Genomic DNA, 57,671 nt, shown 5'->3' with positions numbered 1-57,671 from the left:
AATGGAAAACGGTAAAGCACTACGTCAACCTGGTATGACGGTACAGTTAGACTTTAAATTGGATGGGAACTAAACAATGGTAAAAGCAAGAAGTATCGCTGCGGCCTTACTGCTTGGCTTAGTTGCAGGAGCGGCATCTACGCCAGCTCTAGCCGCCAAGAAAGGTGAATGTCCGATTGATAAGCGTAAATCAAAAGCTGTTGGTGAGCGCGCCGGTAAGAAAGTTCAAAAAGCTTTCGAACTATACGGTGAAGAAAAGACTGACGAAGCTTTACAAGTTTTATTAGATGCCGATCCATCTAATGACTTTGATAAAGCTTACGTGAATCGTTTCATTGCTAACCTTTACGCTGAAAAAGGTAATAACGATGCCGCTGTTAAACATGTTGGCATGGCGGTAAAGGCTGACATACTTGGCGGTTCAGACCATGCTGGCGCTGTGCGTTTGTATGCTGACTTGCTAATGCAAGGCAAAAAATACGCACAAGCAGTGCCACAATACCAAGAGTGGATGCGTTTTACCTGTAAAGAAGATGCTGATGTGTACTTCCGTATTGCGGTAGCGCATGTTGAGCTAAAGCAATACCGTGAAGCAATTAAAGCGACAAATAACTCAATTAAAACGGCTGAAGAAGTTAAGAAAGGCCCTTACCAGCTAAAACTAACTTCTTACTATAACCTTAAAGAGTACCGTAACTCGATTAAGGTGCTAGAAGAAATGGTAGTACTGTTTCCTGAGGAAGCCAACTTTTGGATTCAGCTTGCACAGTTCTACCTATTGGTTGAAGACTCTAAAAAGTCTCTAGCAACTTATGAGTTAGCGTATTCTAAAGGCTTTTTAGAAAGCGAAGGTCACCTGCGTCGTTTATCTCAATTACTTTCTCAGTTCGGTAATCATTACCGTGCGGGTAAGCTTTGGGAAAAACATATGCAACAAGGTAAAATTGAGAAAACCGAGCGTCACTATAAAGAGCTTGCTCAATTCTTCCAACGTTCTAAAGACGTCGCGACAGCAGCTAAGTACTTTGGTAAAGCAGCAGACTTCGAAAAAGATGCTGAGCTATACATGAAGCAAGGTAACATGCTGATGTTGGCTCAAAAGGAAAAAGCAGCAATCTCAGTATTTAAAAATGCCCTTAATGCGGGCATGGATAATCCTGGTGAAGCTCACTTCCAGCTAGCTTTGGCAAATCTTGCTTTAGGTAATTTGAAAACAGCTAATGCTGAAATTCAAAAAGCTAAAAAAGACAAGAAAACCAAGAAGTATGCAACTAGCTACGAGAACTACATCAAAGAAAAAGCACGTTTACGCAACATAAACCTAGAGCTTTAATCTTTGATTTTTAAAAAGCCTCGCATTTGCGGGGCTTTTTTATGTGTTTTTATAACTGTTTAGTGGTGCCTAGACCCACATAAAATAGGTAAAATGAAATGATAAAACGTACCCTAACCATTGTGTTGGTAATTCAGGCACTTCTGGGCTGCAGTGATGATGCGAACACAGCGCTAAAAACGACCTCAAATTATCAGCAATTAGCCGATCACTATTTTAATCAATCGTTAGCTCTAGATCCGATCAGTGCGACTTATGTTGGTCGATCAGAATTTAATGGTAAATTTGGCCAGCCGTTAAGTGAAGCGTTTTTAAAACAACGACATCTTCTTAATAGTAATTTGCTCAAAGACCTCAAAGCAATCGATACCACAACACTAGACCAGCAGCAGCAAATTGGTCATGCGATGTTAAGTTATTCAGCTGATCAGGCTTTAGTTGCGGAAATGTTCCCTAGTTACATGATGCCGTTAAATCAGTTTTATAACTCAATTTTTACCATGGTGCAGCTTGCTCAGAATGGCAGTGCTCAGCCTTTTAATAGTGAACAAGACTATGTGAATTGGTTCAGTAGGGTAGAAGGTTTTATCCGCTGGTTAGCTGATGCTGAAGTAAGGATGCAACAAGGGATAGCAAATAAAGTTGTCCTGCCTAGGGTATTGGTTGAGCGAATGATCCCACAGCTAGAGGTACATCTAGTTGAAGATATTAATGACAGCTTATTTTATGCGCCATTAAATGTATTACCCAAAACATTGTCAGATAACCAAAAGCAGCAGTTAACCAAAGAATACCAACAGTTGTTAACTGATAAGTTAATCCCAGCATTGAGCAAATTTCACCACTTCATTGCTGGAGACTATTTAGCGGCAAGTCGCAATTCTGACGGTTATTGGGATTTACCAAATGGCCGTCAATGGTACCAGTACCTAGCTAATATGCACACCACCACAACGATGAGTGTTGAAGAAATTCACCTGCTAGGCTTGCAAGAAGTGGCGCGTATTCTTAAAGAAATGGACCAAGTGCGAGTGCAAGTTGGATTTAATGGCGATTTAAAAGCCTTTTTAGCACACTTGTCTTCTGATGAGCAGTTTTTCTTTGGATCTGAACAAGAATTAATTCAAGCCTATTTGGACAAAAAGAAAGATATTGATGCTGTCGTCGGTGACTATTTCTCGGTGATGCCGAAAGCTGAGTATGTAATAAAACCAGTGGAAGCCTACCGTCAAAAATCTGCTGCAGGCGCTTCATATATGTCTCCTGCGGTGGACGGTTCACGTCCAGGGGTGTTTTATATTAATACCTATAATCTCCAAGCCCAACCTAAATGGGGGGTAACGACCCTTTCTATTCATGAAGCAGCTCCGGGACACCACTTCCAAATCGCCATTAAACAAGAGCTTGAAAATGTGGCAGAATTTCAAAAGTTCTCTAGCTACACCGCGTTTAGTGAAGGCTGGGCCTTATATACTGAGCACTTGGGTATTGAAATGGGCTTGTTTAACGACCCGTATCAATATTTTGGTAAGCTATCTGATGAAATGCTGCGAGCGATGCGTCTTGTGGTCGACACCGGCCTTCATGCTAAAGGTTGGTCGAGGGAGCAAGCGATTGCTTATATGCTAGACAACTCGGCTATGGCTGAAACAGATGTAACCGCTGAAGTTGAGCGATATATGGCGATTCCAGGCCAAGCGTTAAGCTACAAAGTAGGGCAACTCAAAATCATCGAGCTTCGTCACCGTGCAGAAACAGCACTAGCAGAAAAATTTGATATTAAAGAGTTTCATGCACAGGTTCTGCTATCAGGGGCATTACCTATGCAAGTACTTGAAAGCAAGATTGATAATTGGATTGAACTGAAAAAATAACAACAGTAATCAATTCAAAATGCCACTCCATTGACAGAACATTGATCATTTAATAATTATGCAGTTCAGTTGATCGATGTGGTAGATGGTTACAATGCCCTTAAGCTTTTTGTTTAAGGGTATTTTTTTATGTTATTGCAGAAGTTAATTAACATTGATGATTTTGCTAATCCTGAGTCCCACTCTTTATTTCAAAAGGACCTCCGCTAGATTGGGTAACTATGCTTGGTCTAAAAACAACAAAGCCAGTGTGGCTGAGGAAAACGCCCTGCAGAGCAACTAGCATGCTTGATAGTTCGATTACTGATGCCTTAGATACACTTGATCTTAAGTTATCGGATCACTCGCTGAGACTATTGTCCCAAGGGTTATTGCTTAAAACAGCCTATTAGCAAGCAATTGATGGCAAACAGTTTATAACCCAAAAGATAGGGATAGGGAGCATCCCATGAGGGAGCGGGTGAAGCGCTATATAGGGTCATAAAACAAAAACGGCCCTAATCAAGGACCGTTGGTATTAGCAAATCTCGCTCTAAACCCCTGAAGTGATGGGTGTTAGCTCAGCGACATTTTTTAAACTTATTAGCTTATGCAGACTTTAGTTTAGGCTCTTCAGTGGCTTTTTTTTTGTCATCAGACTTTTTTAGGGTGTGCTCAAGAAGGGCTTGTGGCTCTTTAACACGACGACCAATAAATTGACCACCGTCGTAGATTTCCATATGTTCACAACATACTTCGCCTTCTACCGTTCCATGATTTAGGATCACTAAACGAGAGCAAGACAGGCTACCTTTAAAGTGACCAGATACCTTTACATCTTGACACTGCAGCTTGCCATCAAATAGACCTTGTTGGTCGATTTCAATATTAGCACTAGAGTTAAGTTCACCTTCTACGTGACCGCCAATTAAGGCTTCACCATGAAGGTCCATTTTACCGTTGATGTGGCAGCCAGGGGCAATAAATGTCAGTTGAGTAGATTTCTTCTTGGAAAACATGATTCCTTTCCTAATTCTTAAAGGGTTTTATTATTATAGACGACAGGGTTTAATAAAGATTAAGCTACCATGGCCTTGCTTAACAAGAGTTTACTCGGTTTGTCCATCCTTGGACAAGCCTAAAACAAAATTAAATTACAAAGTAATTAATGATTTGTTTTTCTTGATAAAGCTAGGTCCAATTCCTTTGACTTTAAGTAGTTGGTCAATGTTTTTAAATGGGCCATTTGCCTGTCGATACTCAATAATCCGCTTGGCTTTGTTTTGTCCAAGCCCTTTTAATTCCATAAGCTCGTTCACATCGGCCTTATTGATGTTGACCATTTTACTGACTTGATAAACGGCATCGGCAGAGGGTTCGGCTATGGCATTAGAGGGGGTGACAAATAAGCTTGCACTAATTAGAGGTAGAGCAAGAGTTAAGGTGTGTACTAGTTTTTTCATAATGCTATCCTTCTATGGACAATGAATGGAACTCAATTCCGAAATTTAGCCTAGTAGTAAAAATTAAACCTTGCAAGTTTTTAAATGTGATCAGTTTTTCACCGTACAGTGATCTTCAACCCAATTGGGTATTGCTTAACGACGGTAGTTTTAGGATAATGGTCAGGTTGCTTAGGTTCCCTAAGCAGTTCACTATGGTGGCCCTTTGGTCCCCTCGCAATAATAGTTCGTGAACCTGGTCAGGCCCGGAAGGGAGCAGCCACAGCGGGTGACTTATGTGCCGGGGTGCGGCTGAAGGGTTGCCACCAAATCCCTTAAAAATCTCCTTTATACGAAGTCCAATACGATACTTTTCCGATTTTTTTCAAGGATACTGGACAGACTTACGACTTTTTATAATCTCTGCAACAGCCCATTGATGTCACTCACAATCGATTTGGTTGTTGGCTCCCCCCCCCCTGAGTGCTTCGCTTTTAGGATGTCAGTTAATGACCTCACGATCTAGATTAATGGAATGATAATAATAACGGCCCCATAATTGCTGCTTAGCCCGTAATATGTTTAACTTTTGACCATTCACTGCTAGTCTTTAATTAGGTACTTTTTAAGAGGTGTCTATGAAGTTTGCATGGTTTTTCCCTTTAGTGCTATTTGCTATGAGCGGCTGCAGTTCTAAGGTGCAATTTGCGCCAACAGCTGTGCTACCTATGGCTGATAACTTATTTATCTCGCCTGTGGATATAACCGATCCTAAAGAGTTATTTGAACTTAGTAGTGAACAACAGGTTCAGCTTAATCAAACCCTTTCTAATAAACCTAAATTTATGAGTGTCCAACGTTGGTTGGCAAAGCAGTTATCCGTGGCCGAAGGTGGCTTCACTTATAAAGACCGTTACACCCAATTGCCCCACGATAGTTTTGATGAGCGCCTGGGTAATTGTATGTCCTTGACACTTGTTGCGGCGGCAATGGCAGAGAAAATGGGATTGGCTGTGACTTTTCAAAAGGTAGAAGTGCCACCCGTTTGGGATCTAGACTCGAATTATTTAATCATTAATGATCATATCAACCTTAAGGTGCATAAGAAGCATCAAAGTAACGTAATTGAGACTTCTAAAAAACAAGTCACTATCGACTTTATGCCAGAGAGGACTTTGACAGCGTTAAAGGTGCAGTCAATATCAAAAGACTATGTCATCGCCATGTATTACAACAATATGGCGGTAGAGAGCCTAATTGATGGCAATATTGATCAGAGCTATTGGCTGGTTAAAAAGGCATTAGAGCATAAGCATGATTATGAGGTGGCGATCAATACACTGGCTTTAGTATACCGTCGGGCCCAAAGGGATGACCTAGCCGAGCAAACTTATCTTTATGGCTTAGGATTAAATGCCGAGACTCAGACTTTAGTTAATAACTACGCAATTTTATTGGGCTCACAGGATAGGCTTGAGGAATGGGCTTATTTCCATAAGCAGCTGCATAAGTTCAATATGAATAATCCTTATTATTTTTATGCGCAAGCAGAGCGAGCTTATAGCCAAGGGAATTTTGATCTAGCCATCTATCAATATAATCAGGCGTTAACTAAAGCAAAATACCGCTATGAGTTTCATTTAGGGTTAGCCAAAAGTTATCGTCAACTCAAGCAAATGACCAAAGCACAACTCCACTATCAAAAAGCTGAGCAGTTATTGCCTGATGGGGTGGATATCTCGGCTAAGCGGTCATGGATAATGGCGAGTCGCTAATTAAAATAGCAACTACAAAAAAGGCCTGCATTTGCAGGCCCTAGTTAAAGCAATGATTAAGCTTCAAATACTTTTTGTAAGTTTGGTACGACTTGCTTCTTACGGCTTAGCACACCATCTAACCATACACGACCTTCTACAGAGGCTTTGCCGTAGGCTTGTTCTGTTAAGCTGTGGTTGTCAGAGATCACCAGTACTTCTGAACCTTCTTTCATGATATCAGTAAGTAATAGCATCATGGTGTGACGCTCACCTTCTGCTTTCATTGCCGCAATGTCGGCTTCTAGATCGGCTTTAATGTCGTCAAATACTGCCAGGTCAATCACTTCAAGTTGGCCAATACCCACTTTGCTGCCATTCATGTTGAAGTCTTTAAAGTCACGCATTACTAGGTCGCGCACTGGAGTACCTTCAACAGCAGATTTAACCTTGAACATTTCCATGCCTAGGGCTTTAAAGTCTTCAACGCCAGCAATTTCAGCCAAGGCTTCAACACACTTGATATCCGCAGTGGTACAAGTTGGTGACTTGAAGATAACCGTATCACTGAGAATTGCGCACATCATGATACCGGCAATGTTTTTTGGAATTTCAACATTGTGGAAGTCATACATCATCTTGATGATGGTGTTTGAACAGCCCACTGGGCGGATCCAACATTCCAGTGGCGTCGCGGTAGTTAGATCACCAAGTTTATGGTGATCCACAATACCTACAATAGTCGCTTCGCTGATATCGTCAGGGGCTTGAGTTAGCTCTGAGTGGTCAACAATGTAAACATCTTCGCCAGCGTAAGATTCTTTAAACTCTGGTGCTTCAAAGCCAAACTTTTCTAGGATAAATGCCGTCTCAGGAGAAACGTCACCTAGACGAGCAGGAGTAGCAGGCTCACCAATTTGGTTTTTTAGGTAAGAAAGAGCAATGGCACCACAAATAGAATCTGAATCAGGGATCTTATGTCCAACAACGTACATTGACATTGATTTTTATCTCCAAAAAATAATTGTCGCTATTGTAGCAAAGGAAATGACTGTTTTAAACTTGAGCGCTCACGAAAAAGGCTAATGAAAATAGCATTAGCCTTTAAGGATGCACTTAATTTGACGTTAATTATGATACTTTAAACAAGTCTGAACTTCGTTTTTAGAACCTAGAATCACCGCTACACGCTGGTGAATATCATTCGGTTGAATGTCTAAAATATTCTCATAACCGGTAGAAGCGATGCCACCGGCTTGCTCAACTAACCAGGCCATTGGATTGGCTTCATACATTAAGCGTAATTTATAAGGCTTGGCTGGGTTCTTGGTATCGGTCGGGTACATGAAAATTCCCCCACGGCTAAGCACTCGGTGAACATCACCCACCATGGCCGCAATCCAACGCATATTAAAGTTTCTATCACGCTTACCTGTGGTGCCCGCCACTAGGTCGGCGATATAGGCCTGCATGGCAGGCTGCCAAAAGCGTTGATTAGACATGTTAATGGCAAACTCACTGGTGTCAGCAGGAATACTCATGGCTTCATTGATAAGTACATAGTCATTAATGCTCGGATCTAGCAGTAACAACTGCACCCCTTCACCTGTGGTTAGCGCCATCAATGTGGATGGGCCATACAGCATATAGCCCGCGGCCACCTGATTACGGCCAGATTGTAAAAAGCTCTCTTTAGTCAGCTCTCCATCGCTTGCCGGTAGTACAGAAAAAATGGTGCCAACTAATGAGTTAATGTCGATATTAGAAGAGCCATCTAGGGGGTCAAAACTTACTAGGTACTGGCCGTTGCTGTTGCTGGCCACCACATCGTCTTCTTCTTCTGAAGCGATGCCTTTTACATATTGGCAGTTGGCTAATGCAGCTTTGATTTGCTCATTAGAAACAATATCTAATTGTTTCTGAGTTTCACCTTGTACATTTTCACTGCTAGCATTACCCATAATACCGATAAGAGGGCCGTGTTGTAAGGATTGGCTAATGGTCTTAGAAACCTCTGCCAATGATTGAATGACAGCAGCAAGCTCTTGGTTGGCTTGTTTTTTTAATATATCGCTGAGTAAAGTCATGTTCATTCCTCGAAAAACCTATGGCTTATAATACCTAAAAATGCCTGAAATTACTTAAAACCTTGGTATTAACTTTCTTCATAGTGCAAAATAGTTACATAATTATAATGATAAGGTTACATCATGAATCGACTCTCTTTTGTCACCACTGCGATGGCTGTTACGCTCGCACTTGCAGGCTGCACGGAACAACAATCTGAAAAAAATGATCCAGCAACAACCACTGCAACCATAGCCCAAGAATTAACTGTTGAGCGTTTATATGACTCGCCATCGTTTTCAGGTAAAGCCCCTGTTGGAGTAAAGCTATCTCCTGATGGCAACATTTTAACTTTGCGTAAAGGCCGAGATGACGACCAATTTCGTTACGACCTTTGGCAGCTTGATATGCAAAGTGGTGAGCAATCTCTACTGTTAAGTGCAGATCAATTAGTTGAAAAAGAACTATCAGACGAAGAAAAAGCCCGCCGTGAACGCATGCGTGTCTATGGTTCAGGCATTATGAGCTATGCCTGGGGCACAGACTCTAAGGCGTTGCTTATCCCATCAGCAGGTAGCCTGTATTATTACACCCTTGGCAGTGAACAGGCGCGTCAGCTTAATACTGGCGATGGCTTTGTGACGGATCCTAAGTTATCTCCTAAAGGTAATTATGTCTCCTATGTAAAGGCGCAGAACCTTTATGTTTATGATCTAAAGGCAGATAAAGAAATTCAACTGACCTTTGACGGTCAAGGTCCAATTAAAAATGCCATGAGTGAATTTGTTGCTCAGGAAGAAATGGATCGCATGACAGGCTACTGGTGGTCGCCAACCGAAGAGCACATTGCTTTTTTACAGGTCGATGAAACTCCGGTAGAGCTGGTAACCCGCAACGAAATTTATGCCGATGGCATTAAGTTAGTGGATCAACGCTACCCTTATGCAGGCACAGCTAACGTCGATATTAAGTTAGCCATTACCGATCTAAAGGGCAAGCGTACTTGGATAGACCTAGGGGACGAGCGTGATATTTATATTCCTAGAGTTGATTGGCAGGCGAAGGGTGAAGACCTGACTTACCAATGGCAGGACCGACCGCAACATACCATTGAGCTGCGTAATTACAATTTAGCTTCAAAACAGCAGCAGGTGCTATTAACCGAAAGCGATGATGTGTGGTTAAACCTGCACCATAACCTAAAGTTTTTAAAGCAATCCGCCCAATTTATTTGGACCTCAGAGCGCTCTGGTTTCAGTCACTTATACCTATACAACAACGATGGTTCTTTAGCTAAGCAACTGACTAAGGGCGATTGGCAGGTTGATAAACTGGTAAGCATCAACGAAACAGCCGGTAAAGTTTACTTCAGCGGTCGTAAAACCGATGTGTTAGAAGTGCATTTGTATGAGCTGGATTTAGCCACAGATCAAATCAAACAAATTTCTAAACGTGCGGGCACTCACTCGGTGAGTTTTGCTAATGCGGGCAATGTCTATATTGATCGCTTCTCAAGTGATATGCAGCCACCCCAGGTGAGTGTGCATGATGCTGCCACTGGCGATAACCTGCAGTGGATTGAGCAAAACCAAATTGATGAAAACCACCCATTGTCGCCTTACTTTGGTTACTTCCAACGTGCCCAATATGGCGAGCTCACAGCAGAGGATGGCAAAGCCCTTAAGTACCGTTTATTTAAACCGCACAACTTTGATGAAAGCAAACAGTACCCGGTGATTGTGCGGGTTTATGGTGGCCCACACGCGCAGCTAGTGGCGAATCGCTGGTCAAGCCATGACTACTTTACCCAGTACTTATTACAACAGGGATACCTGGTATTCCAGCTAGATAACCGTGGCAGTGCCAATCGTGGTACCGCATTTGAACAAGTGATCTATAAGCACTTAGGTGAAATTGAGCTGCAGGATCAAATTGTCGGGGCTAAGTACCTTCAAAGTTTACCTTATGTTGATGGCGACAATATTGGCATTTATGGTCACAGTTATGGTGGTTATATGTCGATTATGGCGTCCTTTAAGGCAGGAGACACCTTTAAGGCTGCTGTCGCTGGGGCGCCGGTAACCGATTGGGCACTGTATGATACCCATTACACAGAGCGCTATTTAGGCCATCCGCTGACGAATGCTAAGGGCTACGAGTTAAGCTCAGTCTTCCCATACGCGAAAGACTACCAAGGCGGCTTATTTATTTACCATGGCATGGCCGATGACAACGTGCTGTTTACCAACGCTACTAAGTTATATAAGACGCTGCAAGACCAAGGGAGTTTATTTACCGCTATGGATTACCCAGGCTCGAAACATTCGATGCGGGGTAATAAAGTTCGCACCCATATGTATCGCACGATTACTGCGTTCTTCGATGAAAAATTAAAATAATTAACAATAAGTGTTATTGCCCCTTTAGCCTGATGGTTAAAGGGGCTTTTTTATGCATGGGTCAAAATTTGTTTCATAAATGATACGGGATAAATAAACAATAGCTGTTTGTTTGATATTTGAAACAAAAGTCTTTGTTCGAACAAAAAATATTGAGTATGTGCTTTAAATAGGATTGTCCAAATGGGATAGATAGATCAATAAAGGCTGTTAGTCGTTGTCGTTTTTAAATGGCTTTTTTTGAAAAAAATACACTCAAAGGGAATAGTGATGAAATCAAATAAATTTAAAACGAGCTTATTAACGGCTTCAATTTTGCTTGCAATTAATGTTAATGCTCAAGAACAAGAACAAGAACAAGAACAACAAATTGAAGTTATAGAAGTAAGTGGATACAAGGGAAGTATCATCAAGTCGTTAAATAATAAGAGATTTTCCGACAGTGTGGTTGATGGTATTTCTGCAGAAGATTTAGGTAAGTTTCCAGATCAAAACGTAGCAGAGTCTTTACAACGTATTACTGGTGTAACTATTGACCGTGGTGAATCTGGTGAAGGGCAACAAATTTCGGTACGTGGTTTTGGTCCAGATTTTACGAATGTATTGTTCAATGGTAGAACCATGCCAACGGATAATAGTAGCCGTGGTTTCTCATTTGATTTGGTTGCTTCAGAGCTCATTAGTGGGGCCAACGTTTACAAGACGGCGAAGGCAGAAGATATAGAAGGTGGTTTAGGTGGCAGTGTTGATGTTACCACATTCAAACCTTTCGACATCGAAGGCTTTAAAGCCGCCGCTTCGGCAAAGGCGGTTTATGATGATTTAGCAAAAAGTACTAATCCTTTTGTATCTGCCATTGTTTCAAATAATTGGGATAATGAATTTGGTCTGTTAGCTTCATTTGCATTCCAGCAAAGAGACAGCAGAATGGATCAGGCTTGGGTGTCTGGTTATGCTGATAATGTTCAGATCATTGAAGAGAATGATGCAACCAGTTCGAATACTATTCAAGGTCCAGGCGTTGCTCGTTCATATGGTCAGCGTTATGAAGAAGCCGACCGTCAGAGAATGGGGGCGACGATTTCCGCTCAATGGGCGCCAACTGATGAACTGACTTTAACTGCAGATGTATTGTACTCTAAGTTAACCGCAGATAAGCGAAACACTAACCTTAACCGTTGGACTTCGAACCCAGCTCACAATGCAACAATCGATCCCGATATGGGGCCAGCGGGTACCGTGACTAAATTTAGTCGTTCGACGAAGCCATGGAATCCTGACACAGGAATGTTTGATCTCTATGATGGTTCTGGCCAATTACTTCCTGTGGGGCAATGGAACTCAACATCAATGGATCACGTAAACCGTGATTCAGATACTTTGATGATTGGCTTTAATGCTGATTGGTCAATTACTGATGATTTGCAAATGAACTTTGATATTCAGAAGTCGAGCTCTAAAAGCGATTCTAAAAACAACCCAATCCTACAGGTCGCTTACCCAATTCAAGAAGAAGGCTCATTCGAGCTTAAAGATGGCTCCTTTATCATGGAAACAGCGCCAGGTTCATTTAAAGGTAATAAAGATTACTACCACATGAACACTATCATGTTGCGTGATACCATGACCGAAGATGACATTACTGAAGGGCGTTTAGACTTTACTTATACGCTAGAGCTTGGTCCACTGCAGAGCGTTGATTTTGGTCTTTACTATCAAGACAGAAAGAAAGATTCTAAGCGCTGGGAAACACCAAGTGCAGTGAATAATGCGTATCGATTCTTCCGCTTTAATGTTCCAGGTGAACTATTGACGGAATTCGCTCCTGAAGGTGGTTTTTTATCAGAACATGAAGTGGATAATGGCTTTGCCGATTCATGGTATGTTTATGATCCGGTCGATATCTTTAATCATTTCAGTAGTGTTGATGCAACAGCATTAGCACAGCAGATGTATGATCAGGCGATGCATAACTGGGATCAGGGTGGCTTTAGAGGCGATTATGCAGATACCGAAAGAGATCTGTATGCTGCAGAAGTTGCTCAAGGTGAATATGACTCTGTGTTATCTAGAGTCGAAGCCGCTCGAGCCTTGGATAATGGTGGTGAATTTAATGAGTTTACCCCAGTATATAATGCAGGTGCTGCTTGGAGTGTTAATGAAGAAACGATAGCTGCATACTTGCAAGCTAACTTTCAGTGGGAACGCGTCAGTGCTAACTTAGGTTTAAGGTATGTACAAACCGATAACACTATTGTCAATGCTGGTCGTCAGTTCTATTCATTAACTCCACAGGCAACAACCGGTGGCTACACTGATAATTATACTGAATCAGATACTTTAAAAACTGAATCCAGTTATTCAAAGGTTTTACCAAGCCTCAATGTAAAGTTTGATGCTGCAGAAGATGTTATTGTGCGATTTGCATATTCACAAACTTTGACTCGTCCAATGATTGGTAGCTTGGGCTCCGGTTTCAGCGATAGTGCGACAGCGAGTACAAATAATAATGGCTCAATTAACTTTTATGGCTCTCGAAGCGGTGGTAACCCTAACTTAGAACCATACACAGCTACCAATATCGAATTAGGTGTTGAATGGTACTATGGTGAAGATGATGCGATTAATATCACCAACTTCCGTAAAGATTTACAAGATTGGATTGCAGCCGATGTAGGCTCGATTGAACTTTATGATCATAATTATGAAGTAAACCGCACCTTTGAAGTTTTTGGCGACCAGAACGTAGGTGAAGCTAAAGTTAATGGTTATGAATTTGCTGTTTTGCATAACTTTGATTACGGTTTTGGTGTTCAAGCAAACTTAACATTACTCGATACAACAGCAGCAAAAGATGATACTGACGTTTCTAAAGTTAACATGTATGGTCTATCAGATAAGTCTTACAACTTAATTGGTTATTATGAAAATGAAAGCTTTGGAGCGCGTTTAGCCTACAACTGGCGTGATTCTTATACGTTATGTGCTAGCTGTAAACGAGGTTATGGTGAATCGGTTGATGCATATGGCCAAATTGATGCTTCATTTAGTTACGACTTTAATGAGAATATCGGTTTAATTGCTCAAGTAATTAACCTGCAAGGTAATGATCCTTATCATTACTCGGTAGATAAAGCGCGTATGGTAAGTTTATTTGATACTGGTCGTCGCTTTACCTTCGGTGTAAGAGGTAGCTTCTAATCTTTCGTTGCTAAAATTAAGCCCCCTCTTTTTGGGGGCTTATTATTTATTAGCGTTTATTAATTTGCTAAGTTAGTAAACGCTAGTGAATAATAAAAATTAAAAAACAAGGATGTATCATGTCTTCAATTCAAATCATCTCTTTAGAAAAGCATGCTAATACCCGCATTGTTAATGGAATTAATATTAAACTTGTTAAGACTCAAATGGTGATTCCTGCGGTTGTTAGTGAGTTGCACAAAGTTGCATTAGATTGCCCAGTGGCTTTTGTTAAAAGTACGCAAACAGGTCAATTTGAACCTGTGGGTCTCTATGGCGTTAAGCAAAATGAGAACGTGTTTATTGTGGATCAAAGTTGGAGTGGTAATCATCTTCCGCATGCATTGGCCTGCTACCCATTTCTGTTTACGCCAAATGACAATGGTGAGCCTGTGCTGGGACTCGACGAGTCGAGTGAGTTGCTAGGCAGTAAAGGCAACCCACTGTTTGTTGATGGTAAAGCTACCAGCTATTTAATTAACCGTGAACAATGGTTAATCGATTACGCCCACGATGCTCAAAAAACGGTCGAGTTCTGTCAGCAACTAGCCCAGCATGACTTACTGTGTAAACGTGACATCACAGTGACCATCAATGGTGAACAACAATCTTTAAATGGAATATACATTATTGATGAAGAAAAGCTGAAAAAGCTAAGCCCAAGCGCACTTGCAGAGTTTAATGAGAAGGGTTACTTAAGGGCTGTTTATGCTGCAGTTATTTCCTTAAACCAGTTAGCGAATGTGATTAAAAAAGCCAATGAACTAGCAACTGCAGTTGTTTAGTATGAGCCCAATTAAGCAAATTGCCATAGTTGGGGGCGGCACTGCTGGTTGGTTAACTGCAGCCAGATTGGCCGCCCATCATAAAACTAAAGCTGGTGGCGTAGCGGTTACGTTAATCGAATCTTCTGCTGTCCCCATTGCTGGCGTTGGTGAAGGTACGTGGCCAACCTTACGTTCTACATTATCCAAAATTGGTGTCAGTGAGACTGAATTTATTATTAAATGCGATGCTACCTTTAAACAAGGGGCACGTTTTGATGGTTGGCAAACTGGGAGTGATAGCTATTTCCACGCTTTTGCAGATGCCGGTAATCGAACCAACCTTCCTTTAGAGCGAATTTGGCAAAGTGTTAAAGTCCACAGCAGCGATGCTGTTTATGCCAATGAGATCTGTTTTCAAGCTGCGATAGCCCAGCAAGGTAAGGCCCCTAAAGATATCACTCATCCAGAATACGACAGTGTAGCCAATTACGCTTACCATTTAGATGCTGGAAAATTTGCCACATTTATGCGAGAGCACTGTATTAATAATTTAGGGGTGAAGCATGTAATAGGTCATGTTGAATGCGTAAATTCAGCTACTAATGGTGATATCGCTTCTCTCACGCTGCAAAATGGTCAGATTATTGAGGCGGACTTGTTTGTAGACTGCTCGGGGTTTCATGCGCTATTAATTGGTAAACATTATGATGTTCCCTTTATTAGTCAATCCCAATATCTATTTGCGGATACTGCTTTGGCGGTTCAAGTTCCCTATGAACATGAGAGTACTCCAATAGCGAGTCAAACCATAGCTACGGCACAAGAGGCTGGCTGGATATGGGATATTGGTCTGCATGAAAGACGAGGCGTTGGTCATGTTTACAGTAGTAGCCATATGGATGAAAAAACCGCGCTAGATAAGCTCGATGTATATTTGGATGGTAAGTTAGTTGATTATAACTATCGAAAAATACCCATCCGTAGTGGTCATAGAGAAGTACTTTGGAAAAATAATTGCGTTGCTATTGGGCTTTCAGCGGGTTTTTTCGAACCGTTAGAAGCTTCAGCCATTGCACTTATTGAGTTAAGCGCTGATATGCTGACCGAGCAGTTGCCAACTTCAAGGTATGGCATGGACTTTATTGCCAAACGTTACAATAAGATCATGAATTATCATTGGCAATCCATTATCGACTTTATCAAACTACATTACTGTATTAGTAAGCGAACGGATTCTCAGTTTTGGATAGATAATCAGCATCAGAACTCTATCCCTGAATCATTACAAGCGCTTTTGCAGCACTGGAGGCATCAACCGCCAATGCACCACGACTTTGCCCTTCGGGATGAATTATTCCCCACAATTAGTTGGCAATATGTACTTTACGGTATGGGATTTGAAACGGATTTTTCGGGTGCCCCACATCTGACAATAGCGGATGAGGTATTGAATGAGTATCAAGCGCATAATAAAAAGCTAATTCAGCACCTTAGTGATGTTTTGCCAGCTCATAGAGAGCTGATTAATAAAATAAAAAAATACGGAATGTCAAAAATTTAGGGCAAGCAGTATGAGTAAGAGCGTCAAAAATATCATCATCGTCGGGGGTGGCACTGCAGGGTGGCTAACCGCTTGTCATTTAGCTAAATATTGGCAATGTCACTTGCCAGACTCGATCAATGTAACCTTAATTGAATCGCCAAATATACCAACGATTGGCGTAGGCGAAGGGACGGTTCCTGCGGTAAAAGAGAGTCTAGAGTATTTCGGTATTAGTGAGACAGAGCTGTTCAAACAGTGTGATGCCACATTTAAACAGAGCATTAAATTTGTTGATTGGATGAAATCGAAGCCAGGGCAGCCTAATTATTATCACCATGTATTTGATTACCGAACCCACAAGGATATTGACCTAACGCCATACTGGCTAATGGGAGCCAATGATGACAAGTCATTTGTCGACTCTACGGGCTTTCAAGGTAAGGTGTGTGATGCCCATTTAGCCCCTAAAAATATCACCAATAAAGAGTATGAAGGTGTTTGTGGTTACTCCTACCACTTTGATGCGGCTAAATTTGCTTTGTTATTGACCAATCACGGGGTAAATAACTTAGGGGTCACCCATATTAAAGATGACATCACTGATGTGCGTTTGGATGAAGAGGGTAATATAAAAACACTGTTTGCGACCTCAGGAAAGTCCTATACCGCTGATTTATTTGTGGATTGTAGCGGTTTTCAATCATTGCTACTTGGGCAGGCAATGAATGTGAGTTTTATTCCCAAAAACGATATATTACTTTGCGATAAAGCCTTAGCGATGCAGATACCCTACGAGGACGACCAGTGTGAAATTCCACCTTATACCATAGCTACTGCAAAAGAAGCGGGTTGGATTTGGGATATAGGTCTTTCAAGTCGTCGTGGTATTGGTTATGTATTCTCTAGTCAGCATCAAAGTATCGAAGCCGCTAGCAATCGTTTAAAAGAGTACGCATTATCAGTGGCAGGGGAGAGTGCTAAAGCTATCGAGCCACGGCTTATCGACATGAATATTGGTTACCATGAAAAGTTTTGGGTAAAAAACTGTGTGGCAATTGGTTTGTCTCAAGGCTTTGTTGAACCCTTAGAGGCTACTGGGTTAATGGTGTTTGATGGTGCGGCAAAAATGTTAGCTGAGTTGCTTCCTGTAAATACTGAACAGTTCGACGAGGTAGCAGCGCAGTTTAATCGAGATATGCAAACCCAGTGGGATAATGTGATAGATTTTGTAAAGCTACACTATGCTATTTCAGATCGTGATGACAGCCAGTTTTGGCAGGATAATAGAAAAAATCAGACCATGACCAAGAGTTTAGCCAATCGACTCTCTCGATGGTCGAAGCGATTACCAAGTGAATTTGATTTTGCATCTCGCCATGAAGTTTTTTATACCGTCAGTTATCAGTATATCCTCCATGGAATGGAGTACCCTATTGAACTCTGTGCACAAGAGTATCGGTTTACAGAAATCGAGACCGCTCAACATGAATTCCACGCAGTGGCTTTGATGGCACAAAAAGCATTAACGGTATTACCCAGTCATAGAGCCTTACTCAATAAAATTAATCAGTACGGTTTGCCAATTTGCTAAATCATAACGCCCTTTCAGTTTCTGAAAGGGCGTTTGGGTTATTCTATTTCAGCGGCAACCACTGAAATTTCAACCAATAGGGCTTCACGAGCCATATTGGCAGTAACACAGGCGCGAGCTGGGGCATGCCCCTCTGGTACCCAAGCATCCCACACGGCATTCATGTCGGCAAAATCATCCATGGTTTTAAGGTAAATGGTCGCACTAAGTATATGTTCTTTTGCTGAACCCGCTTCTAGCAATAGCGCTTCCACCTTATCTAACATGGTTTGGGTTTGTTCTTTAATGCCTTGCTCGGCATCAGCACATACTTGGCCGCAAAGGTAAATGGTGCCCTTGTGCTTAACAATACGGCTCATGCGAGCCTTAGTGTGCATACGTTCGATCATCTGAAAATCTCTATCTATTAGTTTGTTTAGAATTAATTATACCAGCCTTAGCTAGCTGCGAAGCCGCTATCAAAGACCTTAGGTTATGCTAGAGTACTATAACCCTTCCTAAACAAAAAAGGGCTGCCTAACAGCAACCCTTTCGAACTAATGCTAAGTTAAGGCCGTTTAGCCATCACCAAGAATAAGCAGACTAGCGTTACCGCCGATGGCTGTAATGTTGTTTGAGAAGGTTTTCTCAGTCACAAAACGGCTTAGGTAATGAGGACCACCGGCTTTAGGACCTGTACCCGATAGGCCTTGACCACCGAACGGTTGTACACCAACAACGGCACCAATTTGGTTACGGTTAATGTAAATGTTACCCGCATCAACTTTGTCAGCCACTTTTAGGGCATGACCTTCATTACGAGAGTGAATACCTAAGGTGAGGCCGTAACCGGTCGAGTTAATGTCGCTGATCACCTGATCAAGCTCACCCGCTTGGTAACGAATAATATGCAGAATTGGGCCGAAGTGTTCTTTGCTAAGCTCAGAAATACTATTAATTTGTGCAGCCATTGGCACTACAAAGCTACCGTGCTGGCAGTGCTCTGGTAACTCCATCTTGTGCAGAACTTTAGCGCTACTAGCTAGGAATTGCTGGTGCAATTCTAGGTTTTGTTTAGCATTTTGGTCAATTACTGGGCCAACATCGGTTTTGTATGAGGCAGGGTCGCCAATAGTAAGCTCCTGCATCGCGCCTTTTAATAGCTCAATCACACGGTCTGCGATGTCATCTTGCAGGTATAACACACGTAGTGCTGAACAACGTTGGCCAGCTGAGGTGAAGCTTGATTTAACTACGTCGTTAACCACTTGCTCTGGTAGTGAGGTTGAATCAACCACCATGGCGTTTTGGCCACCGGTTTCAGCAATTAATGGGATAATCGCACCTTCACGTTGGGCAATGGTTAGGTTGATAGCTTTGGCGGTTGCAGTAGAACCGGTGAAACAGATACCGGCAATACGCTCATCGGCGGTTAGGGTGTGGCCAATTTCTTTACCTGTACCGAGTACCAGTTGTAGCACATTGGCAGGGATACCTGCTTCAAATGCCAACTCTATCGTGCGAACCGCGACAAGTGAGGTTTGCTCGGCAGGTTTAGCGACAACGGTATTGCCTGCAACAAGCGCCGCCGAAATTTGACCTAGGAAAATCGCTAATGGGAAGTTCCATGGGCTAATACAAACAAAGACACCACGACCTTGCAGGTGTAGCTCGTTGAGCTCGCCTGTTGGTCCAGTCAGCAGCTCAGGTTTGGCCATCATTTTCTTAGCTTGTACGGCGTAGTAACGACAGAAATCTACCGCTTCACGGATTTCATCGATGCCGTCTTGCAGTGATTTACCCGCTTCTTGGGTTAATAGGCTGATAAGCTCCGCACGGTTTTCTTCAAGCAGATCCGCCAGCTTTTGCAGCATTTGGGCACGGTCGTTGACATCGCTACGGCACCATGCTGAAAAGGCATCATGGGCGGTAGTAATGGCATTGGTTACCTGCGCTTTATCGGCAAAAGAAACCTTACCCACCACTTTGCGACAATCAAATGGGCTCGTCACTTCAATCTCTTGTGAACCTGCAACAGATTGACCGTTAATGATAGAGTGGCCTTGCCACTGCTTGTCAGTAAATGCGTCTACAGAGTCAAAAAATGGTTGGGCTTGAGATTGAATATTCATATTAATACCTGCTGAATTAATTCTTTGCTCGCCGAAAATGTCCTTGGCTAATGGAATCTTATTGTTATGTAATGTTGGTGCGGTCGCTAACTGATCTAATGGGTGCGCCGTTAATGATTCAATTGGCGTATTAGCATCAACCAGTTTGTAAACAAATGACGTGTTAGCACCGTTTTCTAATAAACGACGAACCAAGTAAGGCAGCAGCTCCTTGTGTGCTCCTACTGGTGCGTAAATACGGACACGCTGACGAGGATCTTGGTTTAATAGGGTATCGTACAGCTCTTGACCCATGCCATGTAGGCGTTGGAATTCAAATAAACGACCAGCCGCCAATGAACGGACTGCTGCCACGGTATGGGCGTTATGGGTCGCAAATTGCGGGTAAATGTTACCCTTAGTGGCGTCGGATAATAGGAACTTAGCACAAGCAAGGTAAGACACGTCAGTTGAAGCCTTACGGGTAAATACCGGATAGCTTGCTAGGCCTTGTTCTTGGCTCCACTTAATTTCACTATCCCAATATGCGCCTTTTACTAGACGTAATGGAATTTCATCGCCCACTTCTGCCGCTAGGGTGTTTACCCAAGCCAGCACAGGTAGACAGCGCTTAGAGTATGCTTGGACGACTAGACCGAGTAAATTCCAGCCTTTGGTTTCTTCGCTGCGGTATAACTTTTCAAATAACTCTAGAGAAAGCTCTAAACGGTCGGCTTCTTCGGCATCAATTTGAATGCCAATATCGTTACGGCGGGCAGCATTAATTAGGCTGATCACGCTTTGATAGAGTTCGTTAAGAACACGGTCTTTATTGGCCACTTCATAACGTGGGTGCAGTGCTGAAAGCTTAATCGAAATCGTTGGACGCGGCGCTTCGTTTAGGTCGTAGTTACCTTGACCTAGGGTTTCAATAGCACGCAGATAGTCATTGAAGTACTTAGTGGCGTCATCGGCAGAAAGCGCCGCTTCACCTAGCATGTCGTAAGAATGGGTGTAACCCGTTTTACGATTGTCCTGGGAGTTTTTCATCGCTTCTTTGATAGTGCGACCGAGAACAAACTGCTTACCCATAATTTTCATGGCGGCGTACATCGCGTTACGGATCACCGGCTCACCTGCACGGTTAACCAGTTTTGCTAGCAGCGAACTTGGCTTGTCTTCGGTACCATTATCAAGGTTAATAATTTTACCCGTTAGCATTAGGCCCCAAGTCGAAGCGTTTACCAGTAGAGAATCACTGCTTTTTAAGTGCTTATCCCAATTGGCGCCTGATAGCTTATCTTGGATAAGCGCATCAGCTGTAGCAGCATCAGGAATACGCAGTAAAGCTTCCGCAAGACACATCAGGATGATGCCTTCTTGGGTATCTAATGAGTACTCTTGTAAGAACGCATCAACACCAACCATGATGCCTTTTTTTTCATAGCCGCGTACTTTAGCAATAAGAAGATGAGCCTCTTCAGTAACTTGATCGATAGCAGATTGGTCAGCGTCTAATTGATGCTGTAATTGCTCAATGCAGTTGCTTTCATCAATATCATAGTAATCACTAATGGTGCTCATTAGTGTCGCTAAGGTTATTTCTCCTGGTTTTTGATTCACCAGTTGGTTGACTGTAAACATTGAGGCGCTCCTCTAGGTGAGTGCTGATGCACTTCTTAAAATTGTATACAATATTCAATGGCGGGATTATAACCACACAAGTGTGATCTTGAACAGGTTTTTATTTGCTTACCGGAGTGAATGTTAATAGATGGTAGTGTTGAGGTAAGGTAACTGCACCAACAAAGGAAAAAGATGCAAAAAAAAAGCGTACCTAGGTACGCTTTTTTTACAACAAAAATGTGTTACATGATAGGGTTGCCGTGACGGCTTTTTCTTGGTCGAGGTAAATAAACTAAAATAATACCAACTAAAATACCTACACCGGCAATCATTGCACCCTCTAAAGTCAGTCTAAACTTATGTTCAGCTTGATATTGTTGTAGATTTTCAACTGCACTGTCTCGTTGGGTCGTTAAGGTCTCAACTTCTTTTGATTGACTGTTAAAAGAAGCCCTTAGTTCTGCCAGTTGCGAAGACAGATTATCAATTTCTTCATTTAATTTACTAGTAGAAGTCGACGCAGTTTGTTGTTGGCGCTGCAGTTTCTCAGTGAGTAGCTTATTTTCTTTAGCGAATGAGGCAACTTGCTGGCGGAAGCTTTTGTTTTTACTATACCATTGGCTTTCAATCCAACCTTTGCGACCTTTGGAATCGGTAACTTCCATAAAGTTATTACCTTGATTTCCGGTTACAGAAACCTGCATACCAGCTTCAATGCTGCCAACAATGCGATAATTTTTTCCTGGGCCAGCATGCATAAAGATATAAATATCATCACTGATATAACCATTAGCATTGGCTGAAGCAGGGGTAAGGATTAGGCTTGATAAAGTAAAAAGGGCGACAAATAGAAAACGTTTCACAATCTTAACTCGATAACATTTGATAACTTAATGCTATTTAATAAGCGGCACAAAAGCAAGAGGCTAAACCTTTTGGTTTAGCCTCTTAGGGTTATATTTTAATGCGGGTCAGCTAGGATTAAGCATTAAATATAGCGCGCATAATATAGAAGAATACGATGGACAGTGCCGCACCTGCAGGTAGAGTAACTACCCAAGAAACCACAATATTACGAACTACACCAAGGTTAAGCGCTGCAATACCGCGAGCTAGACCCACACCTAGTACCGCACCCACTAGGGTTTGCGTAGTCGAGATAGGCAGACCAGTACCAGAAGCAATCACTACCGTTGACGCAGCAGCTAATTCAGCGGCAAAACCACGGCTTGGGGTTAGGTGAGTAATGTTCTTACCAATAGTTTGGATAACGCGAGAGCCAAAGATAGCTAGACCCATTACGATACCAATACCACCTAGAGGAAGAATCCACCATGCTAGGGCGGCTTTCGAAGCAATTTCACCATCGTTTTCAACAATAGAGACTACCGCAGCTAGAGGGCCAATCGCGTTTGCAACGTCATTTGAACCATGGGCAAATGCCATACAACATGCGGTAATAACCATGAGTACCGCAAAGATTTTCTCGACGTTTACAAAGTGATCGTCTTTAGTTGCTTGCTCATCGATTTTAACTTTGGAAATGAAGTACATACCTACAAGAGCTACGATAACCGCCACGGCAATAGACAGTAAATAAGCTTCAGTACTTGAGAAGTCTAGACCTAAGTGCTTAAGACCTTTCTTAATGGTCACTAGTGACATAATAAAGCCGGCTAGGGCCATGTAAGCAGGAACGTAACGCTTAGCGGCTTGGAAAGGGTTGGCGGTATCAAAAATAAGCTTCTGTGCACTTTGGAAAATCAAGAATGCGATAAAGCCAGAGATGGCAGGGGTGATAATCCAAGAGCCAACAATGCCGCCGACTTTGCCCCAAGCAACCGTTTCCATACCCACACCAACTGCCGCAAAACCAACAATTGCACCAATAATGGAGTGTGTAGTCGATACTGGCCATCCTAGGGCTGAGGCAACAACCAGCCAAATACCAGCAGCAAGTAGCGCTGAAATCATACCGAACACCAGTAATTCAGGTATATCGGTAAAAGCACCAGAATCAATGATACCTTTACGAATGGTTGAGGTTACCTCACCACCGGCTAGGTATGCACCAGCAAATTCAAATACCATAGCAATTAGAATTGCTTGTTTAATAGTTAACGCACCAGAGCCGACTGATGTACCCATAGCATTGGCAACATCGTTAGCGCCAATACCCCAAGCCATTAAGAAACCGACGATTGCAGCAAGGCCAACTAACCAAGGACCGTAAGTAATAATAGTCTCAAACATGATAAAACCTAATCAGCAATTAAGAACGAGCTAACATTAGCTCAAGACGAGCACCAACGCGCTCTGCAAGATCAGCTAATTCGCCAATCCACTCGATTATTTTGTAGAAGAACATTACATCTACAGGGTTCAGATCTTTTTCCATCTCGAATAAAGTTCGACGCAGCTCAATTTGCATGCTATCGGTGTCATCTTCAATCTTATCTAAGTTTTCGATCATCTTTACAACAAGCTTTACTTCGCGTCCTTGGAAGCCTGTTTCTAGGAGTTCATCGAGTTCATTAATCGCTTCGTTTGCTTGAGCAACAGCATCAATACAGCGGCTTAGATATGTAATTAGAGCATCATGCATAGACTCTGGAAATTGCATTTTACGGCCAATAACTCGACCCGCGATATCCTTAGCGCGATTTGCAATCTTGTCTTGTTGAGAAAGTAGCTCTAACATGTCCGTACGCTCTACTGGCATAAACAAGCCACCAGGAAGAGACATGCGGATTTCGTGTTTAAGTTGGTCAGCTTCTTTTTCAAGTAGGCTAACTTGCTTTTGTAATTCAGTAGCTTTGGTCCAATCTTGAGCGAATACTGCTTTGAAGAATGGCTGCAATAAGTTGCTGCACTCATGAACTTTATCGATATGTAGCTCAAGAGGCTTGATTGGCGATTTTGCAAATACGCCGAAAATAGAGTTTACTGGCATAGCCTGTACCTAACTTTGTTGTTATCACATAGGTGTGAATTTGCGCGCATCTTACCCTAAGATGCAGCAATATAAAAACTTAATTATGGTCAAAACATATTCATTTTAGACGTTTTGAGTAAAATTAGTCCTTTAAAAGTGACGCTAAGTTTATGACGCTAATATTACAGTTAGATTACAGTGTGAAACTTAGATGACAATTTCAATAAAATTTAACCACAAGCTGATAAAGAATTTTTTATGAGTCAACCAGAGATAGAGCTTAAGCTTCTGATTTTTAATAAGAACGTTGAAGAGGCGATAAGGTTTTTAAATAACCATAATAAGCTGAAGTGTGCCCCTAAAATTTATCTAAGTAATGCTTATTACGATACCCCTGAGCAAGTTTTGACCAAAAATAAGATGGGATTTAGGGTTCGCCAGCAGCAAAAAAAAATTGAACAAACCATAAAAACTGCGGGCAAAGTCACAGCAGGAATTCATTCTCGACCAGAATTTAACATTCCCCTTAAGAGTGCCACACCCGACTTGCGTCTTTTTCCAAAGGAAATTTGGCCACAGAACTGGGATATTGACTCAATAAATCAGCGCTTAGTCAGTGTATTTGATACTGACTTTGAGCGTCTACGTTGGTACTTAGATGATAACCAAATAGAAATTGCACTAGATAGTGGTTTGATAAAAGCCGCTGGCCTAGAAGAAGCCATTTGTGAAATTGAGCTTGAATTAATCGAGGGAGATCTGCAGCAAATGTTAGCTTTGGCGAATGAATTGGCTGCAGTGATACCTGTTCGGCTAGGTCAAGACTCAAAAGCTAAGCGTGGCTATATGCTTGGTGCCACCAAAAAACTGCAAACCTTTGAGCTCAAATTCTGCAACCTAGTGACCAATAGCGACGAACATCATGGGTTAGCGTCATTACTCATTAATGTATTAGATAATTGGCAAAAACTGGAGACTTTGTTGCTAAAGCAGCCAACCTTGGAGCTGTGGCAAAGTTTTAAAGATAACTTACTTGCGATTGTGTGTTTGGCTGATTTCTGTCACATGGATGATGCTATGCAGCACACCATCCAAGGTTTGTATAAAAAGCTTGATTGGATTGATAACTATCGAATTTGTCAGTGGCTAGAGCAGAATATAGAACTTAGTGATGGGCTCTTAGGGCGAATAAATAATATTAAGGCAGAGATGTTCAATATTGAAGACCTGATTGAAGATGTGTCTTATGGTCGAATCCAATTGGCTATATTAGCGCATTCTCAATTACTTTTGCAGCGTCCAAGTGCTAATTCTATTAGAGAGTTATCTGATACCCTCCAAAAGCAGTCTTGGCTCAAGTTTGTTGAGTCACTTGCACACAGTTCGCATTATACTCCAAAGCAATACCTAGCCGCTAAACCACAATTAAATTTAGGGTTAGTAACTGGAGCACTGTTTGCTGATCTTTATCATCCAGAAAGGGCCCACCAATTTAGAATCCCATGGCTAGATTTAGCTTTAGGTTTAATAGAGCTTGAGGCTATCGAGTTACTTAAACAACTTTGCTCTGAATTAGGAGAAACCCCTCCAGAACAGGCGCTAAAGTCCCAAGAGTCGCTGTTATTTGCTTTGGATTTAAGTCGGCAAGCAGCCTTAACCGTACAGCCTTATTGGCAATAATTAATATATAGGGTCAAGTATGTCATATGATTTGCTGCTTGAGGATGGGCTAAAAGCAATTAATAAACTGTCATTATCCCCATTCGATTTGACAGCGACACAGGTTGAACAGTTACAACGCTTTATGGGATTTAGTCCTTTTGCCGCCAAATTCATTCAATCGAATGTCGATTTTGTTAATGAGTTGCTTTGCTTAAATGATGATTTTAGTGCCAATTATGAGAGTTACGTTAATGAGTTGAATCGTCAATTAAGTGGCAGTAGTAGCGAAGCTGAAACAATGAAGTTGCTGAGAGTTTTTAGACATCGGCAGCTTATAACAATTATTTGGTTGGATTTTTTTAAGCTCCAGACACAATCACAAATTCTGTTGCTTATTAATCGTTTGGCTGAAGCCATTATTATTGCTGCTAGGGACTGGTTAACGGACTTTATGTTGCCTGCTAATGGCAGAGCGTATGATGCCAGCGGTCAACCAATGCCACTAATCATCTTAGGTATGGGGAAACTTGGCGGTGGTGAACTCAACCTATCTTCTGATATTGATCTGATTTTTACCTTCGCAGAGCACGGCAATACCAAAAATGGTCGTCGCTCGCTAGAGCATCAGCAATATTTTATAAGGTTAGGACAGAAGCTGATTAATCTATTGCATCAAGTTACGGTGGATGGCTTTTGCTACCGAGTGGATATGCGGCTGAGGCCTTTTGGGGATTCAGGGCCATTGGTGATCAGTTTTACCGCTTTAGAGGACTATTACCAAAATCATGGTCGCGATTGGGAACGTTATGCCATGGTTAAAGCAAGGGCACTTGGTGCCATTTGTGAAGGTGGCAAGCAAGTTGAACAATTGCTTCGTCCCTTTGTGTATAGACGGTACATTGATTTTTCAGCAATTGAGTCGCTGCGTAAAATGAAAGCGTCGATTGCCCAAGAATTGAGAAGGCGCAACCTCAAGCATAATATTAAGTTGGGTTCTGGCGGTATTCGAGAAGTCGAATTTATTGTACAGTCATTGCAATTAATTCGCGGTGGTCGCGAGCCTAAACTTAGGAGACAGTCATTATTTGCTGCTATGAAGCAGTTAATAAGTCATGGCATGTATCCTGAAACAGACATGGCGCAGCTATTGGATAGCTATTTGTTGTTGCGCCGTCTAGAAAACTTGCTCCAAGGGATCGATGACAAACAAACCCAGACGCTGCCTAATCTGGAGGATGAGTTAAACTGGCAAAGACTCAATTGTGCTTTTGGTTGTCGAACCTCAGAGCAATTGTTAGCCATAGTCACTCAGGCGATGACCATAGTGCATCAGCAATTTGTTTTTGCCATTGGTGACAGTGATAGTGAAGATGAACAATTAGAATGGAGTCAGGAGCTGTGGCAATCTCATTCTGATGAAGCGGCGTTGCAGATACTTCAAGAGCATGATCTTGTCGGGCAAGAGTTTTGGCAAAAACTGAAGCAATGGCGAGTGCAGCTAAGTAAGCGCTCGATGGGAAGTCGTGGCAGGGAAACCTTAGATAAACTGATGCCTGCCTTGCTGGTGGATTTTAGCACCCAGCCCGATCCTACCGCAGTGTTTGATAGTATAACCCATGTACTTGACCGAATTCTTACTCGGACTGCTTATTTAGAGTTATTATTGGAAAACGCTGGGGCCAGACAGCAATTGTTAAAATTATGCCAAGCAAGCCCTTATATTGCTGAGCTAATCGCTAAATTCCCATTGCTGCTGGATGATCTGATTGATCCTTCCTTACTCTACCAAACGACAGCATTAGAGGATTACCAGCTGGAATTACAGCAATATCTATTGCGGATCCCAGAGGAAGATTTGGAACAGCAAATGGAAGCCTTACGCCAGTTTAAGCTTTCTCAGCAACTCAAGATTGCCGCCGCGGATATCACCGGAGTGTTACCGTTAATGCAGGTCAGTGATCATTTGACTTATTTAGCTGAAGCGATAGTTAGTCAGGTGGTAGAATTGGCTTGGAAGCAAATAACCGAACGCTTTGGAATACCGGCTGGACTGGCACCAGAAGACAAAGGTTTTGCCGTGATTGGTTACGGTAAACTGGGGGGTATTGAGCTAGGTTATGGCTCAGATCTGGATCTGGTTTTTTTACATTTTGACGGCAAAGGTGATACCCAAGGAGGACGCAAGCCGATCTCCGTTCATGAATTTTATCTGAAACTGGCACAAAGGATCTTGCACCTATTTTCGACTCGAACGCCGTCTGGCATTTTGTATGAAGTCGATATGCGACTTAGGCCTTCTGGTTCTGGGGGCTTGCTGGTATCTAATATTAATCGATTTGCCGAGTATCAACTTAACGAGGCTTGGACGTGGGAACATCAAGCACTGGTGCGAACTCGTTTAATAGGAACTAATAATTCCCTGCAACAAGATTTTGATAAAATTAAGCAACAAATACTATCCATACCAAGAGAGCCTCAGCAACTGCTTACTGAAGTGGTTGCGATGAGATCCAAAATGCGTGAGCATTTAATTGACGCCAAAGCGGGCGAGTTCGACCTTAAACAAAGCCCAGGCGGCATCACTGATATCGAATTTATGGTGCAGTATTTGGTTTTAAAACACGCTAATCAGTATCCTCAATTATGTCGTTGGTCTGATAATATTCGCCTGCTCGATGAGTTAGCACAACAAGGTATACTTGAACGTAATACAGCGATTGATCTTATCGATAGCTACTGTAAATTGCGTGATGAAAGTCATCGGCGATCACTGCAACCAAATCAATCTAAGGCGTTACCGGCAAGCTTGATAACGAATATTGAATTAGTAGCCCAAACTTGGCAGGACTTAATGCACGATCATTAATCAGTGTGGAGCTAAAGCTCCACACTCAAGCTGCTCCCTTATTTGTTATCAGGGTTGGAATCTAGAGTATAGCGCACAACATTATTGGTTGGCCGGCCTCGTGCTTGTTTGACCACATCAGCAATACTTGCCCGTAGCTGTTCTAGTTTTACATGGTGCTGATGTTTTTGTGCCAAATTCATCAGCTCATCAGGATCGCTTTTTAAATGATAAAGCTCTTCATAAACCGGTTGTTCGCCCTTGATTGATGCTTCTACATAGTGCATGTATTGGGCGACATCATTATCGTGGGTGCCGTACAGTAGTTTATTGACAGGCATGTTTAACTTTTTAGCCAATTTTACGGTATCAACTGCAGATAAGTTATGGTTGGCAAAATAACGTATGTACTTCCACTCACTATCTTGAATGGCTTCACAGCGAGGGTTACCGAAGTGAGTCGACCAAAGGTTTTCTGCAAAAGCGTATTGACGCTTTAGTGGTTTATCTTCATAGATGCTTGGGCTGAAGTTTTCTCCTTGCATGCTGCTTGGGGCCTCTAACCCCGCTAGGGCAAGCATAGTCGGCGCTAAATCTATGTTTTGTACCAGAGCATTACGTTTGCCTGTTGGCTTTGCCCTTGGATCAAACACAATGAGTGGGACGTGGTTAGTCTTTTCGTAACACAGTGATTTCCCTCCTAAGCCGTGCTCACCCATAAACAGACCATGATCCGAGGTAAAGATAATAATGGTGTTATCCGCAAGCCCTTGTTGCTCTAGACTATGGCGTAAATGCCCCACTAAATTGTCTATCCCTGTCATGGCTTGGTATTGACGAATCTGACGCTCTTTTAAGGTTTCAGGAGTATCAACATAGTCGTAAATAAATTGTCTATCGCGGCTGCGCAGTAGGCTTGCTGGCAGCTTAGGTTGTTTGATGTCTTTTTTAGCGACGTAGTGTTCTGGCAGAGGGATCTCTTGGTTACGATACTTTGTGGTATATAACTCACCGTCGCTGTCTTTTTGCTTCATATTACTGGTGCCAGCATTGTGGGGTAAATTGAAGTTAATCGACAGCATAAAAGGTTTATCAGTGGGGCGCCTGTCAAAGAAGGTGAGCGCCTTTTTAAAACGATATTCATTGCTATCTAGAAAATCGGTTACCCCTTCTTGAATAATTTCAGCTTGGGTATCTGCGTGAGCTTCAGAGAAAATCGAATGTCTAAATTTTGGATAAAAGAACATATGCCCATGACCGGCGTACCAATAGTCAAAGCTCTTTTCCATTAAGCCGGTTTGATAGCCATGTTTCCCAACTGGGACATGGTTTTTACCAATCCAGCCAGTGTAATAGCCCGCCTGTTTGAATTGGTGTGGGTAAGACTGTTCCCAGGCAAATTTAGATACTGCGGTGCCAGAGTTAAAGTTCACATTGTGCATGCGCTCGTATTGCCCTAAAAGGGTGGAGACACGGCTTGGGGTACAAATTGAGCTGGTGACATGGGCGTTAGAGAAGAACACGCCTTCGTTAGCAAGGGCATCAATATTGGGTGTTTCCACGACTGGATTACCCGTCACCCCCATCATGCCGTAGGATTGGTCGTCTGTGAGTATTAATACGATGTTAGGTTGGGCGCTGTGGCTAAAGGCGTTAGCCATAAAAAGGCTGCTGACAAGGGTAAATCCCCTAACAAAATCATTCCATTTCATATTCTTTCCAAATTCAACTCAGTCAATTAGTTGCGGTGTCTGGTTATTTTTATATACAGGTTTCGTGGTGTTTACAGCTGGAAGTTTCGCTCAAAAATATCGATGTGTTCATCTTCTAGGTGGCTGACATACAGTATGGTTGCCAGCTTTTCGTTAGCGATTTTAGTGATTAAGTTCAACACCATTTGTCTGTGCTGTTCATCAAGACCTTGAGTGGGTTCATCTAGTATCAGTAGCAAAGGGGATTTAACCAGTGCCCGTGCAATCAGTGCTAAACGCTGCTGCCCAAAGCTTAAGTTTTGAAAACGAGTTTGCTGGTGGTCCCTTAAGCCAACAAAATCAAGCCACTGTTTGGCTAGGCTGATTTGCTTGCTGTTTACCTGCTTATACACACCAATGCTGTCATGAAAGCCTGAGGCTACCACGGTTAAGGTATCGCAGGCGATGCGGTAATAGCGATGTAATTCACTGTTGACTAAACCATAATGTTTTTTGATGTCCCATATACTTTCCCCTGTGCCGCGTCTATAGCCAAATACTGTGACATCGTTGCTGTAGCACTGGGGGCAATCCCCCGTAATAAGCTGTAATAGTGTGGACTTGCCCGCGCCATTTTTTCCGGTGATTAAGGTGTGTTGCAAGGGCTTAAGGCGAAAGTTGATATTTTCGAACACCACTTTACCATCAAAGCTGACGCGGCAATCTTTAAGCTCACAAAGGTAGCGGTGCCAATACTGCCTCGCTTGGTATTGTGGGCTCTGGGAAACATTAATTGGGCTGACATCAAAAAAACGCTTGGCAACCTCAATGGCAGAATCATCCGTTGTGGTTAATGAACCCGCTTCGATCATAGCGACATGGCTAAAGCTTTGCACTATGTCGTGGTAATTATTCATTACCATAATTAAAGTAGTGCCTTGCTGGTGTAAATAGTTCAAGGTTTGGCTAAGTGCCTGGTTGCTGCTGCTGTCTAGTCCATCAAAAGGATGGCAAAGCACTAGGGTATTACAGCCTGAAAAGATGGCATTGGCGATCAGCAGCTTTTTGGCTTGTCCGGTGCTTAATTGCCTAAAACCTTTATGAAGATGTGGGCGAAGTGAAAGCCTATCGATAAGATCTGAATCAAGATTAGTTTCACCAATAAAATCGATGGCAAGGGTGCCGGGATCAAACTCGTTGGTAATATCGGTTTCATCAATTTTAAGCTCGTGCTCAAATACCTGTTGAATCGATTCAAAAGAAATAACCTGTGCTTTGCAGTTATCAGACCATAAGATTTCGGGGTGTTGATCATACTGGCCCGATAACGCATCTAGTAGGTACTTTTCACTGATGTCATTGCGACTGAGTATGCCGCAAAACTGTCCTCGACTGATCGATAGCTCTTCAACTTTAAGGTGCGGAAGATTAAGGTTCGTCATCGTCAGCATAAAATAATTCTCCGACAAAAAAGCCTTTTCTAGTTTGCACTAAAAAAGGCTTTGCTAAGTTTAGGTGTATTTAGTGCTCAATCACAGTTTGTTGTTGGCTGCCAAGGCCTTCAATGCCAAGCTTGATAACATCACCTGCGTTTAGGTATACCGGTGGAGTTTGACCAAGGCCAACACCAGGAGGGGTACCTGTAGAGATAACATCACCAGGTTTTAAGGTGGTGAACTGGCTCAGGTAGCTAACAATGAAAGCCGGCTTGAAGATCATAGTGTTAGTATTACCGTTTTGGTAACGCTTGCCGTTTACTTCTAACCACATGCCTAAGTTGTGTGGATCTGGGATCTCATCACGGGTTACAAGGTATGGGCCAATTGGACCAAAGGTGTCACAGCCTTTGCCTTTATCCCACTGGTTGCCCATCTCAAGTTGGAATGCACGTTCAGATACATCGTTACACACTGTGTAGCCGGCAATGTGTGCTTGCGCTTCTTCTTCGCTGATGTAAGACGCTTCTTTACCGATAACAATGGCCAGTTCTACTTCCCAGTCAAGCTTAGTACTGCCTTTAGGCTTAACGATATCATCATTGGCACCACAAATCGCAGTGGTAAACTTAGAGAATACTTCTGGTTCAGTTGGAATCGGCATATTTGATTCAGCCGCATGATCCGCGTAGTTAAGGCCAATACAAATGAACTTACCAACGTTGGTCACACATGAGCCGTAACGCACATCACCTTCGACGACTGGTAGAGTTGTTAAATCTAAAGCCTTTAGCTTAGCTAACATGGCATCAGATAGGGCTGCGCCATTGATGTCACTGACAATGCCTGATAGGTCACGAATTTGACCTTGAGCGTCTAAGATACCTGGTTTTTCTTGTCCCTGTGGACCAAAGCGTAATAGTTTCATTATTGTTCCTAATTGTTAATTGTGACAAAGCCGCCGTCGATAGGGAAATTGCTGCCAGTAATAAATGTGGCATCGCTTGAGCATAGGTATTTCACCATGGCTGCGATTTCTTGTGGCATGCCCATACGGCCAATTGGCTGGGTTTTGGAAAGGGTTTCGAACATTTGCTGTTTGTTATCTGGATAGTTTTTCTCAAGATAAGCGTCTACAAATGGGGTGTGCACACGGCCCGGTGCAATCGAATTACAACGAATGCCATCTTGTACATAGTCTTTCGCGATTGAGTAAGTCATGGTAAGTACCGCGCCTTTACTCATTGAGTAAGCAAAGCGATCTGCAATACCTACGCTGGAGGCAATTGAAGCCATATTGATAATTAGGCCTGATTGCTGTTTACGCATCTGTGATATGACCGCGTGGCTACAGTTATAAACACCTTTTACATTAACGTTATAGACTTTATCAAACTCAGCTTCTGGGGTTTCTTCTAGTGTGCCCACTGAGCCAATTCCTGCATTATTAATCAGAATATCAATGCGTCCATGGCGCTCGATGACTTGATTAAAAGCAACGTTAACTGCATCATGGTTAGACACATCTACGGCTAAAGCATGGGCTTTACCCCCTTCACTGGTGATTTCCGCAGCGGTTTTTTGTGCCGTTTCTAAGTGTAAATCTGCAACAATTACAGTATGGTTTTGCTCGGCAAGGGCCTTACAGATGGCGTAGCCAATGCCACTGCCACCTCCGGTTACGATTGCAATGCTTGTTGAAGTCATTTACTTATCCTTGGAAAATAGATTGTCTAATTTATAAAATTTGGCTGCGCTGTAGTGAAACAGATTGTTAAAATCCTGTGCAGACCAGTCAACTGTGATGTTTTCGCAAATTTCAAGCCACTTGTGGTAGCTGCTATTGAGATTTACCACAGGCCAATCGCTGCCCCACATTAATCTTTGTGAGCCAAAGTTTTGCAACATATATAACAGGTAATCTTGATAATCTTGCGGTGACCGCTGTTGTGAGCTTGCTTCGGTTGTTAAACCTGAGACTTTAACGCTGACATTCGCAAGTTTGATAAATTTAGCAATGCCTTGCTGCCAGTAATCGAATTGTCTATCTGCAATGTTCGGTTTGGCACAGTGATCAATGACAATATTGAGATTAGGATAGCGTTTGGCAATGGTCTCTAGAGCTGGAATATGTTGGCTATTTATTAGGGCATCAAAACTTAAATTTAGGCTGATAAGCTGCTTAAAGATCGCATCAAATCTGGGGGTTAAAATCCAATTAGGATCATCAATGTCTTGCAACATTGGCCTAACTCCTTTGAATTTTGGGTTGGCAGCTAGTGTTTGCAAGCGCTGACAAACCGTTTCGATTTCGCCCTCAAAATCGATCCAACCGACGACGCCACCAATAAAGTCATTGTCAGCGGCGAGCTGCAACATGAAGTCGGTTTCAGCGTCGGTGTTGCTGGCTTGCACCAGAATAGTTTGCGAAACATTGATATCCTTGACCTCTTGCAAAAAATCAGAGGGTAAGAAATCACGATAAAGCTTGCTTAACTCTGGGGTGAGCCAAGCGTAATCGCCACGACTTAATTGCCAGAAATGCTGGTGGCTATCAATAACGTTAAGGGAATTAACGTGCATCTGCTTCGACCTCTCCTGGAACTGGCGCATTGGCTTGAATTAAGCCCTCAGCTTTAAGTTCCTGCCAAAAATCATCGCTGATGACTTGGTTAAACAGCTGGACGGTTTTTTCAACCCTTGCCCCTGTGCCCATGCCTGGGATCACGGTGGCAACTGCGGGGTGCGCAATCGGGAATTGCAGCGCTGCGGCGGCTAAGCTCACCTTGTGATCTTGACAAATATTTTCAATTTTGGCGACACGTTCGATGATGTGCTTAGGGGCAGGTTCGTAGTCGTAGGTAGCATTAGGGTTGTTGCTAACCCCAGTTGCCAAAATACCTGAATTATACGGCCCGCCTAAAATGACCGAGGCGCCGTGCTCCATACATTTGGGCAAGAAGCTATCGATGGCTCCTTGCTCCAATAGTGAGTAACGTCCTGCCAGTAAAAAGCAATCAAACTGACCTATGTGCATGGCGCGTTCACAAACCTGCGTTTCGTTAACCCCAAGGCCAACGGCTCTAATTTGCTTGGAACTGCGAAGTTCTTCTAGGGCTTTATAACCGCTGGTTTCTAGCTGCTTAAAGTAATGGCTGTCTTGCTCGCCATGGGTTAGCTTGCCGATATCATGCACCAAAAGTACATCGATACTGGCTAAACCTAGACGCTGTAAGCTGTCCTCATAGGAGCGCATAATGCCATCATATGAATAATCATAATGGGCATCAAATGGCATAGGAGTATCAAAACCATAGCGAAGTTCACTGGTGTTAGCGTGTCTATCAGGAGTAAGGATACGGCCGACTTTAGTCGAGACCACATAGCTATCTCTGGCTAATTCGCGAAGGGCATTACCGACGCGACGCTCGCTCAAACCCAGACCATAACGAGGCGCGGTATCATAGAGGTTAAGCCCAGCACTAATCGCAGCCGTAAGGGTTGCTGATGAGTCTAGCTCTGAAACTTTATGGTATAGGTTACCCAATGATGCGGCGCCAAACCCCAGTTGACTGACTTTGATATCAGTATTACCTAATGTTTGTCGTTGGATGTGTTTATCCATTTACCCCATTCTCCCTAACAAGGTACTCTTTTAAACTGGCCACATTGGGGCAGCCTAATTGAGTCATAATTTGCGTTAGCTGTAGAGAAAGAGCATTGATTGTATGATACCCACCTTTGTTACCTAATGCGCCAACACCATAAACAAAAGGTCTTCCAAGGAAGGTGAAATCAGCACCAGAAGCCAGCGCTCCGGCAATATTGGTGCCACTGCGTAGGCCACTGTCCATCATAATTTTGATTTGGTCGCCGTACTTCTGAGATACTTGTTGAAGCGGTTTCACTGGTGCTTCACCTGCATCGAGTTGTCGGCCACCATGGTTCGACATCACTACCGCATCGGCACCTAATTCTATCGCAGCTTTAACATCAAGCTCGTTAATGAGCCCCTTAACAATTAAAGGACCATCCCAAGTATCCCTTAATGGTTTCAAACCTTCAATGTCGACTCGTCCCATTACAGTTTTATTCATAAAAGCAGCCAGTTCATCGGTCGGCATGTTTTTAGGCATATAAGGCTTTAGGGTTTGCATTTCAGGCTTGCCTGCTAGAGCGGTTTCGTATAACCAAGTTGGGTTGGCTAGCATTTGTGCAATATTGGTGAGGTTCATTTTGGGTGGCATCGCCAAGCCATTTTTTATATCACGAGGACGATAGCCAAAGGTTGGTACATCGACAGTGACGACCAATACCTTATAACCAGCCGCCTTAATGCGATTAAGTAAGTCTTTACGAATACTGGCATCGGTTGGGTTGTACAATTGAAACCAAGCATGGCCTTCTGAAATTTCGGCAATCGTTTCTAAGCTCGCGGAAGACACGGTACTGAGCACATAAGGGATGTTCATCTCTTTTGCTGTTTTGGCCAATATTTCGGGTGCCTTAGGCCACATCAATCCTTGTAAGCCAACAGGAGCGATGCCAAATGGTGCCGCGTATTTGTGACCAAATAGCTCAACGCTCAAATCCGTACCGTCAAAAGGTTTCAGCAATTGGCTGCGTAGTTGCACCGATTCAATCGCCTGACGATTACGTTTTAGACTGATGTCTTCCATACAGCCGCCAATTAAATAGTCGTAAGCAAATTTCGGCATACGTTTTTTAGCTGCGACTTTTAAATCAGAGATTTCTGGGTATTTATTGTTGAAGTAATCTTTCATTGTCAAGTTTACCTACGAACCATACATGACGGACCAAGTTGTCCATTGCGACTAATCACAATTGAGTCATCAAATTGTTTATAGGTCAGGATGAATTCTTTATGACCTAAAGCCTCGGACTTAGACTCAACACCATTAGCAACGTCAAGTACTCGATTGAAAATTTCTTGGCCGACGCAATCAACAGTGGCCTTGCCTTCAATAATTTTGCCGGCATTAATGTCCATATCATCACTTAATTTATTGTAAGTATCAGGATTGGCACAAATTTTAATGACTGGCGATATGGCTGAGCCTACAACTGAGCCACGACCTGTGGTAAATAGCGTCATGTGCGCGCCTGACGCTATCATTTCGACTATTTCGGCATTATCAGAAATATTTGGGAAGCCAAACATAGGTTCACCATCTGGCACTACATCCATTAGGTACAAGCCTTTGGTTTGTGGAATGTCACCTGGTTTAATAATGCCATCAATCAGAGATGCGCCTGATTTGGCATACGCTCCCATAGATTTTTCTTCTTGGGTCGTCAGGCCACCTTCCGCGTTACCTGGAGCGAAGCTGCCGTAGCCCATCTTGGTGTAGTATTTTTCGGCTTTCTCTACACATTCAACCAAAGCTTTACCAATTTCTGGGGTGGCGGCTCTGTCTGCCATGATGTATTCACACCCAATCAGTTCACCAGTTTCTTCAAAGATACAAGTTGCGTCTTGCTCAATAAGCTTGTCGAAACACACGCCAACCGCTGGGTTGGCACTAATCCCACTGGTGCCGTCAGAACCACCACAAATGGTACCAATAACGAGCTCTGAAATTTCCATTTCAACTTTAGGTGTCATTTCAATTTGAGCAAGAATTGATTTAGCGTGTTGTGTTCCCTGTTCAATGGTCGTTGCAGTACCGCCACAGTTTTGGATAACCAAGGTTGCGAGTGGGCGACCGCTGGCGGTGATCGTTTGTTGTAATGCTTCTCGGTTAAATCCTTCACAGCCCAGAGAGACAAGTACAACGCCACCTACATTCGGATGAGTACACAGCTGCTTCATCATTTTTAATGAATAGTCATTAGGGTAGCAACCAGGAAAGCCTATTAACTGAACATCTTTGTGATTGACGTTAGTGACAATGGTTTTAGCAACATGCTGAGCGCACTCTACTAAATAGGCCACAACCACAGTGTTTCTAATGCCTTTGCGGCCATCGCTTCTTAAGTAACCTATCATTTTACTGCTCTACCTTTGACTCTCTTGTGTGGCTAGGAATGTAATCGCTCTTCATATTATGAATATGCACATGCTCCCCCATTGCGATATCAGCGGTTGCTGAACCAATTGGCACGCCATAACGGATAATTTTTTCACCTTTGCTGATGGCTTTTTTAGCGATCTTGTGGCCGATATCAATTGATGTTGAGAATGTATAGGTAGCGTCGCCTAGACCAACGGTTTCTTTCTCATCAATGCTCTGGCAGCAAATTAACACGTTATCGCTGCTATTAATTAGAACTAACTTATTACTCATTTTACTGCCGTATCAAATATGAAATTCTATTTTGAAATATAAAAATAATTTTTAAAGGGTTGGATGTCAACAAAAAAGCAACAAATGTGGAAGAGTTTGACTGATTTTTTATCAAGTAAATGATTAAGATGGTTTATTTGAGACTTTGTTTTTTCTTTAATCACTAAAACTATCCCAGTATTAAGTGTTTATTGATGAAGTTTACAAAATAAGTCATCAACCATAGAGGTATGTCGTTTAGGCTTATTTGCCATGTATGAGCAGTGGTGGAAGCAGTGATTGGGTAATTAAGTTCCTTTTGGCCGACTTTTTACTTGATGAAGATAGAATTCACAGTTAATTTACATATAAAATGTGTATTAATAATTATTACTTTATAGGACGAATCATCATGGCAGCCAAAGAGCCTAAAAAATACTCTGCGCCGGCACTAGAGAAAGGGCTGGATATTATAGAGTTGCTTTCTGCTCATTCATCAACTCTCAGTATTTCAGACATTGCAGAACATTTAGGCAGAACCAACGCTGAAATTTATCGGATGATCTTGGTGTTGGAACAGCGTGGCTATTTAGTTAAAAGTAAACATGCCGATGGTTATCAAATTACTCGTAAATTGCTTCAGCTTGGTACTGAACAAGAGCCTGTAAAAGATGTGCTTGAACATGCTAGGGTAGTGATGCCTAGGTTGGCAAATATAACCAGCATGGCCTGTCATATCGCAGTAGAGTCTCAGGAACAAATTGTGGTCATTTCAAGTGTTGAGACCCCGGCCAGTTTATCTTACTCTGTGAGGGTGGGGTACCGTCGTCCCATAATACAATCTGCCTCAGGTAAAGTTATTTTCGGCTTCCAGAATGCAGAAAAAAAAGAAGCCATGATGTCGATCTTAGAGAGGCACCACAGTAAAGCGGAACTGACGGCTTTTTTAACTGAGTGTAAGAAAGTAGTGAAGCAAGGCTATTTCATAGGTGAAAGTGGTTTTGTGAAAGCGGTAACCGATATTTCTGTGCCCATTTTTGATGGTGACCAAGTTGTGGCCGCACTAACGATTCCTTTCATCGAGCGCACTCCTGAGAAAATGCCAATAAAACAGGTGGTAGAAGAGCTCAAGAAAGCTGGTGAGTTTATATCTAAATCATTGACTTATGGTTTGTTGAAGTAATATTGATTTAAAGAGTTCCTATATTTGCAAGGGCGCATGAATATTCGTGTGCCCTTTTTTTTAATCTTATTTAGCACCAGCGCTTCTGTTTGCTTGATTTTTGGGCAGCTCGGGCAGTGCCGTTGTAGTAATGTTGTGTCGTGGTTGTGTAAAAGTGCTTATTTTGTAAATTGCTTCTTTACAAGATGCTGAGTCGAAAATAGAATCGGTATATGTGAAATTAAGTTTTTATATATGATTTTAATTTTCGATAGTGGTAACCTTTGCTTAACTTAAAATAAAAATAACAAGTAAGCGTTACCTGCAAAGCAAGGAAGAGCGAGATGTCAGTAAGATTTAAACTCAAGCCAGTAGCCAAAGCCATTTTGCTACTGATGTGTACCAGCAAGGCTTCACTGTCTATGGCTCAAGATAATCCACAAGACAATATCGATGCTGAACAAACCGAACAACAAGAAAAGAAAGCTCAAGATCCAGCCTTAGAAGTTATTGAAGTTAAAGGCTATCGGGGTAGTTTACAAAAATCGATAAATGAGAAGCGCTTAAACGATTCTGTTTCAGATTCAATTTTTGCTGAAGATATTGGTAAATCTACCGATCAGAATATTGCTGATGCCCTATCTAGAGTGACAGGGGTTACAGTACAGCAATCTGATGGTGAGGGTTCAAGGATATCGGTGCGAGGGGCCGCTTCAAGCCTCAACCAAGTTTCTTTAAATGGTGTAGCATTAACTTCATCTTTAAGCGGTAGCGGTAATGAGAATTCAGAATCAGATCAAAGTGTTGATTTAAGTACATTCTCTTCAGATATTCTATCTTCAATTAATGTCATTAAAACGGCTGCTGCTGATCATGATGAAGGTTCGCTTGGTGCCAACGTAATATTAAAAACCGTTAAACCTCTTAATGTGCAGCAAAATAAGCGCATAGTTGAAGTACAAGGGCGCTTAAATGAGTTTTCTGATGATGGTGACCACAAGCTGTCAGGCACCTTTTCTGAAAAGTTTTTTGACGAGAGTTTTGGCTTTATTGCCACTGTTTCAAATGAAACCCAAGGTTCAAGAACTGACGCATTAGGAGGTCATTGGAATACGCCTTATATTGTTGCAGATGTTCGTGCTGGAGGGGCCAAATCTCAACAAACTGGTGAGGTCATTACCGAAGCACAAAAAGCCATTATCGCCAAGGAACGTAATTATTCTACCTCAATTAACCGTCGTGAAAGAACCACCGCCACCATGGGCTTTCAATTACTGCCAGGAGAAGATACCGATCTGCAGTTTGATATAAGTTACTCGAAACAGACCGTTGCTCAGGACAGTCATACCGTTGGTGTCAATATGCCAGACTTGGATAACGATGGTAATTATGTTGTGGGAGATATCGATCATCTCGGTAATAAGGTGGACTTTAATGATCCCCAACATCAATGGTGGACTGTGGATGAACAAAATCACACCGTAGTGAAAGCCTTAAACAGAAACGGTACTGGTCGTTTAGCTCGGAGTGTTGGTGGTAATGAGACTGAAAATAAGGTAGCTACTTTTACAGCTGAGCACTTTATCACTGAAAATTTAGTGATGAATTTAAAGGCAGGTTACTCAAGTACCACTTATGCATCATTACCTAATGCGACATTAAGTACTGGCCATTGGAATACCGTGCCTCGCCAAGTTACCAAAGCCACCTCGCTTGAACAGTTAGAGCCTATAGGTTATGACTGTAGTGCGGGCCCTTGCCAGCTAGTTGTGGGTACCGAACCTTTTATTTTTGTTCCCGGTGGAAGTTCTAATGGTGCTCAAAATAGCGCCACAGCGGGTTTTAACCCACTTGATCCTCACGCTCAACACCTGAGTTATGTTGCCCAATACGATGAAAGCACTTCTGATGTTAACAAGTCTGTATTTGTCGACTTTGATTACACATTAGATAATTTGTATATCCCTAGAATTGAGTTTGGTGTGAAGTATTCTAATCGTATTAAAGATGTATACACCAACTATCAAACCCTTGAAGGGCCGGGTGTTACGGTTTTTGATCCTGAAACAGGAGAACCAATTAAGGGCGCTGCGGTTTCAGATATTAAAATGGTGGATGTGATCACTGGTGCCGGCTTACCCGTTGACAACTTTATGGATGGGATTGCTGGAGATTACGGTTACAACAATGACTTCCTTAATGGCTGGGGAGTACTCGATCCGAATAAAGCGTTTGCTGAAATATTCCAAATTGATAACGTAAAAATTCAACCTGATGATACAGGCTCTAGAAAAATTGATATGGATACCGCGGCAGCTTATGGCAAGCTTAATTTTGAATTAGTCGATGGCCACTTAACTGGAAATATAGGTATTCGCTATATTTATGATAAACATATGGCATCGAGTACCACAGGAGTTAAGTTTTATAATCGCGATAATATTTTTGATGCCAATCAAATGATTTACGGTAACCAGCTTGCGAATAGTTCTTTAGCGGCATGTTCCCAAGTGACTCAAGCTAATCAGACTATCCCAGTGGAGGAGCCTTGTTATGAGCCTTTATTAGCTCCTAATGGTGAGTTATTAGTGAGTTATGATGAGTTTGGCAATGTCGTTTCTATTGACCAAAATGATCCATCTACCAGAAGTTGGTGGCAACTGTTTAGGCATAACGACCCAACGACTCAAAAACAATTTGGTAGCCTCTACTATCCTGATGATCCCGATCAAATCTGGAAGCGCACCTTTGCAGAAACTGCCACATCCAGCTCTAGCGTTTGGTTGCCTAGCCTAAACTTAAATTATCAAATTAATGATGAGATGATCGGGCGCTTTGCAGCCTCTAAAACAATGGCTCGACCTAAGTTTGATTCTCTGCGTCCTGGCTTTAAATACACAGAGACGGTATGGGGCGATGGTGTTAGTCGCGCGACGGTTTTTAACCCCTATTTAAAGCCTCTGGAGTCAACCAATTTAGATTTATCTTTTGAATGGTATTTTGGCAAAACTAATATGGTGTCATTGGCATTATTCAGAAAAGACATGGTTAATCTAGAAGAGCAGGTCAATGATAAAGTCCATTATTTAGACATTCGCAGTGATTACTCCCGTGATGCTTTAACATGGGATGAATTTGCCATGCCAATTGAAGATGATCACAGTCCAATGGTCGCCAATTGTATGCCTTCACGTATGGTGCAAGACAAGATCCGCAACCCATTAGATTTTAGTTGTGACAAGCTTAATGCGAGCGTTATTCGTAATGGTAAAGGGGCATTAACACAAGGTTTAGAGTTTACATATTCTCAAGATTTATCGTTTTTGCCTGGAATGTTGGCTCACTTAGGCACATCCTTTAACTACACTTTCCAAGACTCTAAGCAAGACCCTGATGTACTTGAATTAACGGGTAATAAGCTTAAGGCGTTGCCCCAAGCCTATACGCCAAAGCATAGTGCTAATACCACCTTATATTGGGAAAAAAGTGGTCATCAAATCAGACTATCACATCGATTTAGTGACATTCAGCTGATTAACCGCAGCATGAATCAAGGGGCGGAATGGAAAGATGCTACCCATTTCTTAGATTTGAGTGCGAGCTATAAATTTAGTCAAAGTATTACTTTCTCTTTGCATGCTCTTAATTTGACTGATGAAGTCTCAAGAACCTTCTTTACTTCGACAGAAATGGACTTAGGTTTGGTTGATGGTCAGGGCAATTCCATCGTTTTTGATGAGGGTAATGCAATGAATGGCGAAACCGATACTTCGCGTACATTACGACAGTGGAAGACAGGTCGTCAGTTCCGTTTAACCGCACGAATTAACTTCTAGAGAAGAATAATTATAACTGCTGAGTTAATCAGCAGTAGGAGTTTTAATATGAAACTAAAGCCATTAATTAATTTAACCTCAATGGTCATGCTGTCATCACTATTGAGTGGCTGTGGTGACGGGCCAAATTACCAAGATGCAGATGCTTATGCCCATGCCCAACCGGTAATTGTTGAGGGTGATTTGCTAATTACTTTGCATGAAGGTCAGGGAGAGGTCGCTCTCAGTTTGGTGAAGGGGGTAACCAATCCTTCGGCAACTCAGTTATACACCCGAGAGTTTGATTACCTTGAATTTAAGCAAGATGAGCTGGGTAATGAGATCACTTTGACTCAGGGACCTGAATTACAGTTTGCTGCAATTCGCCAAAGCGGTGATACCTTACTGATTAATACAGATGTGTGGAACAATTTATTAGTGCATCCAGCCACCAAGGCTAAGCGCGACGGGTTAGCCATTAATAATGATTTGGATCCGACCAACGATACCCCTGAACTTTATACTTCTGGTGTCTATCACTTTACTTATAAACTGGATAATGGTGCGCCACAAATTGTTGAGCGTAATTTGGTTATTACTATCTTAGGTAAAGAAGACAAAGTGACTGATGTTGAGATTAACCACAGTGACGGATTTAGTGTACCTAAGGGCTTTAACATGCAATTTAGTACCACAATCGTTCCTGAAAATGCCACTTTCTCGCAACTGGTTTATAAAACTTCAGATAGCACTATTGCCAGCATTAATACCAAAGGAGTGATCAATGGCCTCAAGGAAGGGGAGGTAAACTTCACCGTTGCAACCCTTGATGGCAACATCGTTAAAACGGTTAGCGCTGTAGTCGAACCTCTGACTGCTCCAGTAGGTGTAGATATTCGCCTGCAGGGGGAATCTGTGACAAAGCTGAGTCTAGCTGTTGAAGATTCCGTGCAGTTAAGCTCTGTTTTATTACCTGAGGGATTTGGTTTTGGCCACGAAGTGCTATGGGCGGTATCACCGCTGGGCATCGTTGAACTAGATGAACAAACTGGCAAAGTGACGGCCTTAGCTTATGACAGTTCTGATCCACAAAATAATGTGGCCAATATTTATGCTTATTTAGCTAATGATCCCAGTGTCAAAGGGGTGATGACCATTACAACCGAAGCCAGTCCAAATTTATTGTTTGAACACAATGGCAACTTTGAAACGGGTGACGTATACCCATGGACCTTATATTCAGAGACTCCAGAAGGGGCATTTCCACTGACGGTTGCTGTCGAGCATGAATTGACCGGTGAGGCGAATCATGTCCTTCATTTTGGTGCTATAGGAACCGAACATGCAGGGATCAGATTAAATGCAGAGGTCGCCCCTCAGGCATTAGGTCAGGGCCAGGCGCGCCAGTTTGAGTTTAGTTATGATATTAAGATGAATAACTATGATGGTAATGAACATCCACTGCGTTTTTACTTTGTTGCCGATGGGGCATTCGAAAAGCGGATTGAACAATACCATACGCCAATTAAAAGCGGCGATTGGACTTCGGTCAGCTTGACCTTAAACGAGAAGGATTATCGCGCGCTTGCAAATAATGGCAGGATCGATTTGTTTTTTGTAAAAGACCACGGCCCTGTGGATGCTTATATTGATAATCTTCGCTTAGAAGTGATTGAGTAATATTTATAAGAAAGCCTGCCAATTGTAGGCTTTTTTGTTTGTGGTCTTAGCTTAGCAACAGTGTTGCCCACTGATAATGGGGAATATGAATACTTGTGTGACTTTGCTGGTGATCATGTTTAAAGATTGATTTTTATAATAATAACTAATGGAGAGTAGTTGGCATGAGCATTAATCAAGCGACTGCGGATGGTTTGGCGAGTGAACCAAAGGCGAAAGTAAAAATTTTAGAGACTAAATACCTTTTCCCTTTTGTTTTGGTCGCATCTTTGTTTCCACTGTGGGGGTTTGCGAATGATATAACCAATCCCCTTGTTAAAGCATTTAAGGATATTTTCTTAATTTCTAACGCCCAAAGCTCGATGGTGCAGTTTGCGTTTTATTTAGGCTACGGCATCATGGCTATCCCTGCGGCGATATTTATCCGTAAATACTCCTATAAAGCAGGGATTTTATTAGGTCTAGGACTGTATGCGGTGGGGGCGTTAATGTTCTTGCCAGCATCAACCTATGGTGCTTTTAATTTCTTCTTAGCAGCGCTGTGTATTTTGACCTGTGGCCTAGCCTTGCTCGAAACTACCGCCAATCCTTACGTTTTGTCGATGGGACACCCAGATACGGCGACTCAACGTTTAAATCTGGCCCAAGCATTTAACCCGATTGGCTCATTAACTGGGATGTTAGTTGCCAGTAACTATATTTTAAGTGAGCTTCGTGTTGAAGCTTTTCGTGCTGAAGAAAAAGCGCTGCATCCAGAGTATGCCAGTATGTTGCCCTCTGTTGTAGACGCTAAATTGACTCAGGCATTACAAGACTTCTCCGTCAATAATCCTGTCGCTCACCAAGCAATGCAGCAAGCGGACTTGGTGACTGTGCGTGGGCCGTATATCGCGATTGCGGTGGTGGTGGCAATACTGTTTTGTGTGTTCTTATTTGCCAAGCTTCCCAAAAGTAACTCTAACGAGCAGCCATTAACTGGCGCTGAGTTAAAAGCGACCTTTGGCCGTTTATTGGCGAATAAATGCTATCTAGAAGGCGTTGTCGCCCAGGCGTTTTATGTAGGCGCACAAATTATGTGTTGGACTTTCATTATCCATTACGGCATGACTTCTGTTGGGCTTAGCGCAGCACAGGCACAGCAGTTCAATATGGTGGCAATGGCTATTTTCTTATGTAGTCGCTTTATTTGTACTTTACTCCTTGGCTATATTCGTCCTGGTGAATTGCTTATGAGCCTAGCCGCGGCAGGGATGGCCTTAACTGTTGGTGTTATCTTTATTGGAGGGGAAATTGGACTGTACTGCTTGGTGGCGGTGTCAGCCTGTATGTCACTGATGTTTCCTACTATTTATGGTATTGCTCTGAAAGGCATGAAAGCCGATGCTACCCTTGCTTCGGCAGGTTTAGTGATGGCGATTGTTGGCGGAGCATTGATGCCACCTATGCAGGGGGCATTAATTGATGGCGGTGAGCTTATTTCAGGTATTCCTGCGGTGCAGACATCATTTGTATTACCCCTGATTTGCTTTGTGGTGATTTGTCTTTTTGGTTACCGTGCTAAGACCAAATATAAAGTGTAATCATCAAGGGTTTACTGCTACAAAAGCGCCTTAGGGCGCTTTTTTTGTATCTGCAATAATACCAAGAAGGTTGGCGCTGCGGTACCCGTGGAACTTTACTTGTATGGGTAGGCAGCAAGGGAGATCTGCTGTGTATGTTATTTTGATCGTCATTAGTATCAATAGCACCATCGGCCATCCAAGTGGGGTGGACGATAAGCCGATTACGCGGGTTTGAAGTGGCAGCTACAGATAAAAGACATGAATTGTTCCTTGTAACCTCACCCCTCAGTTAAAAAAAAGGCTGCCGAAAAGTGGCAGCCTGTGGTTTGGATTAGGAGGGGGAACTACAGTTTAAGCGGAATATAGACCGAGTAACTATCACCTGTGGTGTAGCTTTCTTTTGCAGCGACCGCCATCACCTTTGGTACACCATCTTCAACGTAAACGAATGGACGCTCTAAGCGTTGTACTTTAGCTTGACCATGTTCGGCGTGAGTGTAAGAAAGCTCAGATACCTTGTAATGTTTCGCATTTTGCCACTCAAGGCCATCCACAGAGGTAATCAGCCCCATGTAACCAAAGGCGTGGTAAATGCCGTAGAAACGATTACGGGTTTCATCATACCAAAGGGCTGGGTCTTCTGAATTTAAGTTACCCACCGCCGCTTTAGGTTGAATTTGCCATGGACCCATTGGCGAGTCAGCGAGTGCAACCGCTTGGCTTCGAACCAGTTTTTCTTGGTTTGGCTTATCACCTCGTACTAGCATTACATATTTACCATCAGGACGCTTAGCGACAGCTGGATTACAGGTAATTTGCTCAATTGGGCCGCTTGGCTCAATGATTGGCTTATCAAAGCGCTTCCAAGGGCCATTAATGCTGTCTGCTACAGCTACGCCCACACGTTGATTTTCACGAACGAGATCGCGGTATTTGTCGCCTAGCTTGCCTTTGCGTGCCAGCTCGAACTCTTCTGGGCTCAGCTCTGTATCACCTGTATTGGTTGACATGTAATATAAGTAGTACTTGCCATCAAAGAACTTAATGCGTGGGTTATGGGCGGTGTATGCATCCCAATGGCCATGACCACGACCTTCTAGAACCACTTCAACGTGAGTCCAAGGGCCTTCTGGAGAATCAGCAACTGCATGAGAAATAACACCATCGGTTAACCAAGTGGAAAAGCCTAGCTCTTTGCTCATTTGTGAGTAGAAGCTGTGGTATTTACCGTCTTCACCTTTAATGATTGAGGCGCCCCAGTTGTGCCACTCATCGTTAGTGAAGATGTTTTTATCGGTTACTGGCTGAATAAGCTCTGCTAGATTTAAATCGTCCACCCCTGGCTTTATGTCCGCCATATTTACGACAGGCTTAGTTTCAGAGCAGCCCATCATTGCCATTGCAACTAGGCTTAAACAAAGAGTTTTTTTCATGATAAATCCTTTTTGTTGTTAGTTGAGCAAAGCTGCTAGCTTTGCTCAGTTTTTTTAAGAATAAATTAGTTAATGCGGCTCTTTTGAGCCACTAGGGAGTCAATTTTTGCTTGGAACTTGGCAACCAGTTCAGGGTGCTTATCGGCAAGATTAGTCAATTCGCTTGGATCTGAACTTAGGTCATAAAGCTGAGGCTGTTCACTTAAGCCAACCTCGATGTTCTTCATGTTTTTGACCCATTTATGCTTCTTCTTAGAAGGTTGAATATACTTCCAATCACCTGCGCGTAATGACAGGGTGTAAGACTCTTCAATTAATTCTGCACGGCCTTCGCCTTTGGCATCAAATAGAGCATGGCTGTAATCATAACTGTCAATGGCTTCGTCGTTAGCGAGAGGGATATCAAGCAGCTTCGCAATTGACGCGTACACATCAATTTGCGAGGTCAGTGCATCGCTTACACCTGGTTTGACTTTAGCTGGGTAATGCACAATAAATGGCACGCGGGTGCCGGCTTCAAAAGCGCTGTATTTACCGCCACGGTATGGGCCTCCAGCTTGGTGTGCGCCTAAAGTTTCAATGGCTAAATCATCGTAACCGTCGGTCAGTACTGGGCCATTGTCGCTGGTGAAAATCACTATGGTATTGTCTAATACACCGGACTTTTTAAGTTGATCAATCACTTGGCCTGTAATCCAATCCATTTGTACAATGGCATCTCCCCTTAAGCCCATCTCACTTTTACCGGCAAACCTTTCGTTAGGCAGGCGTGGAACATGGATGTCATGGAATGAGAAGAATAAGAAAAACGGCTGATGGCTGTTGTTCTTAATAAACTGATTGGCCTTGTCGGTAAATACAGTGTAGAAATCTTCATCTTTCCATTCGGCAGACTTACCACCGGCCATATAACCAATACGGCTAATACCATTGATGATAGATCCTGAGTGCTGTGGGTCAGCGCCTTGGCGTAATAGCTCTGGGTGTTCATGGCCCGTTGCACGGTCACCTATCTTACCTTTATAGCTCACGCTAAGTGGGTCGTTAATATCGAGGTTTTGTACGCGGTAGTTTTCTAGGTATACGGTTGGGACACGGTCACCTGTTGCAGGAAGTAAGTAACTGTAATCAAAGCCAACTTCGAGCGGACCTGGTTTAACGTCAGCATTCCAGTCAATTGGGTTTTGACCATCACCTAAACCTAAGTGCCATTTACCGACAACGGCGGTTTCATAGCCTGCTTTTTTAAGCATTGCAGGTAGGGTAGGACTGCCAGGTTCGATGATTAATTTGGCATCGCCTTTAAGCACTGCAGCATTATTACGAAATGCGTATTCGCCAGCAAGTAATGAGTAACGAGAAGGGGTACAAGTTGCGGCAGAGCTATGGGCATCGGTAAAGCGAATGCCATTGTTCGCCAGTTCATCAACATTTGGGGTTTCAACGCCAACGGCGCCGTAACTGCTAAGATCGCCCCAGCCTAAGTCATCAACGTAGAAGATAACCACATTGGGTTTATCGTTAACCACTGGCTTTGGGTCAGGTGCGCCGCAGCCCGAAACGACTTGCGCGGCCACCAAAGTTGCGAGAATCTTTTTAAACATATCTATTCCTTGTTAAGCCCAAGCCTGCAGACTTGGGCATTCCATAAACTACTTAGCACTGGCGCTTAGGGTAAATTGGTATTGATACTGTCCTGCAGGCACTTGGTATTTCTTAATTGGCGCGGCATTTGGGCTCCAAGTATCGATACCGCCAATACCCGCTTGAATTAAGTCAATATTCACCGTATTAAAGTCGTTCTTTTGCAGCTGGTATGGATGTGTTGCTTGGTTGATTTGTTTGGCTGTGTAAGGCCATACCGACATGCTTAGTGGTACTGCACCATCGATTTTGAGCTCTATTTGGTCGTTGCCAAGGGTTAGCCAGTCAATGTCGGTGCGGTTGCCATTTTCTTGTGGGCGAACGTACTCATAGGTGAACTGCTCAACATTGCCGCTGTATAAACCCAAGGTTGCCCCTTGGTTACGGTCTGAATAGTTTTCAAATGGACCGCGACCAAAGAAGCTCATGTTATCAAGCTTGGCGCTCACCCCTGTGCTCATCCCCACACGCAATAGACCCGGCAAGCTTTGTTTGGCGTCAAGATTGAAATTAACCGTGATGTCGCCATTGCCATTAACGCTGTACTGAGTCGTGGTTGAAAACTTTCCTTCAAAGCTATGCTTAGTGGTGACTACTATCTGATTGTCCTGCTGTTGCACCTCAATATCAGTCAGTGGCATGCCGTTTGAGGCTTTTTTCCACAGCGCCATATGTTGCCAAGTTTTCCAGCCTAAGCGGTCGTTGTCGGTTGATGGACGGAAGAAGTTTGCTTTAAGAGGCTGGGTGATGACATCATTTCCTGCAACTTGATAGTGGTTAAGGTAACCCGTTTTACTATCAAAACTTAAGTTAAAGCCTTCACCGTTGATGGTGAGCTTATTGGCTGTCTCGTCAAGGCTGAGAGTGCCGCTAGCGTTGCTAATCGCTTTTTGCTTTTTCCAAGGTAAGATGAACTGTTCTTTGGCGACCTCATGGCCTTTAGCTGCCCATAGTTCATTTTTGGTTGAAAGCATTTGGATATTTAAGGTGTAATTGGCGCCAGCTTTAAGTTGTGGTTGGCTAAAGTTAAGCGCCACGCTTTTGTTGCTATCTGGGGCGATATCAAGCGGTTTCAATTGACCAGATTGAATGGTTTGGCCGTCTTCTTCGATGTGCCAGTTCACTTGATATTCATTTAAGTTGGTAAAGTTAAAGCGGTTAGTGACATTCAGCTTGGTACCATTAAGGGTAAATTTAACAGGCTGGAACACATATTTTGCTTCAAAGATCTGCGGCTTGGGTTGACGGTATGAGTCAATAATACCATTGATACAGAAGTTGGAATCATTTGGTTTATCACCAAAGTCACCGCCATAGGCTAAAAAGGTTTGCCCCTGTTGGTTTGTCGTTTCAATACCTTGGTCAATCCAATCCCAAATGTAACCACCAATTAGATTTTTACGCTCGCGTACCAGTTCCCAGTATTCTGCAAGGTTACCCAGTGAGTTACCCATGGCATGGGCGTATTCACACATAAGAATAGGGCGATCAATGTAGTGACTATCTGATAAACCTCGCAGCTCATCTATGGTTGGGTACATGCGGCTAATGACATCGACAAAAGCTGGGTCGTTGGGGTTGGCCAGCGGTGTATGGCGCAAGGCGCGCTCTTTCTTGGTGGTCCAGCGGTTCTCAAGGCCACGATATTCAGGATGGGTTGGATCGCCCTGGGCGCCTTCATAATGGACAAAGCGAGTCTCGTCATAATCTTTTAGCCAGCCTGCAATCGCCGCAAAGTTAGGGCCAGTGCCCGACTCGTTACCCATCGACCAAGAAATAATAGACGGGTAGTTTTTATCACGCTCAACCATACGGCGAACACGATCCGCCATCGAATGCCCCCATTCCGGCAGGTTGGCCATCAGGCCACCGACACCGTGGGTTTCTAGGTTGGCTTCGTCCATGACGTAGAGGCCGTACTCATCTGCCAATTCGTAAAAATATGGGTCGTTCGGGTAGTGGGCGGTACGCACTGAGTTGATGTTAAACTGCTTCATCAGTTTGACGTCAGCAAGGATGTCTTGACGGCTGAGGGCTTTACCTTTTTTAGCATCGTGGTCATGGCGGTTAACACCGATGACTTCAACACTTTTGCCGTTAATAAGCATTTCGCCATCGTCGTTAAACTTGACATCACGAAAGCCCACACGGCTACTACGAGTCTCCACCAGTTTGCCCTTAGCGTCAGTTAATGACAGCACTAGGGTATATAGGTAAGGCTTCTCAGCACTCCATAAAATTGGCTTATCAATCTGTGCGTTTAACAAACCAAAGCTGAAGTTGTCACGCTGTGGATAAATAATGCGGGCCACTTTAGTGGCGTTGACCGACATCTTGCTTCCTGTTACTGGCTTTTTGTCGGCATCAAACAATTCTGCTTTGACTTGCCAGCCTTTTAGGTCGCTGCGGTTCAGGTTAGACAGCTTAGGCTTAATGGCTAATTGGGCCGATTGGTAATCGTCACTTAGGTGGGTTTTAACAAAGAAGTCATTAATGGCGACTTTTGGTTGAGCGATCAGCATCACTTCCCGGTGAATACCGCTTAAACGCCAGTGATCTTGATCTTCTAAATAACTGCCATCGCTCCAACGAAATACTTGAATCGCCAGTTTGTTCTTACCATCAACAAGGTAGTCTGTAATATCAAATTCAGAGGGTAGGCGACTGCCTTGAGCATAGCCCACCTTTTCACCGTTTAACCATACATAATAAGCCGAGCTCACGCCACCTAAGTGCAGGATTACTTGCTGGTCGTTCCAGTCCTCATCGATGGTGAATTCTTTAAGGTATGAACCCACAGGGTTATCACGGGTAATAAGTGGCGGTACGATTTCGTCTACATTTTCAAACATAGGATAGACGCTATTGGTATAAATAGGTTGGCCGTAGCCTTCTAGTTCCCAGTTTGATGGAACTTTGATGCTATGCCACTCTGAGCTGTCAAAATCAGTATTAAAAAAGTCGAGAGGACGCTTGTCGCTGTCGTCTACAAAATGAAACTTCCAGTCACCATTAAGGGATTGAATTTCTGAAGCGGCTCTATCGCGAGTTAATGCTTGCTCAACATTATCAAATGAGTAAGATGTAGCACGCGCTTGCATGCGGTTTATCTGAATGACTTCTGGGTTTTCCCAGTCATTACTGATGGCGGCTGTGGTTGGCGCTGCCGTTGCCATCATCACGCTTGTTGCTATCACAGTTAAGCCACTTCTAAGCAGCCTTTTCTTTATTGTCATTTTGTTAACCCTTTATCCATCCAAGGTTTTAAATATCAAATATGATTTTTATATACGAGTTAACTCTATAATATTTAGTGACGAACAACAACGGCATTTGTTACTAACATGCTGCAAAAATTGCTTTGGGGTTGTGAATTTCTGCCTGACTGCTGATTTTGTGAGCGCTCTGCAGTTTGTAATGATAACTGGATGAAAGGCTTTATTAGTGGGGTTTACTGGGGTATTTATGAGAGTGTTATTTGGCACTAAATCATGATTTTTTATCACATATAAATTTATTTATTTATATGTGATTTCAATATTGTCCCAGTTTTGATAACTTTAATGCCTATAAGGGGATATATTGCAAGGACGATATTGACACATGAAATTTCAGTACCTGATGTATTTGCTGGTAGCACTTAATTTGGTGCTAACGCCCAACATAGCCTTTGCCAATAAAGCTGCTTCAGTTGGGCAGCAAAGCTTTAATGATGGTTGGTTATTTTATAAAGGAAAGGTCGATGGCGCACAGCTTGCCAGCTATGATGATAGCCACTGGCAAGGGGTAATCCTGCCCCACGACTGGGCCATCGAAGGCCCGTTTGAGCCTAAATACAATGCTCGCAATGGCGGACTGCCATTCCACGGTACCGGTTGGTACCGAAAATCTTTTAAGCTACCAAATAGTGCTAAGGGCAAAGTTGTCAGCATTACCTTTGATGGGGTGATGTATAACGCCCATGTGTACATCAATGGTAAGTTGTTAGGTAATCGCCCATTTGGTTACATCGGCTTTGAATATGACCTTAGCGAGCATGTGCATTTTGGTGATATTGATAACGTAATTGCGGTAAGCATGTCGCCAGAGGATTTAAGCAGCCGTTGGTACCCGGGCGCGGGCATTTACCGTGATACTTGGCTCGCCATTAAAGAGCCCACCCATATTAAGCAGTGGTCGACCTTTGTACATACTCCAACGGTTTCAAAGCAGCAGGCTACGGTTGCCGTGTCATTAGAAGTAATCAATGGCGGCAACCACAGGGCCATTGATGTTGTAACAGAAGTTATTGATAAAGTCGGTAAGGTGGTGGCGGCTAATACACAAACGCTCAATACCAATAGTGCTCAAACCAAAGGCTTTAGCACCGAATTAACCCTGAACGGCCCAACCCTGTGGGATATTAGCCACCCTTATGTGTATCAGGTAACAAATAAGCTGGTTGCTAATGGTGAAGTATTAGCGACCGAAACCTCGCCTTTGGGGGTTCGCAGCTTAAAGTTTACATCCGATGATGGCTTTCATTTAAATGGCCGCCGAGTGCAAATTCAAGGGGTGTGTTTACACCATGACAACGGCCCATTAGGGGCGGTGGCAAATCGCCGCGCCATTGAACGTAAGCTTGAAATCATGAAATCGATGGGGGTGAATGCCATTCGCACCGCCCATAACCCGCCTTCGCCATTGTTGGCTGAGCTGGCCGATGAAATGGGCATATTACTGCAGGTTGAATCTTTCGATGTGTGGAAAACCCAAAAGCAGATGGTGCACAACAGTTACAACAAATACTTCGATGACTGGCATGAAGTAGACCTGCGCGACACCATTAAGCAGTTCCGTAATCACCCGTCGGTGATCATGTGGAGTACGGGTAATGAAATCATGGAACAAGGGCAAAAAGACGGCCATGTTATTACCAAGCGCTTAACCGCTATTGCCCATGATGAAGATCCAACCCGATTAGTCTCCGCTGGCTTTAACAACAGTTGGGGCGCACTTAAACATAAGCTTGCCCATAATGTCGATATTCCGGGCTTTAACTATCGTCCACTGCTTTATGGTGACATCCATGAAAAACACCCAGAGTGGCCATTGCTCGCCAGTGAAACTTCATCGATCACCAGTACCCGTGGCAAGTATCATTTGCCGATGGAAAAATATAACACCCATGACTCTCGTTATGTCAGCAGCTATGACATCATTGGCCCACCTTGGGCCTATCCGCCAGACATTGAATTTGATGCCCTTGCGCAAACCCCCGCGGTCATGGGGGAGTTTATCTGGACAGGCTTTGATTACCTAGGCGAGCCGACCCCTTATGGTGGTAAAGATCACTCAGGTGATGGTTACTGGAACAAAGATTGGCCAGTACGCAGTTCATCCTTTGGCGCGGTTGATCTAGTGGGCTTTCCCAAAGACAGGTACTACCTATACCAAAGCCAGTGGACAACTAAGCCCATGGTGCATGTGCTGCCCCACTGGAACTGGCAAAACTACCTTGGGCAAACCATTCCTGTGTTTGCCTATACCAACGCTGAAGAAGTCGAGCTGTTTGTTAATGGCAAGTCTATGGGGCGTAAGGTCAAGGGCGTAGATAAAGCCGAGCTGCCGGTATCGTTTAACCTGTGGCGCAAGCAAGACCGCAGTGATTATAAAAGCCCGTACCGGCTACGTTGGGATGTCACGTACCAGCCAGGTAATATTGAAGTTGTCGCCTATACCAAAGGTAAAGCGGTTGCCCGTAAGCAAGTCTTTACTGCAGGTAAACCTGCGGCGCTCACCTTAAGCTCAGATAGAACTGAACTGAGCGCAGACGGTTATGACTTATCTTACATCAGCGTCAGCGTTGTTGATAAAGATGGCCACTTAGTGCCCGATGCTGAAAACAACATTCGCTTTTTTGTTGAAGGGGCTGGCGAAATCGCCGCCGTAGGTAATGGCGACTCTGCAACGCTCGCGCCCTTTAAAGCAGATTACCGCCGCGCCTTTTCTGGTAAAGCCATGTTGATTGTAAAAACCAAAAAGGGCGAGACAGGAAAAATTAAGGTGAGGGCTTATTCAGAGCACTTGAAAGGGCAGTCGATAGAACTTAGGTCGTATTAATATTTGCTGGTCAATGTTCAGGCCATGTGTGCTTGAGTCTTGATCTTTATTGAATGCTTCAAGGGCAGGAATGAATATAGGAGAGAAGATCAGGCTGCTGGCTTTGGTTATCTCTAAATTGTTTATGCCCCATTGTGAGTTACGAGTAGCGAGTGACGAGAGCGGGCTTCGCCCTTCGAGGGATGAGTTAGAAGCATATTGGGAACAGGTCGGTCTTTATACAGGTATAACCGTTCTGGCGATTACGGTGTTACAAACAGAGCCAAAATTGTCTCTTTTAAGGCTCGATAACCTTCCAAAATTTAACTAAGTTATTGATTAACTTCAAAGTAGCCAAGGGATGTAGGGAAACCCTACATCCACGGTCTCGTTTTTGCCGAGTATGATTTTCAGTTTTTCTAATCTTTGGTGTAAATTTGTTCTTTATTTCAACAGCTTAAAATGACATATTATTTGTAAGTTAAATTTTGTGCGGAAGATTATCGAGCTTCCGCTTAATAAGTTGTTAGCTGCCTTAACGGAAGCATCATTCAAAAAAGGAAAAATATGAAACAAATAGTAGCTCTGACATTCTTACTTTTCAGCTCTTTCTCATTTGCCAATGAAAGCACTGAAAATGTAGTGCTCGAAGGTATAGTGAGTTTGGATATTCCCCAAGGCTTCTCAAGGATGTCTGATGAGCTAGCAAGGCGAAAATACCCTATGGAACAAAGAGCTAAAAGTATTTTTACAAATTCTCAGGGAAATGTAGACATACTTGTTAATTACACTCAGAACAAGGTTCCAGATAATCAAGAAGATTTGTTGAGACAAGCTTTATCGAACAATATGAAGAGGATGCACCCCACGGCTCAATGGCATTCAAATGAAGTTGTTGAGATTAATGGGCATAAGTACGCTTTTTTGGAACTCACTACGCCCGCTTTAGACACAGACATACACAATGTGATGCTAGCGACAACAGTAAACGGTCGGGTTCTGATCATCAGCTTCAACATGACAGTCGAACTTGAAGAAAAGTGGCTCGATAAAGCTCTTAAAACGGTAAGAACTGCCAAAATCATTAGCAGCTAACAAGGCGTTTAACAGAGATTATCAGCTCATGTCATGCCGCTTGCATTCGCAAGCGGCATGACATGAGCTGATAACTCGTTAACTTGGCGTTAGGTAATCAAGTAGATAGTATATGAATCAATCTTTATTTAAAGCTGGGAATTACTTTAAGGCTAGAATTACTCGTGTTGAACCAATGCTCGAAGCTGCATTTATAGATTACGGAGCTGAGCGACATGGATTCTTACCGTTAAAAGATATTGATGGATATGATAAATCACTCCATAAAGAAGGCTCTATTATTAACGTTTGCATGAGTAAAGCCGAAAAGCGACAAAAAGGCGCTCAAATGTTTGCTCCTTTAGAAGTACCCGAAGAAGTGACGGTTCACGAGCTAATAAATGAGAGTACGCAAGGTTCAAACAAAGTAATTCAATTTGCATTTATTTCTATCGTTTTAGTTATTGTCGGAATTGCAGTGTTTACGAGTACCTAACAAGCCAATTCAGTGCGGGACTGCTAACAGCTTGCTCGGTTCCGCTTCGCTGCACATTTTAGCAAGCTATTCTCATCCCCTGATTGGGGCGTTGGTATGACTCCCCTTGTCAATAAAAAGATCTCTTTCTTCTCCAACACTAATTAGATTTCAGCCTCTATTA

At 43.0% G+C, this 57,671-nt stretch carries 39 protein-coding genes, 1 other RNA gene and 1 pseudogene (1 of these 41 running past the window's edge); 20 read left to right on the top strand and 21 right to left on the bottom strand.

Annotation, left to right across the window (positions count from 1 at the left end):
• The 3 genes from GFB48_RS08895 to GFB48_RS08885 form a co-directional block, all read left to right on the top strand.
• Window positions 1–73: the 3' portion of an energy transducer TonB gene (locus GFB48_RS08895; protein ID WP_163934153.1), read on the top strand. It extends 542 nt beyond the left edge of the window; the window shows 73 of its 615 coding nt (coding positions 543–615); its start codon lies beyond the left edge, outside the window; the stop codon is at window positions 71–73.
• Window positions 74–76: 3 nt separating this feature from the next.
• Window positions 77–1,333, top strand: a complete 1,257-nt coding sequence (locus GFB48_RS08890) for a lipopolysaccharide assembly protein LapB (protein ID WP_163934151.1) — start codon at window positions 77–79, stop codon at window positions 1,331–1,333.
• A gap of 98 nt (window positions 1,334–1,431) precedes the next feature.
• Entirely contained in the window at window positions 1,432–3,207 is a 1,776-nt protein-coding gene (locus GFB48_RS08885; protein ID WP_163934148.1) for a DUF885 family protein, read from the top strand.
• Window positions 3,208–3,794: 587 nt separating this feature from the next.
• Here GFB48_RS08885 and GFB48_RS08880 read toward each other — a convergent pair.
• Window positions 3,795–4,205, bottom strand: a complete 411-nt coding sequence (locus GFB48_RS08880) for a polymer-forming cytoskeletal protein (RefSeq protein WP_163934145.1) — start codon at window positions 4,203–4,205, stop codon at window positions 3,795–3,797.
• A gap of 135 nt (window positions 4,206–4,340) precedes the next feature.
• Window positions 4,341–4,649 (bottom strand): ComEA family DNA-binding protein, encoded by a 309-nt coding sequence (locus GFB48_RS08875; protein WP_163934142.1) that lies wholly within the window; start codon window positions 4,647–4,649, stop codon window positions 4,341–4,343.
• Between the two features lie 203 nt (window positions 4,650–4,852).
• Here GFB48_RS08875 and ffs point away from each other — a divergent pair.
• Both ffs and GFB48_RS08865 read left to right on the top strand, forming a co-directional pair.
• An RNA gene (ffs, locus tag GFB48_RS08870) (signal recognition particle sRNA small type) lies at window positions 4,853–4,949 on the top strand.
• 317 nt (window positions 4,950–5,266) lie between these two features.
• On the top strand, window positions 5,267–6,403 hold the full coding sequence (locus GFB48_RS08865; RefSeq protein ID WP_163934139.1) for a tetratricopeptide repeat protein: 1,137 nt from the start codon (window positions 5,267–5,269) through the stop codon (window positions 6,401–6,403).
• Between the two features lie 56 nt (window positions 6,404–6,459).
• Here the strand turns inward: GFB48_RS08865 and GFB48_RS08860 are convergent, their stop codons facing one another.
• Together GFB48_RS08860 and GFB48_RS08855 are read right to left on the bottom strand one after the other, a co-directional pair.
• Window positions 6,460–7,383 carry a manganese-dependent inorganic pyrophosphatase gene (locus GFB48_RS08860; RefSeq protein ID WP_163934137.1) on the bottom strand — a complete coding sequence of 308 codons (924 nt, stop codon included), beginning with the start codon at window positions 7,381–7,383 and terminating at the stop codon, window positions 6,460–6,462.
• 126 nt (window positions 7,384–7,509) lie between these two features.
• Complete coding sequence (locus GFB48_RS08855) at window positions 7,510–8,469, bottom strand: class 1 fructose-bisphosphatase (RefSeq protein ID WP_163934133.1); 960 nt, start codon at window positions 8,467–8,469, stop codon at window positions 7,510–7,512.
• A gap of 123 nt (window positions 8,470–8,592) precedes the next feature.
• Between GFB48_RS08855 and GFB48_RS08850 the strand changes: the two genes are divergently transcribed.
• From GFB48_RS08850 to GFB48_RS08830, 5 genes are all read left to right on the top strand, one after another.
• The gene (locus GFB48_RS08850) at window positions 8,593–10,848 is read left to right on the top strand and encodes a S9 family peptidase (protein ID WP_205597706.1); all 2,256 of its coding nucleotides are present in this window, start codon (window positions 8,593–8,595) and stop codon (window positions 10,846–10,848) included.
• Window positions 10,849–11,118: 270 nt separating this feature from the next.
• A complete protein-coding gene (locus tag GFB48_RS08845; protein ID WP_163934130.1) occupies window positions 11,119–14,049 on the top strand; it encodes a TonB-dependent receptor in 2,931 nt (976 codons plus the stop codon).
• Between the two features lie 119 nt (window positions 14,050–14,168).
• On the top strand, window positions 14,169–14,873 hold the full coding sequence (locus GFB48_RS08840; protein WP_163934127.1) for a SapC family protein: 705 nt from the start codon (window positions 14,169–14,171) through the stop codon (window positions 14,871–14,873).
• 1 nt (window position 14,874) lies between these two features.
• Window positions 14,875–16,416, top strand: a complete 1,542-nt coding sequence (locus GFB48_RS08835) for a tryptophan halogenase family protein (protein WP_163934125.1) — start codon at window positions 14,875–14,877, stop codon at window positions 16,414–16,416.
• Window positions 16,417–16,426: 10 nt separating this feature from the next.
• Entirely contained in the window at window positions 16,427–17,989 is a 1,563-nt protein-coding gene (locus tag GFB48_RS08830) for a tryptophan halogenase family protein (RefSeq protein WP_163934122.1), read from the top strand.
• 38 nt (window positions 17,990–18,027) lie between these two features.
• On the opposite strand, the gene GFB48_RS08825 is transcribed toward GFB48_RS08830, so the two are convergent.
• The 5 genes from GFB48_RS08825 to GFB48_RS08805 all read right to left on the bottom strand — a co-directional run bounded on the left by GFB48_RS08825 (window position 18,028) and on the right by GFB48_RS08805 (window position 24,658).
• Window positions 18,028–18,378 (bottom strand): RidA family protein, encoded by a 351-nt coding sequence (locus tag GFB48_RS08825; RefSeq protein ID WP_163934119.1) that lies wholly within the window; start codon window positions 18,376–18,378, stop codon window positions 18,028–18,030.
• A gap of 168 nt (window positions 18,379–18,546) precedes the next feature.
• Complete coding sequence (gene putA / locus GFB48_RS08820; RefSeq protein WP_163934116.1) at window positions 18,547–21,723, bottom strand: bifunctional proline dehydrogenase/L-glutamate gamma-semialdehyde dehydrogenase PutA; 3,177 nt, start codon at window positions 21,721–21,723, stop codon at window positions 18,547–18,549.
• A gap of 224 nt (window positions 21,724–21,947) precedes the next feature.
• Window positions 21,948–22,568 carry a TIGR04211 family SH3 domain-containing protein gene (locus GFB48_RS08815; protein ID WP_163934113.1) on the bottom strand — a complete coding sequence of 207 codons (621 nt, stop codon included), beginning with the start codon at window positions 22,566–22,568 and terminating at the stop codon, window positions 21,948–21,950.
• 118 nt (window positions 22,569–22,686) lie between these two features.
• On the bottom strand, window positions 22,687–23,958 hold the full coding sequence (locus GFB48_RS08810; protein ID WP_163934110.1) for an inorganic phosphate transporter: 1,272 nt from the start codon (window positions 23,956–23,958) through the stop codon (window positions 22,687–22,689).
• 19 nt (window positions 23,959–23,977) lie between these two features.
• On the bottom strand, window positions 23,978–24,658 hold the full coding sequence (locus tag GFB48_RS08805; protein WP_163934107.1) for a TIGR00153 family protein: 681 nt from the start codon (window positions 24,656–24,658) through the stop codon (window positions 23,978–23,980).
• 240 nt (window positions 24,659–24,898) lie between these two features.
• Here GFB48_RS08805 and GFB48_RS08800 point away from each other — a divergent pair, with 240 nt between their 5' ends.
• Together GFB48_RS08800 and glnE are read left to right on the top strand one after the other, a co-directional pair.
• A complete protein-coding gene (locus GFB48_RS08800) occupies window positions 24,899–26,320 on the top strand; it encodes an inorganic triphosphatase (RefSeq protein WP_163934105.1) in 1,422 nt (473 codons plus the stop codon).
• A 19-nt stretch (window positions 26,321–26,339) separates the two neighbouring features.
• The gene (glnE, locus tag GFB48_RS08795; protein ID WP_163934102.1) at window positions 26,340–29,168 is read left to right on the top strand and encodes a bifunctional [glutamate--ammonia ligase]-adenylyl-L-tyrosine phosphorylase/[glutamate--ammonia-ligase] adenylyltransferase; all 2,829 of its coding nucleotides are present in this window, start codon (window positions 26,340–26,342) and stop codon (window positions 29,166–29,168) included.
• Window positions 29,169–29,206: 38 nt separating this feature from the next.
• On the opposite strand, the gene GFB48_RS08790 is transcribed toward glnE, so the two are convergent.
• The 9 genes from GFB48_RS08790 to GFB48_RS08750 form a co-directional block, all read right to left on the bottom strand.
• A complete protein-coding gene (locus GFB48_RS08790) occupies window positions 29,207–30,859 on the bottom strand; it encodes a sulfatase-like hydrolase/transferase (protein ID WP_163934100.1) in 1,653 nt (550 codons plus the stop codon).
• Between the two features lie 71 nt (window positions 30,860–30,930).
• On the bottom strand, window positions 30,931–32,289 hold the full coding sequence (locus tag GFB48_RS08785) for an ATP-binding cassette domain-containing protein (protein ID WP_163934096.1): 1,359 nt from the start codon (window positions 32,287–32,289) through the stop codon (window positions 30,931–30,933).
• Window positions 32,290–32,359: 70 nt separating this feature from the next.
• Window positions 32,360–33,202 (bottom strand): fumarylacetoacetate hydrolase family protein, encoded by an 843-nt coding sequence (locus GFB48_RS08780; protein ID WP_163934095.1) that lies wholly within the window; start codon window positions 33,200–33,202, stop codon window positions 32,360–32,362.
• An 8-nt stretch (window positions 33,203–33,210) separates the two neighbouring features.
• Window positions 33,211–33,981, bottom strand: coding sequence for an SDR family NAD(P)-dependent oxidoreductase (locus GFB48_RS08775; protein ID WP_163934092.1), 771 nt, complete (start codon window positions 33,979–33,981; stop codon window positions 33,211–33,213).
• Window positions 33,982–34,857: an amidohydrolase gene (locus GFB48_RS08770; RefSeq protein WP_163934090.1), complete on the bottom strand. Its 876-nt coding sequence runs from the start codon at window positions 34,855–34,857 to the stop codon at window positions 33,982–33,984.
• Window positions 34,847–35,899, bottom strand: coding sequence for an aldo/keto reductase (locus GFB48_RS08765; protein WP_163934087.1), 1,053 nt, complete (start codon window positions 35,897–35,899; stop codon window positions 34,847–34,849). Before GFB48_RS08765 ends, GFB48_RS08770 begins: the two co-directional genes overlap by 11 nt.
• Window positions 35,892–37,058 (bottom strand): alpha-hydroxy acid oxidase, encoded by a 1,167-nt coding sequence (locus GFB48_RS08760; protein WP_163934086.1) that lies wholly within the window; start codon window positions 37,056–37,058, stop codon window positions 35,892–35,894. The genes GFB48_RS08765 and GFB48_RS08760 overlap by 8 nt, the downstream gene beginning before the upstream one ends.
• Window positions 37,059–37,066: 8 nt before the next feature.
• Window positions 37,067–38,284, bottom strand: coding sequence for a UxaA family hydrolase (locus GFB48_RS08755; RefSeq protein ID WP_163934083.1), 1,218 nt, complete (start codon window positions 38,282–38,284; stop codon window positions 37,067–37,069).
• 1 nt (window position 38,285) lies between these two features.
• A complete protein-coding gene (locus GFB48_RS08750) occupies window positions 38,286–38,582 on the bottom strand; it encodes a UxaA family hydrolase (RefSeq protein WP_163934080.1) in 297 nt (98 codons plus the stop codon).
• Window positions 38,583–38,973: 391 nt separating this feature from the next.
• Here GFB48_RS08750 and GFB48_RS08745 point away from each other — a divergent pair, with 391 nt between their 5' ends.
• The 4 genes from GFB48_RS08745 to fucP all read left to right on the top strand — a co-directional run bounded on the left by GFB48_RS08745 (window position 38,974) and on the right by fucP (window position 46,798).
• Window positions 38,974–39,744: an IclR family transcriptional regulator gene (locus GFB48_RS08745; RefSeq protein ID WP_163934079.1), complete on the top strand. Its 771-nt coding sequence runs from the start codon at window positions 38,974–38,976 to the stop codon at window positions 39,742–39,744.
• Window positions 39,745–40,067: 323 nt separating this feature from the next.
• Window positions 40,068–43,559 carry a TonB-dependent receptor gene (locus GFB48_RS08740; RefSeq protein ID WP_163934076.1) on the top strand — a complete coding sequence of 1,164 codons (3,492 nt, stop codon included), beginning with the start codon at window positions 40,068–40,070 and terminating at the stop codon, window positions 43,557–43,559.
• A 48-nt stretch (window positions 43,560–43,607) separates the two neighbouring features.
• Window positions 43,608–45,218 carry an Ig-like domain-containing protein gene (locus tag GFB48_RS08735; RefSeq protein ID WP_163934073.1) on the top strand — a complete coding sequence of 537 codons (1,611 nt, stop codon included), beginning with the start codon at window positions 43,608–43,610 and terminating at the stop codon, window positions 45,216–45,218.
• Window positions 45,219–45,382: 164 nt separating this feature from the next.
• A complete protein-coding gene (gene fucP, locus GFB48_RS08730; protein ID WP_163934070.1) occupies window positions 45,383–46,798 on the top strand; it encodes an L-fucose:H+ symporter permease in 1,416 nt (471 codons plus the stop codon).
• 326 nt (window positions 46,799–47,124) lie between these two features.
• Here fucP and GFB48_RS08725 read toward each other — a convergent pair whose 3' ends face one another.
• The 3 genes from GFB48_RS08725 to GFB48_RS08715 all read right to left on the bottom strand — a co-directional run bounded on the left by GFB48_RS08725 (window position 47,125) and on the right by GFB48_RS08715 (window position 53,093).
• Window positions 47,125–48,213: a glycoside hydrolase family protein gene (locus tag GFB48_RS08725; protein ID WP_163934065.1), complete on the bottom strand. Its 1,089-nt coding sequence runs from the start codon at window positions 48,211–48,213 to the stop codon at window positions 47,125–47,127.
• 65 nt (window positions 48,214–48,278) lie between these two features.
• On the bottom strand, window positions 48,279–49,817 hold the full coding sequence (locus GFB48_RS08720; RefSeq protein WP_163934062.1) for an arylsulfatase: 1,539 nt from the start codon (window positions 49,815–49,817) through the stop codon (window positions 48,279–48,281).
• Window positions 49,818–49,865: 48 nt separating this feature from the next.
• Entirely contained in the window at window positions 49,866–53,093 is a 3,228-nt protein-coding gene (locus GFB48_RS08715) for a glycoside hydrolase family 2 TIM barrel-domain containing protein (protein WP_240464848.1), read from the bottom strand.
• A 367-nt stretch (window positions 53,094–53,460) separates the two neighbouring features.
• On the opposite strand from GFB48_RS08715, the gene GFB48_RS08710 reads away from it, so the two are divergent.
• From GFB48_RS08710 to GFB48_RS17680, 4 genes and pseudogenes are all read left to right on the top strand, one after another.
• Entirely contained in the window at window positions 53,461–55,959 is a 2,499-nt protein-coding gene (locus tag GFB48_RS08710) for a glycoside hydrolase family 2 TIM barrel-domain containing protein (protein ID WP_240464847.1), read from the top strand.
• A 70-nt stretch (window positions 55,960–56,029) separates the two neighbouring features.
• Complete coding sequence (locus GFB48_RS08705) at window positions 56,030–56,269, top strand: hypothetical protein (RefSeq protein WP_163934059.1); 240 nt, start codon at window positions 56,030–56,032, stop codon at window positions 56,267–56,269.
• A 236-nt stretch (window positions 56,270–56,505) separates the two neighbouring features.
• A complete protein-coding gene (locus tag GFB48_RS08700) occupies window positions 56,506–57,033 on the top strand; it encodes a hypothetical protein (protein ID WP_163934056.1) in 528 nt (175 codons plus the stop codon).
• Between the two features lie 139 nt (window positions 57,034–57,172).
• A pseudogene (locus tag GFB48_RS17680) lies at window positions 57,173–57,364 on the top strand (hypothetical protein); the annotation flags it as partial.
• Between the last annotated feature and the right edge of the window lie 307 nt (window positions 57,365–57,671).

This window comes from Paraferrimonas sp. SM1919 (genome assembly GCF_010993985.1).
In the GTDB taxonomy this organism is placed as follows: Bacteria; Pseudomonadota; Gammaproteobacteria; order Enterobacterales; family Shewanellaceae; genus SM1919.
The sequence above is the reverse complement of the archived record's forward strand: the minus strand, read 5'-3'. Positions and strand labels throughout refer to the sequence as shown.

Excerpts from the sequence above, each read along its gene's own strand:
- GFB48_RS08755 (WP_163934083.1), bottom strand. The coding sequence starts at position 38,284 with ATGATAGGTTACTTAAGAAGCGATGGCCGCAAAGGCATTAGAAACACT.
- GFB48_RS08785 (WP_163934096.1), bottom strand. The coding sequence starts at position 32,289 with ATGCTGACGATGACGAACCTTAATCTTCCGCACCTTAAAGTTGAAGAG.
- GFB48_RS08800 (WP_163934105.1), top strand. The coding sequence starts at position 24,899 with ATGAGTCAACCAGAGATAGAGCTTAAGCTTCTGATTTTTAATAAGAAC.
- GFB48_RS08830 (WP_163934122.1), top strand. The coding sequence starts at position 16,427 with ATGAGTAAGAGCGTCAAAAATATCATCATCGTCGGGGGTGGCACTGCA.
- GFB48_RS08865 (WP_163934139.1), top strand. The coding sequence starts at position 5,267 with ATGAAGTTTGCATGGTTTTTCCCTTTAGTGCTATTTGCTATGAGCGGC.
- GFB48_RS08750 (WP_163934080.1), bottom strand. The coding sequence starts at position 38,582 with ATGAGTAATAAGTTAGTTCTAATTAATAGCAGCGATAACGTGTTAATT.
- GFB48_RS08810 (WP_163934110.1), bottom strand. The coding sequence starts at position 23,958 with ATGTTTGAGACTATTATTACTTACGGTCCTTGGTTAGTTGGCCTTGCT.
- GFB48_RS08850 (WP_205597706.1), top strand. The coding sequence starts at position 8,593 with ATGAATCGACTCTCTTTTGTCACCACTGCGATGGCTGTTACGCTCGCA.
- GFB48_RS08890 (WP_163934151.1), top strand. The coding sequence starts at position 77 with ATGGTAAAAGCAAGAAGTATCGCTGCGGCCTTACTGCTTGGCTTAGTT.
- GFB48_RS08745 (WP_163934079.1), top strand. The coding sequence starts at position 38,974 with ATGGCAGCCAAAGAGCCTAAAAAATACTCTGCGCCGGCACTAGAGAAA.
- GFB48_RS08880 (WP_163934145.1), bottom strand. The coding sequence starts at position 4,205 with ATGTTTTCCAAGAAGAAATCTACTCAACTGACATTTATTGCCCCTGGC.
- GFB48_RS08825 (WP_163934119.1), bottom strand. The coding sequence starts at position 18,378 with ATGATCGAACGTATGCACACTAAGGCTCGCATGAGCCGTATTGTTAAG.
- GFB48_RS08775 (WP_163934092.1), bottom strand. The coding sequence starts at position 33,981 with ATGACTTCAACAAGCATTGCAATCGTAACCGGAGGTGGCAGTGGCATT.
- glnE (WP_163934102.1), top strand. The coding sequence starts at position 26,340 with ATGTCATATGATTTGCTGCTTGAGGATGGGCTAAAAGCAATTAATAAA.
- GFB48_RS08845 (WP_163934130.1), top strand. The coding sequence starts at position 11,119 with ATGAAATCAAATAAATTTAAAACGAGCTTATTAACGGCTTCAATTTTG.
- fucP (WP_163934070.1), top strand. The coding sequence starts at position 45,383 with ATGAGCATTAATCAAGCGACTGCGGATGGTTTGGCGAGTGAACCAAAG.
- GFB48_RS08770 (WP_163934090.1), bottom strand. The coding sequence starts at position 34,857 with ATGCACGTTAATTCCCTTAACGTTATTGATAGCCACCAGCATTTCTGG.
- GFB48_RS08725 (WP_163934065.1), bottom strand. The coding sequence starts at position 48,213 with ATGAAAAAAACTCTTTGTTTAAGCCTAGTTGCAATGGCAATGATGGGC.
- GFB48_RS08710 (WP_240464847.1), top strand. The coding sequence starts at position 53,461 with ATGAAATTTCAGTACCTGATGTATTTGCTGGTAGCACTTAATTTGGTG.
- GFB48_RS08840 (WP_163934127.1), top strand. The coding sequence starts at position 14,169 with ATGTCTTCAATTCAAATCATCTCTTTAGAAAAGCATGCTAATACCCGC.
- GFB48_RS08760 (WP_163934086.1), bottom strand. The coding sequence starts at position 37,058 with ATGAAAGATTACTTCAACAATAAATACCCAGAAATCTCTGATTTAAAA.
- GFB48_RS08700 (WP_163934056.1), top strand. The coding sequence starts at position 56,506 with ATGAAACAAATAGTAGCTCTGACATTCTTACTTTTCAGCTCTTTCTCA.
- GFB48_RS08780 (WP_163934095.1), bottom strand. The coding sequence starts at position 33,202 with ATGAAACTATTACGCTTTGGTCCACAGGGACAAGAAAAACCAGGTATC.
- GFB48_RS08835 (WP_163934125.1), top strand. The coding sequence starts at position 14,875 with ATGAGCCCAATTAAGCAAATTGCCATAGTTGGGGGCGGCACTGCTGGT.
- GFB48_RS08765 (WP_163934087.1), bottom strand. The coding sequence starts at position 35,899 with ATGGATAAACACATCCAACGACAAACATTAGGTAATACTGATATCAAA.
- GFB48_RS08885 (WP_163934148.1), top strand. The coding sequence starts at position 1,432 with ATGATAAAACGTACCCTAACCATTGTGTTGGTAATTCAGGCACTTCTG.
- GFB48_RS08740 (WP_163934076.1), top strand. The coding sequence starts at position 40,068 with ATGTCAGTAAGATTTAAACTCAAGCCAGTAGCCAAAGCCATTTTGCTA.
- GFB48_RS08720 (WP_163934062.1), bottom strand. The coding sequence starts at position 49,817 with ATGTTTAAAAAGATTCTCGCAACTTTGGTGGCCGCGCAAGTCGTTTCG.
- GFB48_RS08875 (WP_163934142.1), bottom strand. The coding sequence starts at position 4,649 with ATGAAAAAACTAGTACACACCTTAACTCTTGCTCTACCTCTAATTAGT.
- GFB48_RS08790 (WP_163934100.1), bottom strand. The coding sequence starts at position 30,859 with ATGAAATGGAATGATTTTGTTAGGGGATTTACCCTTGTCAGCAGCCTT.
- putA (WP_163934116.1), bottom strand. The coding sequence starts at position 21,723 with ATGTTTACAGTCAACCAACTGGTGAATCAAAAACCAGGAGAAATAACC.
- GFB48_RS08735 (WP_163934073.1), top strand. The coding sequence starts at position 43,608 with ATGAAACTAAAGCCATTAATTAATTTAACCTCAATGGTCATGCTGTCA.
- GFB48_RS08705 (WP_163934059.1), top strand. The coding sequence starts at position 56,030 with ATGAATATAGGAGAGAAGATCAGGCTGCTGGCTTTGGTTATCTCTAAA.
- GFB48_RS08715 (WP_240464848.1), bottom strand. The coding sequence starts at position 53,093 with ATGACAATAAAGAAAAGGCTGCTTAGAAGTGGCTTAACTGTGATAGCA.
- GFB48_RS08860 (WP_163934137.1), bottom strand. The coding sequence starts at position 7,383 with ATGTCAATGTACGTTGTTGGACATAAGATCCCTGATTCAGATTCTATT.
- GFB48_RS08805 (WP_163934107.1), bottom strand. The coding sequence starts at position 24,658 with ATGCCAGTAAACTCTATTTTCGGCGTATTTGCAAAATCGCCAATCAAG.
- GFB48_RS08855 (WP_163934133.1), bottom strand. The coding sequence starts at position 8,469 with ATGACTTTACTCAGCGATATATTAAAAAAACAAGCCAACCAAGAGCTT.